The organism is Paraclostridium bifermentans (assembly GCF_019916025.1).
Lineage (GTDB): Bacteria > Bacillota > Clostridia > Peptostreptococcales > Peptostreptococcaceae > Paraclostridium > Paraclostridium bifermentans.
Map to the genome: position 1 here is coordinate 115343 of NZ_CP079737.1, position 57671 is coordinate 173013.

Genomic DNA, 57671 nt, shown 5'->3' on the forward strand with positions numbered 1-57671 from the left:
AAGCGTGGGGAGCAAACAGGATTAGATACCCTGGTAGTCCACGCCGTAAACGATGAGTACTAGGTGTCGGGGGTTACCCCCCTCGGTGCCGCAGCTAACGCATTAAGTACTCCGCCTGGGAAGTACGCTCGCAAGAGTGAAACTCAAAGGAATTGACGGGGACCCGCACAAGTAGCGGAGCATGTGGTTTAATTCGAAGCAACGCGAAGAACCTTACCTAAGCTTGACATCCCACTGACCTCTCCCTAATCGGAGATTTCCCTTCGGGGACAGTGGTGACAGGTGGTGCATGGTTGTCGTCAGCTCGTGTCGTGAGATGTTGGGTTAAGTCCCGCAACGAGCGCAACCCTTGCCTTTAGTTGCCAGCATTAAGTTGGGCACTCTAGAGGGACTGCCGAGGATAACTCGGAGGAAGGTGGGGATGACGTCAAATCATCATGCCCCTTATGCTTAGGGCTACACACGTGCTACAATGGGTGGTACAGAGGGTTGCCAAGCCGCGAGGTGGAGCTAATCCCTTAAAGCCATTCTCAGTTCGGATTGTAGGCTGAAACTCGCCTACATGAAGCTGGAGTTACTAGTAATCGCAGATCAGAATGCTGCGGTGAATGCGTTCCCGGGTCTTGTACACACCGCCCGTCACACCATGGAAGTTGGGGGCGCCCGAAGCCGGTTAGCTAACCTTTTAGGAAGCGGCCGTCGAAGGTGAAACCAATGACTGGGGTGAAGTCGTAACAAGGTAGCCGTATCGGAAGGTGCGGCTGGATCACCTCCTTTCTAAGGAGTAATTGCCTACTGTTTAATTTTGAGAGCTTATTGTTCTCAAAATTAGTACTTTGAAAACTGCATAACATTTAGTGATGATTAAATAAACCAATATAAGAGAAGAAAACTCTTTAAAAAATAACACTTTTAATAACTGGTCAAGTTATTAAGGGCGCAGGGCGGATGCCTTGGCACTAAGAGCCGATGAAGGACGCGATAAGCTGCGATAAGCTTCGGGGAGTTGCACGTAAACTTTGATCCGAAGATTTCCGAATGAGGAAACTCACTTAGAGTAATGTCTAAGTATCATTAAGTGAATACATAGCTTAGTGAGGGGAACCCGGGGAACTGAAACATCTAAGTACCCGGAGGAAAAGAAAGAAATTCGATTCCGTAAGTAGCGGCGAGCGAACGCGGAATAGCCCAAACCAGTGAAGTTTTCTTCGCTGGGGTTGCGGACACATCATCAACAAAGAGGTATCGTAAACGAAGAGAGTTGGAAAGCTCCGCTATAAAGTGTAATAGCCACGTAGTTGAAACGAGAAGACTTTAGATGTGATCCAGAGTACCACGGGACACGTGAAACCCTGTGGGAAGCAGGAGGGACCATCCTCCAAGGCTAAATACTACTTAGTGACCGATAGCGCATAGTACCGTGAGGGAAAGGTGAAAAGAACCCCGGGAGGGGAGTGAAATAGAACCTGAAACCCTGCGCTTACAAGCTGTGGAAGCACTTTATATGTGTGACCGCGTACTTTTTGTAGAACGGGCCAACGAGTTACGATAGTAAGCTAGGTTAAGTACTTAAGGTATGGAGCCGTAGTGAAAGCGAGTCTTAAATGGGCGTTAAGTTTGCTGTCGTAGACCCGAAACCGAGCGACCTATCCATGAGCAGGATGAAGCGAAAGTAAAATTTCGTGGAGGTCCGAACCCACGAGCGTTGAAAAGCTCGGGGATGACTTGTGGATAGCGGTGAAATTCCAATCGAGCTCGGAGATAGCTGGTTCTCCCCGAAATAGCTTTAGGGCTAGCCTCAAGGTTGAGAAATACGGAGGTAGAGCACTGAATATCCTAGGGGGCATTGCGCTTACCGAAGATTATCAAACTCCGAATGCCGTTATTTTATACTTGGGAGTCAGACTGTGGGTAATAAGATTCATAGTCGAGAGGGCAACAGCCCAGATCGTCAGCTAAGGTCCCTAAATGTAAGTTAAGTGGTAAAGGATGTGGGATTGCATAGACAACCAGGATGTTGGCTTAGAAGCAGCCACTCATTTAAAGAGTGCGTAATAGCTCACTGGTCGAGTGATCCTGCGCCGAAGATTACCGGGGCTAAAACTTACTACCGAAGCTACGATATCATTTATGATAGGTAGGGGAGCTTCCTATGCAGGCTGAAGCATGACCGTAAGGACGTGTGGACAGTATAGGAGTGAGAATGTTGGCATGAGTAGCGAGACGTGGGTGAGAATCCCACGGGCCGTAAACCCAAGGTTTCCAGGGGAAGGTTCGTCCGCCCTGGGTTAGTCGGGACCTAAGCCGAGGCCGAAAGGCGTAGGTGATGGACAACAGGTTGAGATTCCTGTACCACCGATAATCGTTTGAGAGATGGAATGACACAGTAGGATAAGCTAACCACACTGTTGGTTATGTGTGGCTAAGTACTGAGGCAGTCAAGGCAGGCAAATCCGCCATGATAATGCTGGGGTACGATGGGGAGCGAAATTAAGTAGCGAAGTAGCTGATTTCACACTGTCGAGAAAAGTTTCTATCGAGATTAAAGGTGCCCGTACCGCAAACCGACACAGGTGGGTGAGGAGAGTATCCTAAGGCCAGCGAGAGAACTGTTGTTAAGGAACTCGGCAAAATGACCCCGTAACTTAGGGAGAAGGGGTGCCACGTTAGGGTTAACGCCCGAGGTGGCCGCAGAGAATAGGCCCAAGCGACTGTTTACCAAAAACACAGGTTTCTGCTAAGTCGCAAGACGATGTATAGGAGCTGACGCCTGCCCGGTGCTGGAAGGTTAAGGGGATCTGTTAGGATTTATCCGAAGCAGTGAACTTAAGCCCCAGTAAACGGCGGCCGTAACTATAACGGTCCTAAGGTAGCGAAATTCCTTGTCGGGTAAGTTCCGACCCGCACGAAAGGCGTAACGATTTGGGCACTGTCTCAACAACAGACTCGGTGAAATTGTAATCCCGGTGAAGATGCCGGGTACCTGCGACAGGACGGAAAGACCCCATGGAGCTTTACTGTAGCTTGACATTGAATTTTGGTGCTACATGTACAGGATAGGTGGGAGGCTATGAAATCGGGACGCCAGTCTCGGTGGAGCTATCCTTGGGATACCACCCTTGTAGTACTGAGATTCTAACCAGATACCTTGAATCAGGTATTGGGACACTGTCAGGTGGGCAGTTTGACTGGGGCGGTCGCCTCCCAAAGAGTAACGGAGGCGCTCAAAGGTTCTCTCAGCACGGTCGGAAATCGTGCGTAGAGTGTAAAGGCAGAAGAGAGCTTGATTGCAAGACATACAGGTCGAGCAAGGACGAAAGTCGGACTTAGTGATCCGGTGGTTCCGCATGGAAGGGCCATCGCTCAACGGATAAAAGCTACCCTGGGGATAACAGGCTTATCTCCCCCAAGAGTCCACATCGACGGGGAGGTTTGGCACCTCGATGTCGGCTCATCACATCCTGGGGCTGTAGTAGGTCCCAAGGGTTGGGCTGTTCGCCCATTAAAGTGGTACGCGAGCTGGGTTCAGAACGTCGTGAGACAGTTCGGTCCCTATCCGTCGCAGGCGTAGGAAATTTGAGGAGACCTGTCCTTAGTACGAGAGGACCGGGATGGACGTACCTCTGGTGTACCAGTTGTTCTGCCAAGGGCATGGCTGGGTAGCTATGTACGGAATGGATAAGCGCTGAAAGCATCTAAGCGCGAAGCCAACTTCAAGATAAGATTTCCCACCGTAAGGGTAAGATCCCAGGAAGACTACCTGGTTGATAGGTCGGAGGTGTAAGTGCAGCAATGTATGTAGCTTACCGATACTAATAGATCGAGGACTTGACCAAGATTATTTAATCTTACAAATGTTATTCAGTTTTTAGAGTATTAAGTAAAATATTGTTTTAAAAAAGTGTTGACAAATGCTTACTGAAATGGTATTATAATACTTGTTCAAAAATGAACTTACATAATCTAGTTATTACAGCAAAGAGGATACACCTGTTCCCATTCCGAACACAGAAGTTAAGCTCTTTAGCGCCGATGGTACTTGGTGGGAAGCTGCCTGGGAGAGTAGGACATAGCTAGGTGATGTGCCGAAGTGGCGGAACTGGCAGACGCACAGGACTTAAAATCCTGCGGGACTTACCTCTCGTACCGGTTCGATTCCGGTCTTCGGCACCATTATAAAGTGGACCTTTAGCTCAGTTGGTTAGAGCGCCCGGCTCATAACCGGTAGGTCCGGGGTTCGAGTCCCTGAAGGTCCACCACTTTAAGAACTTTGAAAATTAAACAGTAGGTTAATTATAAAAATTCTTTTTTAAAGAATTAAACACAAACAACCAAGCCAGATATTCAGATAATGATTAGCTGAGCGATGGACAACTTTTTAAATTATATTTGAGAGTTTGATCCTGGCTCAGGATGAACGCTGGCGGCGTGCCTAACACATGCAAGTCGAGCGATCTCTTCGGAGAGAGCGGCGGACGGGTGAGTAACGCGTGGGTAACCTGCCCTGTACACACGGATAACATACCGAAAGGTATACTAATACGGGATAACATATGAAAGTCGCATGGCTTTTGTATCAAAGCTCCGGCGGTACAGGATGGACCCGCGTCTGATTAGCTAGTTGGTAAGGTAATGGCTTACCAAGGCAACGATCAGTAGCCGACCTGAGAGGGTGATCGGCCACACTGGAACTGAGACACGGTCCAGACTCCTACGGGAGGCAGCAGTGGGGAATATTGCACAATGGGCGAAAGCCTGATGCAGCAACGCCGCGTGAGCGATGAAGGCCTTCGGGTCGTAAAGCTCTGTCCTCAAGGAAGATAATGACGGTACTTGAGGAGGAAGCCCCGGCTAACTACGTGCCAGCAGCCGCGGTAATACGTAGGGGGCTAGCGTTATCCGGAATTACTGGGCGTAAAGGGTGCGTAGGTGGTTTTTTAAGTCAGAAGTGAAAGGCTACGGCTCAACCGTAGTAAGCTTTTGAAACTAGAGAACTTGAGTGCAGGAGAGGAGAGTAGAATTCCTAGTGTAGCGGTGAAATGCGTAGATATTAGGAGGAATACCAGTAGCGAAGGCGGCTCTCTGGACTGTAACTGACACTGAGGCACGAAAGCGTGGGGAGCAAACAGGATTAGATACCCTGGTAGTCCACGCCGTAAACGATGAGTACTAGGTGTCGGGGGTTACCCCCCTCGGTGCCGCAGCTAACGCATTAAGTACTCCGCCTGGGAAGTACGCTCGCAAGAGTGAAACTCAAAGGAATTGACGGGGACCCGCACAAGTAGCGGAGCATGTGGTTTAATTCGAAGCAACGCGAAGAACCTTACCTAAGCTTGACATCCCACTGACCTCTCCCTAATCGGAGATTTCCCTTCGGGGACAGTGGTGACAGGTGGTGCATGGTTGTCGTCAGCTCGTGTCGTGAGATGTTGGGTTAAGTCCCGCAACGAGCGCAACCCTTGCCTTTAGTTGCCAGCATTAAGTTGGGCACTCTAGAGGGACTGCCGAGGATAACTCGGAGGAAGGTGGGGATGACGTCAAATCATCATGCCCCTTATGCTTAGGGCTACACACGTGCTACAATGGGTGGTACAGAGGGTTGCCAAGCCGCGAGGTGGAGCTAATCCCTTAAAGCCATTCTCAGTTCGGATTGTAGGCTGAAACTCGCCTACATGAAGCTGGAGTTACTAGTAATCGCAGATCAGAATGCTGCGGTGAATGCGTTCCCGGGTCTTGTACACACCGCCCGTCACACCATGGAAGTTGGGGGCGCCCGAAGCCGGTTAGCTAACCTTTTAGGAAGCGGCCGTCGAAGGTGAAACCAATGACTGGGGTGAAGTCGTAACAAGGTAGCCGTATCGGAAGGTGCGGCTGGATCACCTCCTTTCTAAGGAGTAATTACCTACTGTTTAATTTTGAGAGTTCTTAAATGAACTTTATATTGTGGGGGTGTAGCTCAGCTGGGAGAGCACTTGCCTTGCACGCAAGGGGTCAGGAGTTCGATCCTCCTCATCTCCACCATATTAGTACTTTGAAAACTGCATAACATTTAGTGATGATTAAATAAACCAATATAAGAGAAGAAAACTCTTTAAAAAATAACACTTTTAATAACTGGTCAAGTTATTAAGGGCGCAGGGCGGATGCCTTGGCACTAAGAGCCGATGAAGGACGCGATAAGCTGCGATAAGCTTCGGGGAGTTGCACGTAAACTTTGATCCGAAGATTTCCGAATGAGGAAACTCACTTAGAGTAATGTCTAAGTATCATTAAGTGAATACATAGCTTAGTGAGGGGAACCCGGGGAACTGAAACATCTAAGTACCCGGAGGAAAAGAAAGAAATTCGATTCCGTAAGTAGCGGCGAGCGAACGCGGAATAGCCCAAACCAGTGAAGTTTTCTTCGCTGGGGTTGCGGACACATCATCAACAAAGAGGTATCGTAAACGAAGAGAGTTGGAAAGCTCCGCTATAAAGTGTAATAGCCACGTAGTTGAAACGAGAAGACTTTAGATGTGATCCAGAGTACCACGGGACACGTGAAACCCTGTGGGAAGCAGGAGGGACCATCCTCCAAGGCTAAATACTACTTAGTGACCGATAGCGCATAGTACCGTGAGGGAAAGGTGAAAAGAACCCCGGGAGGGGAGTGAAATAGAACCTGAAACCCTGCGCTTACAAGCTGTGGAAGCACTTTATATGTGTGACCGCGTACTTTTTGTAGAACGGGCCAACGAGTTACGATAGTAAGCTAGGTTAAGTACTTAAGGTATGGAGCCGTAGTGAAAGCGAGTCTTAAATGGGCGTTAAGTTTGCTGTCGTAGACCCGAAACCGAGCGACCTATCCATGAGCAGGATGAAGCGAAAGTAAAATTTCGTGGAGGTCCGAACCCACGAGCGTTGAAAAGCTCGGGGATGACTTGTGGATAGCGGTGAAATTCCAATCGAGCTCGGAGATAGCTGGTTCTCCCCGAAATAGCTTTAGGGCTAGCCTCAAGGTTGAGAAATACGGAGGTAGAGCACTGAATATCCTAGGGGGCATTGCGCTTACCGAAGATTATCAAACTCCGAATGCCGTTATTTTATACTTGGGAGTCAGACTGTGGGTAATAAGATTCATAGTCGAGAGGGCAACAGCCCAGATCGTCAGCTAAGGTCCCTAAATGTAAGTTAAGTGGTAAAGGATGTGGGATTGCATAGACAACCAGGATGTTGGCTTAGAAGCAGCCACTCATTTAAAGAGTGCGTAATAGCTCACTGGTCGAGTGATCCTGCGCCGAAGATTACCGGGGCTAAAACTTACTACCGAAGCTACGATATCATTTATGATAGGTAGGGGAGCTTCCTATGCAGGCTGAAGCATGACCGTAAGGACGTGTGGACAGTATAGGAGTGAGAATGTTGGCATGAGTAGCGAGACGTGGGTGAGAATCCCACGGGCCGTAAACCCAAGGTTTCCAGGGGAAGGTTCGTCCGCCCTGGGTTAGTCGGGACCTAAGCCGAGGCCGAAAGGCGTAGGTGATGGACAACAGGTTGAGATTCCTGTACCACCGATAATCGTTTGAGAGATGGAATGACACAGTAGGATAAGCTAACCACACTGTTGGTTATGTGTGGCTAAGTACTGAGGCAGTCAAGGCAGGCAAATCCGCCATGATAATGCTGGGGTACGATGGGGAGCGAAATTAAGTAGCGAAGTAGCTGATTTCACACTGTCGAGAAAAGTTTCTATCGAGATTAAAGGTGCCCGTACCGCAAACCGACACAGGTGGGTGAGGAGAGTATCCTAAGGCCAGCGAGAGAACTGTTGTTAAGGAACTCGGCAAAATGACCCCGTAACTTAGGGAGAAGGGGTGCCACGTTAGGGTTAACGCCCGAGGTGGCCGCAGAGAATAGGCCCAAGCGACTGTTTACCAAAAACACAGGTTTCTGCTAAGTCGCAAGACGATGTATAGGAGCTGACGCCTGCCCGGTGCTGGAAGGTTAAGGGGATCTGTTAGGATTTATCCGAAGCAGTGAACTTAAGCCCCAGTAAACGGCGGCCGTAACTATAACGGTCCTAAGGTAGCGAAATTCCTTGTCGGGTAAGTTCCGACCCGCACGAAAGGCGTAACGATTTGGGCACTGTCTCAACAACAGACTCGGTGAAATTGTAATCCCGGTGAAGATGCCGGGTACCTGCGACAGGACGGAAAGACCCCATGGAGCTTTACTGTAGCTTGACATTGAATTTTGGTGCTACATGTACAGGATAGGTGGGAGGCTATGAAATCGGGACGCCAGTCTCGGTGGAGCTATCCTTGGGATACCACCCTTGTAGTACTGAGATTCTAACCAGATACCTTGAATCAGGTATTGGGACACTGTCAGGTGGGCAGTTTGACTGGGGCGGTCGCCTCCCAAAGAGTAACGGAGGCGCTCAAAGGTTCTCTCAGCACGGTCGGAAATCGTGCGTAGAGTGTAAAGGCAGAAGAGAGCTTGATTGCAAGACATACAGGTCGAGCAAGGACGAAAGTCGGACTTAGTGATCCGGTGGTTCCGCATGGAAGGGCCATCGCTCAACGGATAAAAGCTACCCTGGGGATAACAGGCTTATCTCCCCCAAGAGTCCACATCGACGGGGAGGTTTGGCACCTCGATGTCGGCTCATCACATCCTGGGGCTGTAGTAGGTCCCAAGGGTTGGGCTGTTCGCCCATTAAAGTGGTACGCGAGCTGGGTTCAGAACGTCGTGAGACAGTTCGGTCCCTATCCGTCGCAGGCGTAGGAAATTTGAGGAGACCTGTCCTTAGTACGAGAGGACCGGGATGGACGTACCTCTGGTGTACCAGTTGTTCTGCCAAGGGCATGGCTGGGTAGCTATGTACGGAATGGATAAGCGCTGAAAGCATCTAAGCGCGAAGCCAACTTCAAGATAAGATTTCCCACCGTAAGGGTAAGATCCCAGGAAGACTACCTGGTTGATAGGTCGGAGGTGTAAGTGCAGCAATGTATGTAGCTTACCGATACTAATAGATCGAGGACTTGACCAAGATTATTTAATCTTACAAATGTTATTCAGTTTTTAGAGTATTAAGTAAAATATTGTTTTAAAAAAGTGTTGACAAATGCTTACTGAAATGGTATTATAATACTTGTTCAAAAATGAACTTACATAATCTAGTTATTACAGCAAAGAGGATACACCTGTTCCCATTCCGAACACAGAAGTTAAGCTCTTTAGCGCCGATGGTACTTGGTGGGAAGCTGCCTGGGAGAGTAGGACATAGCTAGGTGATGTGCCGAAGTGGCGGAACTGGCAGACGCACAGGACTTAAAATCCTGCGGGACTTACCTCTCGTACCGGTTCGATTCCGGTCTTCGGCACCATTATAAAGTGGACCTTTAGCTCAGTTGGTTAGAGCGCCCGGCTCATAACCGGTAGGTCCGGGGTTCGAGTCCCTGAAGGTCCACCACTTTAAGAACTTTGAAAATTAAACAGTAGGTTAATTATAAAAATTCTTTTTTAAAGAATTAAACACAAACAACCAAGCCAGATATTCAGATAATGATTAGCTGAGCGATGGACAACTTTTTAAATTATATTTGAGAGTTTGATCCTGGCTCAGGATGAACGCTGGCGGCGTGCCTAACACATGCAAGTCGAGCGATCTCTTCGGAGAGAGCGGCGGACGGGTGAGTAACGCGTGGGTAACCTGCCCTGTACACACGGATAACATACCGAAAGGTATACTAATACGGGATAACATATGAAAGTCGCATGGCTTTTGTATCAAAGCTCCGGCGGTACAGGATGGACCCGCGTCTGATTAGCTAGTTGGTAAGGTAATGGCTTACCAAGGCAACGATCAGTAGCCGACCTGAGAGGGTGATCGGCCACACTGGAACTGAGACACGGTCCAGACTCCTACGGGAGGCAGCAGTGGGGAATATTGCACAATGGGCGAAAGCCTGATGCAGCAACGCCGCGTGAGCGATGAAGGCCTTCGGGTCGTAAAGCTCTGTCCTCAAGGAAGATAATGACGGTACTTGAGGAGGAAGCCCCGGCTAACTACGTGCCAGCAGCCGCGGTAATACGTAGGGGGCTAGCGTTATCCGGAATTACTGGGCGTAAAGGGTGCGTAGGTGGTTTTTTAAGTCAGAAGTGAAAGGCTACGGCTCAACCGTAGTAAGCTTTTGAAACTAGAGAACTTGAGTGCAGGAGAGGAGAGTAGAATTCCTAGTGTAGCGGTGAAATGCGTAGATATTAGGAGGAATACCAGTAGCGAAGGCGGCTCTCTGGACTGTAACTGACACTGAGGCACGAAAGCGTGGGGAGCAAACAGGATTAGATACCCTGGTAGTCCACGCCGTAAACGATGAGTACTAGGTGTCGGGGGTTACCCCCCTCGGTGCCGCAGCTAACGCATTAAGTACTCCGCCTGGGAAGTACGCTCGCAAGAGTGAAACTCAAAGGAATTGACGGGGACCCGCACAAGTAGCGGAGCATGTGGTTTAATTCGAAGCAACGCGAAGAACCTTACCTAAGCTTGACATCCCACTGACCTCTCCCTAATCGGAGATTTCCCTTCGGGGACAGTGGTGACAGGTGGTGCATGGTTGTCGTCAGCTCGTGTCGTGAGATGTTGGGTTAAGTCCCGCAACGAGCGCAACCCTTGCCTTTAGTTGCCAGCATTAAGTTGGGCACTCTAGAGGGACTGCCGAGGATAACTCGGAGGAAGGTGGGGATGACGTCAAATCATCATGCCCCTTATGCTTAGGGCTACACACGTGCTACAATGGGTGGTACAGAGGGTTGCCAAGCCGCGAGGTGGAGCTAATCCCTTAAAGCCATTCTCAGTTCGGATTGTAGGCTGAAACTCGCCTACATGAAGCTGGAGTTACTAGTAATCGCAGATCAGAATGCTGCGGTGAATGCGTTCCCGGGTCTTGTACACACCGCCCGTCACACCATGGAAGTTGGGGGCGCCCGAAGCCGGTTAGCTAACCTTTTAGGAAGCGGCCGTCGAAGGTGAAACCAATGACTGGGGTGAAGTCGTAACAAGGTAGCCGTATCGGAAGGTGCGGCTGGATCACCTCCTTTCTAAGGAGTAATTACCTACTGTTTAATTTTGAGAGTTCTTAAATGAACTTTATATTGTGGGGGTGTAGCTCAGCTGGGAGAGCACTTGCCTTGCACGCAAGGGGTCAGGAGTTCGATCCTCCTCATCTCCACCATATTAGTACTTTGAAAACTGCATAACATTTAGTGATGATTAAATAAACCAATATAAGAGAAGAAAACTCTTTAAAAAATAACACTTTTAATAACTGGTCAAGTTATTAAGGGCGCAGGGCGGATGCCTTGGCACTAAGAGCCGATGAAGGACGCGATAAGCTGCGATAAGCTTCGGGGAGTTGCACGTAAACTTTGATCCGAAGATTTCCGAATGAGGAAACTCACTTAGAGTAATGTCTAAGTATCATTAAGTGAATACATAGCTTAGTGAGGGGAACCCGGGGAACTGAAACATCTAAGTACCCGGAGGAAAAGAAAGAAATTCGATTCCGTAAGTAGCGGCGAGCGAACGCGGAATAGCCCAAACCAGTGAAGTTTTCTTCGCTGGGGTTGCGGACACATCATCAACAAAGAGGTATCGTAAACGAAGAGAGTTGGAAAGCTCCGCTATAAAGTGTAATAGCCACGTAGTTGAAACGAGAAGACTTTAGATGTGATCCAGAGTACCACGGGACACGTGAAACCCTGTGGGAAGCAGGAGGGACCATCCTCCAAGGCTAAATACTACTTAGTGACCGATAGCGCATAGTACCGTGAGGGAAAGGTGAAAAGAACCCCGGGAGGGGAGTGAAATAGAACCTGAAACCCTGCGCTTACAAGCTGTGGAAGCACTTTATATGTGTGACCGCGTACTTTTTGTAGAACGGGCCAACGAGTTACGATAGTAAGCTAGGTTAAGTACTTAAGGTATGGAGCCGTAGTGAAAGCGAGTCTTAAATGGGCGTTAAGTTTGCTGTCGTAGACCCGAAACCGAGCGACCTATCCATGAGCAGGATGAAGCGAAAGTAAAATTTCGTGGAGGTCCGAACCCACGAGCGTTGAAAAGCTCGGGGATGACTTGTGGATAGCGGTGAAATTCCAATCGAGCTCGGAGATAGCTGGTTCTCCCCGAAATAGCTTTAGGGCTAGCCTCAAGGTTGAGAAATACGGAGGTAGAGCACTGAATATCCTAGGGGGCATTGCGCTTACCGAAGATTATCAAACTCCGAATGCCGTTATTTTATACTTGGGAGTCAGACTGTGGGTAATAAGATTCATAGTCGAGAGGGCAACAGCCCAGATCGTCAGCTAAGGTCCCTAAATGTAAGTTAAGTGGTAAAGGATGTGGGATTGCATAGACAACCAGGATGTTGGCTTAGAAGCAGCCACTCATTTAAAGAGTGCGTAATAGCTCACTGGTCGAGTGATCCTGCGCCGAAGATTACCGGGGCTAAAACTTACTACCGAAGCTACGATATCATTTATGATAGGTAGGGGAGCTTCCTATGCAGGCTGAAGCATGACCGTAAGGACGTGTGGACAGTATAGGAGTGAGAATGTTGGCATGAGTAGCGAGACGTGGGTGAGAATCCCACGGGCCGTAAACCCAAGGTTTCCAGGGGAAGGTTCGTCCGCCCTGGGTTAGTCGGGACCTAAGCCGAGGCCGAAAGGCGTAGGTGATGGACAACAGGTTGAGATTCCTGTACCACCGATAATCGTTTGAGAGATGGAATGACACAGTAGGATAAGCTAACCACACTGTTGGTTATGTGTGGCTAAGTACTGAGGCAGTCAAGGCAGGCAAATCCGCCATGATAATGCTGGGGTACGATGGGGAGCGAAATTAAGTAGCGAAGTAGCTGATTTCACACTGTCGAGAAAAGTTTCTATCGAGATTAAAGGTGCCCGTACCGCAAACCGACACAGGTGGGTGAGGAGAGTATCCTAAGGCCAGCGAGAGAACTGTTGTTAAGGAACTCGGCAAAATGACCCCGTAACTTAGGGAGAAGGGGTGCCACGTTAGGGTTAACGCCCGAGGTGGCCGCAGAGAATAGGCCCAAGCGACTGTTTACCAAAAACACAGGTTTCTGCTAAGTCGCAAGACGATGTATAGGAGCTGACGCCTGCCCGGTGCTGGAAGGTTAAGGGGATCTGTTAGGATTTATCCGAAGCAGTGAACTTAAGCCCCAGTAAACGGCGGCCGTAACTATAACGGTCCTAAGGTAGCGAAATTCCTTGTCGGGTAAGTTCCGACCCGCACGAAAGGCGTAACGATTTGGGCACTGTCTCAACAACAGACTCGGTGAAATTGTAATCCCGGTGAAGATGCCGGGTACCTGCGACAGGACGGAAAGACCCCATGGAGCTTTACTGTAGCTTGACATTGAATTTTGGTGCTACATGTACAGGATAGGTGGGAGGCTATGAAATCGGGACGCCAGTCTCGGTGGAGCTATCCTTGGGATACCACCCTTGTAGTACTGAGATTCTAACCAGATACCTTGAATCAGGTATTGGGACACTGTCAGGTGGGCAGTTTGACTGGGGCGGTCGCCTCCCAAAGAGTAACGGAGGCGCTCAAAGGTTCTCTCAGCACGGTCGGAAATCGTGCGTAGAGTGTAAAGGCAGAAGAGAGCTTGATTGCAAGACATACAGGTCGAGCAAGGACGAAAGTCGGACTTAGTGATCCGGTGGTTCCGCATGGAAGGGCCATCGCTCAACGGATAAAAGCTACCCTGGGGATAACAGGCTTATCTCCCCCAAGAGTCCACATCGACGGGGAGGTTTGGCACCTCGATGTCGGCTCATCACATCCTGGGGCTGTAGTAGGTCCCAAGGGTTGGGCTGTTCGCCCATTAAAGTGGTACGCGAGCTGGGTTCAGAACGTCGTGAGACAGTTCGGTCCCTATCCGTCGCAGGCGTAGGAAATTTGAGGAGACCTGTCCTTAGTACGAGAGGACCGGGATGGACGTACCTCTGGTGTACCAGTTGTTCTGCCAAGGGCATGGCTGGGTAGCTATGTACGGAATGGATAAGCGCTGAAAGCATCTAAGCGCGAAGCCAACTTCAAGATAAGATTTCCCACCGTAAGGGTAAGATCCCAGGAAGACTACCTGGTTGATAGGTCGGAGGTGTAAGTGCAGCAATGTATGTAGCTTACCGATACTAATAGATCGAGGACTTGACCAAGATTATTTAATCTTAATAAATGTTATTCAGTTTTTAGAGTACTAACTCTAAATAAAGATTATGCGGTTATTACAGCAAAGAGGATACACCTGTTCCCATTCCGAACACAGAAGTTAAGCTCTTTAGCGCCGATGGTACTTGGTGGGAAGCTGCCTGGGAGAGTAGGACGTAGCCGCGTAATCTTTTTTATTTTACGTGGATTTGTAGTGGTGGTTAGTATTAAGTTACATTTGAAGTCATAAAGCTGAGAAGATGCTTTAAAATGGCTTCTGCATTGTAACTTAACACTAACCACTTTTTTTGATGTGTAAAATAAAGAAGAATTACGCTTGTACGAGATGTGATTAAACTATATAAAGTAAAAAATGATAAAAGATACTTTAAAAAACTTGATTATAATTATATGATTAAAATAGTCGTTTAATATAATCACAATATGTTTTGGGAGGAGGATCTTTAGCTTGAAATTTAAGTTAAAGTAAAATTAAAAGTAATGAATACACCAATAATAGATTCTTTAAGAAAAATAGTTGATGATAATATAATATCATTTCATATGCCAGGTCATAAGAAAGGCGCTATATATAAAATGCTAGGGTATGAAGATATACTTGAAAATTTATACAAGCTAGATACAACTGAGATTCCAGGGACAGATAATTTACATTCACCAGAAGAGTGTATAAAAGAGTCTCTTAAAAGGGCTTCAGAAGTATTTAAAAGCGATAAAACTTTTTATTTAGTGAATGGATCTACTTGTGGAATTGAGGCAGCTATAATGGCTTCTGTAAATCCTAAAGAAAAAATAATACTAAATAGAGATTGCCATCAGTCAGCGATTAATTCTTGTATAATTGGAGATATAGATCCAATTTATGTTAACCCTAGTATAAATAAAGATAGCAATACTTTATCTGGAGTTAGTTTTAATGATGTAAAGAGTGTTATAGACTCAAATTTAGATGCCAAGGCAGTTTTTCTGACTTATCCAACTTATTTTGGAGATGTGTTTGATTTAAAGTCTATTTGTAGTTATGCACATGAAAAAGGTATGACTGTTATAATAGATGAAGCCCATGGAGCTCATTTAGGGTTAAGTGAGAAGCTACCAGAGACAGCATTAAGCCAAGGCGCAGATATAGTAATACAAAGTACTCATAAAACATTACCATCTTTTACACAATCATCTATGATTCATATTAAAGGAAATAGAATAGATATAAATAAGTTAACAAATATGCTGAGAATAACAGAATCTTCAAGTCCATCATACTTACTTATGGCATCTTTGGATATAGCTGTAGATATATATGAAAAAAATGGATTTGATTTAATGGATAAACTTTTAAATAATATATATGAATTTAAAAATGAAACTTATAAACTTAAAAATATTAAAGTAGATGAAAGCAAAGATCATACAAAAATATTTTTAAATACAAAAAAACTTGGAATTACGGGACATGAATTAGAAAATATTTTAAGAGAAAATTATAATATACAGGTTGAGTTATCTAATTATTACGGTGTTTTATTGATTGCAACAATTGGGAATACAAAAGATGAATTTTTAAAGTTAAAAGATGTATTATTTGAAATCGATAAAATTTATAAGAAAGAAAGTCATTTAAAAAGCGTATCGTATCCAATTAAATTACCTAAAAAGATATTAACTCCAAGAGAAGCATTCTATATGAATAAAAAAAATGTTAAAATAGAGAATAGCATAGGAAAAATTTCAGGTGAGTATATAATACCATATCCACCAGGAGTTAGCTTAGTATCTCCTGGAGAGGAGATTACAAGAGAAGTTATTGATTACATTATAGAATGTAAATCTAAGGGAATGAACGTTAATGGAGTTAAAGATAGTGAACTTAGGTTTATTCAAGTTATAGACATAGATTAAATTCATAAGAAAGGAAGACAGTATTAGTTACGTATATTAGTATATTAAGCGTGATAAATATTGATAGGTGTAAAAAATGAAAGGAAAGTTAATAATTATAGAAAGTGGTTCAGATGCTAGCGGAAAAGCAACTCAAACCAAAAAATTATACAATAGATTAATAGAAGATGGGTATAAAGTAAAAAAAGTCGAATATCCAAATTATAAATCAGATTCTGCTTCACTAGTTAAGATGTATTTAAATGGAGACTTCGGGAAAAATGCTAATGACGTAGATGCATATGTAGCTTCTACATTCTTCGCAGCAGATAGATACGCATCTTTTAAAACGGAATGGGAATCTTTTTATAATGAAGGCGGAGTTATAATAGCAGACAGATATACTACTTCAAATATGGTTCATCAAGCATCAAAAATGGATGAACAAGAAAGAGATAAATATATAAATTGGTTATTTGACTTTGAGTTTAATTTATATAAGATTCCACAACCAGATTGTGTAGTATTTTTGGATGTTCCTGTAGAGTTTAGTAAAAAACTTATGGAAAATAGAAAAAATAAATTTACAGGAGAAGAAAAAAAGGATATACATGAAAGTGATATAGACTATCTAACAAGATCATATAATAACTCTTTATATATAGCAAATAAGTATAATTGGAATAAGATTGATTGTATAGAAGATGAAAAATTAAGAAGTATAGATAGTATACATGAAGAAGTATATAAAGTTGTTAAAAAAACTATAGATTCTATGGAGAAATAGATATGTATTTTGAAAATATTATAGGACAAAGTTTTGCTAAAAAATATTTATCAAACTCTATTACAAAAGATAAAATAAATCATGCGTATTTATTTGAGGGAATAAATGGAGTTGGGAAAAGCACACTTGCACAGGAGTTTGCAAAGTTTTTACTTAAAACAGAGCATCTAGAGAATAACCCTGATTTTATACCTATAGAACCTCAAGGTGCAAGTATAAAAATAGCTCAAATAAGAAGCTTACAGACTGATGTTATAATAAAGCCACATGGAGATTATAAAATATATTTAATTACTGATGCGGAAAAAATGACTATAGAGTCTCAAAATGCATTATTAAAAACATTAGAAGAACCACCTAACTACGTAATAATAATACTTTTAACAAATAATAAAAACTCATTACTAGATACAATAAAGTCAAGATGTGATATAGTAAAGTTTTTACCAATACCGTTTATAGAATTAAAGGAGCATTTGAAAGCAAAGGGAATTGAAGATAGAAAAGCTAGTATGTTAGCTACATTTTCTAGAGGAAGTATAAGTAAAGCTTTAGAGCTGTCTGAGTCATCAGATTTTATGGTAATGAGAGAAGATATTCAAAGCAATATACAAACTATGTTAGATAAGAATGTAGTTGATATACTAGAACTTCCAAGTAAGTATGATAAATATAAAGATAATATTATTGAAGTTTTGGATATAACTTTGAATTACTTTAGAGATATAATGATGTTAAAAGAAAATATAAATAAAGATATGATTATAAATATAGATAAAATAACATTTTTACAAAATATGAGCAAAAAAATTAACTATTCTCAAGTGTCTAAGATTATTGATATAATAGAAGAGACTAAGAAAAAGTTAAGAAGTAATTGTAACTTTAATTTGAGTATACAAGTGATGTCTTTAAATATATATGAGGTGATTAAATGATAAGAATAGTGGGTGTTAGATTCAAAAGTGCAGGAAAAATATATTATTTTGATCCTGTAGAATTTGAAATAGAGAAAAATGTAGATGTAGTAGTAGAAACTGCAAGGGGATTAGAATATGGTAAGGTTGTAGTAGGACCTAAGGAATTAGACGAGAGTGAGTTAGTATCACCTTTAAAACCTATTGTAAGAATAGCAACAGAAGAAGATACTAAGATTTATTTAGAAAATAAAGAAAAAGCAAAAGAAACTTTTGAGGTTTGCCAACAAAAAATAAAAGAACATGAATTAACTATGTTTCTTATAGATTGTGAATATACGTTTGATAGAAATAAGCTAATATTCTACTTTACAGCAGAAGGAAGAATAGACTTTAGAGAACTTGTAAAAGACTTAGCTTCTATATTTAAGACTAGAATAGAACTAAGACAAATTGGAGTAAGAGATGAAGCTAAATCTATAGGTGGACTTGGACCATGCGGAAGAAGATTATGTTGTTCTTCTTGGTTAGGAGATTTCCAACCTGTGTCTATAAAAATGGCCAAGGATCAAAGTTTATCACTTAATCCTACTAAAATTTCAGGTATATGTGGTAGATTATTCTGCTGTTTAAAATATGAACATGATGTATATAGTGAAGCATTAGAAAAAATGCCAACAGTAGGTTCTATAGTACAATCTCCAGATGGAAAAGGAAAAGTAATTGAAATTAATCCTCTTTTAGAACAAATTAAAGTAGAATTACAAGATAAAAACATAAAACTTTATGAAAGAGAAGATATAAAGATCTTACAAGAAGCTAAGAAATGTGCTGGATGTGGACAAAAAGATGAAAAACTTGATGCAGAGACATTAAGAGAGTTAAAAAAATTAGAAGATTAATAGGGGGTAGGATATTTCCTACCCTTTAAATTGTGAATTTTTAACGCTTAAAGAAATTACACTTGCTGAAATTTGTGAATAATCTACAAACTTTAGTTGTATCAAAATACTATATTTTGAGCGTTAAAAAGATTTTAAGCAACGGATGAAGTCGTTTGAGTAACGGGACACGAGCTTGCCGAGTGGACGTTGACGACATGAAATTTTGGCGATATGAAGTAGTTCGCAGACGTAGTCGCTCAAGCGAAGCGAATTTTTAATGTTAAGGAGTAGATTTATGGACGTAAAAATAAAAGAGACGGAAAGAATAGATGATATTCAATTAAAAGGACTAAGGTTGATACAAGACACAACTGGATTTTGTTTTGGAGTAGATGCTGTTTTATTAGCGAATTTTGCTAAAGTAAAAAGAGGTGCTAGCGTAGTAGATTTAGGAACAGGAACAGGTATAATACCAATATTAATAGCTGGTAAAAGTGAAGCTAAGGAAATTATAGGTGTAGAGATCCAAGAAGAAGTTTATGAGATGGCTTCAAGATCTGTACTATTAAATGACTTACAAGATAGAGTTAAAATTGTAAATGGAGATATAAAAGTAATAGATAAAACTTTAGAAGTTAACAAGTTTGATGTAGTTACTTCAAATCCTCCATATATGCATGATAATGGGATAAAAAATCCAAATGATAAAAAAGCTATATCAAGACATGAAGTAAAATGTAATTTAGAAGACGTTATAAGATCAGCATCTAGACTATTGAAAGATACAGGTAAGTTTTACATGATCCACAGACCAACTAGATTGATAGAAATAATAACATTAGCAAGACAGTATAAGTTAGAGCCAAAGCAAATTCAGTTTATTCATCCTAAGCAAGGCAAAGCTCCTAACATAATGTTAGTTCAGTTTACTAAGGGTGGAAGACCAGATTTAAAAATATTAGATCCATTATATGTTTATGATGAGGATGAAAATTATACTAAAGAAATTGATGACATATATGCAAATCAAGATATAGGAGAAAAGTAAATGAGTGGAAAATTATATGTATGTGGAACTCCAATAGGAAACTTAGAAGATATAACATATAGAACCTTAAGAGTTTTAAATGAAGTTGATTTAATAGCAGCAGAAGATACTAGACATAGTATTAAACTTTTAAATCATTTTGAAATATCGAAACCATTAACAAGTTATCATGAATATAATAAAGATAATAAAGGTGGATATTTAATAAATAAATTACTAAGCGGAGAAAATATAGCGTTGATAAGTGACGCTGGAATGCCTGGAATATCAGATCCTGGAGAAGAAGTAATAAAACAGGCTATTGAAAATGATATTGAAGTAGTTGTATTACCTGGGGCTACTGCATCTATCACGGCATTAATAGGTTCAGGGCTTGAAACTGGCAAATTTGCATTTGAAGGTTTTTTAGATAGAGATAAAAAAAGAAGAAGAGCTCAACTAGAAGAATTACAATATGAAAAAAGAACTATTATATTCTATGAATCTCCACATAGACTAAAAGATACTTTAAAAGATATGTTAAAAGTATTAGGTAATAGATCTATAGCAATAAATAGAGAATTAACTAAAAAGTATCAAGAGATAATAAGAAAAGACATACAAGGTTGTATAGAAATTTTTAATGAAAGAGAAGTAAAAGGAGAATTTGTACTTATAGTTGAAGGCTTTAAAGGTGAAGTAAAAAAAGTTTGCGAGTACGATGATTTAAATGATAGAGAGTATGTGGTAAAGCTTATGGAAGAAGGTATAAGTAAAAAAGATGCAATTAAAGCTGTTTGTAAAGAAAGAAAGTTAAAGAAAGATATAGTATATAAACAAGTTCTAGATTTATAAAATAGAGGTGATAAAGCATGACATTAGTAAAAAAGCTAATGGATTGTATAAAAAGTGAAAATACAGTTGATTCAATAAAAAAAATGGATGAGTCAGGCGATTTATCAAAAATATTACCGATTACTATTGATATGAAGAGTGTAGGTGAATGCAAATATCATGTTATAAATTGCTTTGAACATTCAATTCTAGCTGTTAAATTATTTGAAGATACTTTAAAGGAAGAAAACTTTTTTGAAAGTCATTTGAAAGACAGAGTATTTGAATCTTTAAATAAAAAATTAGAAAATGGAATGAAAAAAATAGATCTTATAAAATTAGGGATATTCCTACATGATATGGGTAAACCTATAGCTCAAACTGTTGATGATAATGGAAGGATCCATTTTAAAAAACACGAAATATTAGGAGCAAATAAATCATTAGAAATTTCTAAAACATTAAATTTAAGTGAATTAAATTCATCTATTTTATACAAATATATTAGATATCATATGTCATTACTTGAGTTATACAGAAATAATGATATGTCCAAAGAAAGATTATTTAATATATTTGATGATCTAAAAGATGAAAGCATAGATATATTCATTATAGGATATGTTGATATAGTATCAACTCGAAAATTAATAAGACCAGATGAAGATATGGGTATAATTAAATCGTATATGAACTATGCAATAACTAACTACATATATCGATATGAGAGAGGGTAGTTTAGATAAAATGTAAAGTCGTTGTAATATAAGTATAGTAAAATTTTATTTAATATTAAGATATAGACAATTTGTAAAAATTTGTATATTATAAAAGTGTATTAATTTTTTAAATTAATACACTTTTATTACGTTTATATTTAAAGATTTTATTAAAAAAAGGTTAAAAAATAATATCTTGGAAAACGATTTTATAAATGACTTAAGCTTGGGGAGGATAAAGAATGAGAAAAGATATATCAAATAAATTAAAATCAATTCAACCATCGGTAACATTAGCTATAACTGCAAAAGCTAAGAGCTTAAAAGCTCAAGGTGTAGATATAATAGGATTTGGGGCAGGAGAACCTGATTTTAGAACTCCAAAACACATAAGAGATGCAGCTATAGATGCTATAGAAAATGAGAGTATAGGGTATACTGCTGCTTCGGGAATGGATAGTTTAAAGCAAGCTATATGTGATAAATTAAAAAGAGATAATAACTTAGAATACACTAAAGATCAAATAGTTGTTTCTAATGGAGCTAAACACTCATTATTTAATACTTTATCAGCGATATGTAATCCTGGAGATGAAGTAATAGTTCCTAATCCATATTGGGTAAGTTATCCAGAATTAATAAGATTAGTAGATGCAAAACCTGTATTTGTAGAGTGTCCAGAAGAAGCTGAATTTAAATACACAGTTGAAGCTTTAGAATCTGCAATAACAGATAAAACTAAAGCAATAATATTAAATACACCAAATAATCCAACTGGAACAGCTTATAAAGAAGAAGATTTAAAAGCTATAGCTAATTTAGCTGTGAAAAACAATATATATGTAATCTCAGATGAAATATATGAAAAATTATTATATGAAGGAACTCATAAAAGTATAGCATCTTTTAATGAAGATATAAAAGATTTAACAATAGTTGTAAATGGAGTAGCAAAAGCTTATGCAATGACAGGTTGGAGAATAGGATACACTGCTTGTAAAAAAGAAATAGCTAAGTCTATGTCGAATTTCCAAAGTCATGCTACTTCAAATCCAAATACTATAGCTCAATATGCTACAATAGCTGCTTTAAATGCTCCAGAGGATACATTGAAGGAAATGGTTGAAGCATTTAAAGAAAGAAGAGACTTCATGGTTGATAAAATTAACTCTATAGAGAATTTATCATGCTTAAAACCACAAGGAGCTTTTTATGTAATGGTAAATATAAGTAAACTATTAGGTAAAACTTTAAATGGAAAAGAAATAAAAAATTCAATAGACTTTGCTGATTATTTATTAGATGATGCAAATGTAGCTGTTGTTCCAGGAATAGGGTTTGGAAATGATAATTACATAAGACTTTCTTATGCAACATCATTAGAAAACATAAAAGAGGGTCTAGAGAGAATAGAGAAAGGTATAACTTTATAATTAAGAATTAACAAGCTATTTTAACTTGTAGATTTATATTCTACTTGTTAAGATAGCTTTTTTATTTTTGATTTATATAATGCAATTAGATTACAAAGGTCATATATTATAGAACTAAGTAATATTTTGGAGTATAATAATAAATATTGTTTGAAAAATAGAATAATGGGGGGAATTTATGTTAAAGAAAGGCATAGTAGCTATAGTTATAGCGATTATTGTATTCCAAGCGTACAGCATGATATCATCAAAAGAAAAGGATACTTATGCAGATGTAAATGAGGGTAAAATTGAATCTATAGAAAAAAAACCAAAACATGAAAGAAGTGATTATATAGAAGGTATACAACCTCTTTATATAGATGGAATATTGGTTGCTAACAAAGATTATGGTCTTCCAAGCGAATATGCTCCAACAAGTGGAAGCGAAGATTATGAAGCAATGGAAGCGTTTAAAGAAATGCAAGAAGCTGCAAAAAAAGATGGAATAAAAATAACTGTAAGAAGTGGATACAGAAGTTATGATACACAAGTTCAACTATATAATGATTATGTTAAAAGAGATGGCAAAAAAGCTGCGGATAGATACTCTTCAGTACCAGGTTTTAGCGAACATCAAACAGGCTTAGCTTTAGATATTTCAAATAGCAAGAAAAGATCAGTAGGCACTTGGTTCGACGAGACACCGCAAGCCGAATGGTTGTATGAAAATGCATATAAGTATGGATTTATACTTAGATACCCAAAAGGTAAAGAAGATATAACTGGGTATATGTATGAATCTTGGCACTATAGATATATAGGTAAAGAGCATAGTAAGAATTTTAAAATGAATAATTTAACACTAGAAGAATATTTGGGATTAAAATAGAGGATGAAAAAAATCATCCTCTATTTTTATTTATAATATAGATTTGCCTTCGATTATAGTTGAAAGAATAACTGATGTTTTAGTTCTTCCGACTTGTTTAATTTTATCAATTACTTGTTCAAGTGCATACATATCTGGGACTATAACTTTTAGTAAAAGGCAATCATCTCCAGTTATATGATGACATTCAACAATACGGTTATCACGTTTAACGTAGTCTATAAAAGCTTGATAATTTTCACTAGGTAAAGATATGTTTATAAAAGATTTAATTACTCTTCCTAATTTATCTGGATTTACGATAGCTTTGTAGCCTTTAATAACTCCAGATTCCTCTAATCTTTTAACTCTTTCTGAAACTGCAGGTGATGTCAAACCTACTATTTTACCTAAATCCTTCATGGAAATTCTACCATCTTCTTGTAGTAGTTCTATAATTTTAAAATCTGTTGCATCCATATTAAAACTCCTTTCGACTTTCGATATTAGTTAAATATTTTTTTTAGTGTCTAGCATAGAATTTTTTAGATTCCAAAGATTTTCAGATAAGTCAACTTTGTATGTTTGAGGATAGACTAGTCGTCTATATTCTCTCCATAAAGTATTTAGTTCATTTTGAGCATATTTTTTTATTTCAGACACTGATCTTTTTTCATATACACAATTTCCATTAACAAATAAAGGTTGTAAAAGCTCTCTGATTGTATAATTTTTAAATGTTTTTTTCTTCCATGTATATACTGGATGGAATACAGTCAATGGTTTTGTAGTATCTAGAACCTCATCTTCAAGCATTATTAAATCTGCTTCAGCTTTTCCTTGATTATTATATATTCTAACAACTTTTTTGTATCCAGGGTTAGTAATTTTCTCTGGATCTTCAGAAATTTTAATTTTTGGTTCAATTTGGTTATTTTTAAAAGACGCTACCAGTTTATAAACTCCGCCTAATGATGGAGAATCAGCTGAAGTTATTAGCTTTGTTCCAACTCCCCAAGAGTTAATTGGAGAACCAGATGATTTTAAACTTGATATAGCATATTCATCTAAATCATTAGATGCTGTTATTTGTATATTCGTGAAACCTTCTGAATCTAATACTTTTTTACATGCTTTAGATAAATAATCTAAATCACCAGAGTCTAGTCTGATTCCAACTGGTTTATAGCCTTTAGTCTTTAAATCTTTAAAGACTTTAATTGCATTAGGGACTCCACTATTTAAAACATCATAAGTATCTACTAATAGAAGGCACTTATCTGGATAAATTTTTGCATAAGCTTCAAATGCCTCTAATTCAGAATCGAATTTTTGAACCCAGCTATGAGCATGAGTTCCAACTATAGGGATATCAAACATTTTCCCTGCGAGTACATTTGCAGTAGCACTACATCCCCCGATTATAGCTGCTCTTGCACCGTAAATTCCTGCATCTGGACCTTGAGCACGTCTTAATCCAAATTCTAATACGGAATCACCTTGAGCTGCAAAGCAAACTCTTGAAGCTTTACTAGCTATTAGTGACTGGAAGTTCACTATTGTAAGCAATGCAGTTTCAATAAGTTGAGCTTGATAAAGTGGTGCTTTAATCCTTATTATAGGTTCATTTGGGAACATTACAGTTCCTTCAGGAACAGAATAAATATCTCCTGTAAATTTAAAATCTTTTAAGAAATCTAAAAATTCATCTGAGAATAAGTTTAAGCCCCTAAGATATTCCAAGTCACTGTTGGAAAAATTAAGGTTATTTATGTACTCAACTAATTGATCTATACCACAAACAATCGTATACCCACCCTTGCAAGCGTTTTTCCTAAAAAACATATCAAATACGACTATATCATCATGAACACCATTCTCAAAATATCCATTAATCATAGTAAGCTGATATAAGTCAGTAAGAAGTGTTAAATTTTTCATTATATATCTCCTTATTACCCTAAAAATATAAAAAAATTACATAAGTATACTAAAACATAATATAGGATAAGTTTCAAGTATAATATGGGAACTTACTATCATAAAATTCATAAGAGGGGGTAGATTTGTATGGGAAAAATATGGTTTTGGATGATTTCAATTGGGATAGTAGGAAGCATATGTACAAACAACTTAGCACAATTAAATGAGGTTATATTAAATGAATCATCTAAAGGAATTGAATTTGCAGTAAGTTTAGCCGGAATAATGGCCCTTTGGATGGGGATTATGAATATAGCTAAAGATTCTGGATTAATAAATAAAATAGGGGATATATTATATCCTATTTTGAAAAAATTATTTCCATCTATTCCAAAAGGTCACAAAGCTATGTCATATATAGTTATGAATATGGTTTTAAATATGTTAGGCGCAGGGAATGGAGCTACAGCATTTGGATTAAAAGCTATGAATGAATTACAAACTTTAAATAAAAGAAAAGACACAGCTACAAATGATATGATTATGTTTTTAGTAATAAATATTTCATCTATACAAATTATTCCATTTACCATGATTAAATTAAGGTTAGATGGAGGATCAACAAATCCAGGAGAAATAATTATTTCAACTTTATTTGCGACAATTATATCTACAATAGTTGCAATAACAAGTTGTAAATTCCTTCAAAGAAGGAGGTATAAGTAATGATTGATTTATTTTCAAATTCTATAATCCCGATTATTATTTTAGGAATTGTAATTCATGGAAAGATAAAAGGTGTAGATATATATGATAGTTTTGTTAAAGGTGCTATAGATGGATTGAAGGCTACATGGAGTATATTGCCATACATAATAGGAATATTTTTAGCAATAGGAATATTTAAAAGTGGAAAAGGGATTGATATGTTAGAGTTTATATTTAAGCCTATAGCAGAATTATTCAGTATTCCAAAAGAGCTGATAGGTCTTATAATAGTTAAACCTCTATCTGGAAGTGGAGCTTTAGGAATGTATAATGAACTTGTAAGTAGAGTAGGAATGGGAAATTTAGTTGAGCAAATGGGGGCAACTATAGTTGGAGCATCGGAAACCATATTTTATACAATGGCTATATATTTTGGAAGCTTAAAAATAAAAAATACTAGGCATACTTTAGCATGTGCAATGATGAGTCATGTTGCAGGTGTATTAGCGGCTGTGTTTATATGTTACATATTATTTGCTTAAAATATTGAATCTTAAAATTTAATATCGGATACATAGTATGTCCAATAATGTTCGATAGGATAAAAACAATTTGTAGAATTTATACAAAAAAGTTTTTTGTTAAATTTTAAAAATTTTTATTTACAATTACATAATAAGGCACTATAATTAGTTTATAATAAAATTTCAAAATTAAATTCTATGAAAAAGAGAGTAACATTAAATTGAGTTTCAGCGAGCTAGGGTTGGTGTGAGCCTAGTAATGAAGTTTATTGTGAAGAGAGCTTTGGAGAAGGTTGCCTGAAATAATAGTATGGTAATCGGTGAGCCTGCCTTAAAGGATAGAGTGGATAAGTTTACTTATCAATTAGAGTGGTAACGCGGATATAATTCGTCTCTTGGTTTTTATAACCAAGAGACTTTTTTAATATAATGAATTATATTTGTATTAGCATATATTTGATTAACTTATCAATGAGAGTGGTACCACGGATAATTTCGTCTCTTAGCATTTTGCTAAGAGGCTTTTTTTATGCTTAAGTGGACAATTAAGGAAAAAATTATAACAAAAGTAACTATGTATTATCAATTACTAATAATTATTAATTGGGAGGTATTATAATGAAAATATTAAAAAAAGTAGTGTTTACAGGATTAATAGGAGTTTTAACTTTAGGTGTAGTAGGATGTTCATCATCAAAAGAGGATAAAAGTCAATTGCAATCAATCAAAGATAAAGGAGTACTAACGGTAGCTACAAGTGCAGATTACCCTCCGTATGAGTTCCATAAAAAAGTGGATGGAAAAGACAGCATAGTAGGATTTGAAATGATGATAGCAGAAGAAATAGCAAAAGATTTAGGTGTAAAGTTAGAAATTAAAGATATGAAGTTTGATGGTCTATTAGGGGCAATTAAATCAGGAAATGCAGATATGGTAATTGCAGGGATGAGCCCAACAGAGGAAAGAAAAAAAGCTGTTAATTTTTCTAATGTATACTACAACGGAGAACATACTATTTTAGTAAAAGACTCTAATAAAGATAAATATAAAAATATTGAAGATTTAAAAAGTGCAAGTATAGCTGTACAAAAAGCTAGTTTACAAGAAACTATAGCTAAGGATGTTATAAAAACTAAGAATATAAAATCTTTAGGGAAAATATCAGATGTAATTTTAGAGTTAGAAAATAATAATGTTGATGCAGCTGTAGTAAGTAAAGAAGCTATAAGTGGATACTTAAAACAATATCCTGATCTTGTAGAATCAAATGTAAATTTAGGTCAAAGTCAAGGTGAAGGATCAGCTATAGCTATAGATAAATCTCAAGATAAAACTTTAGTAGATCAAGTAAATAAAACTTTAGATGAATTAAAATCTAAAAATAAAATAGAAGAGTTTGTTCAAAAAGCTACTCAATTAGCTCAATAAATAGGAGGTAAATTATAATGGATTTTAGTTTTTTAAGTGATTATTCACAGTTTTTTATAGATGGAACGAAAATTACAATTGGAATATCGATATGCACACTAATTTTAGGATTTTTAGTTGGAGTAATAGTTTGTATGGCAAGAATTTCAAGAAATAAAATTTTTAGTATTTTAGGTTCAATATATATAGAATTTTTAAGAGGAACTCCTTTACTTGTTCAAATATATATAATTTACTTTGGATTCCCTACAATAGGAATAAAATTTCCAGATGTAGGTCCTATACCATCTGAGTATATATCAGCGATAGTTGCCCTTTCTATTAACTCAAGTGCATATATAGCAGAAATTCTTAGATCAGGAATACAATCAGTAGATAAAGGACAAATGGAAGCTAGTAGATCATTAGGATTTGATTATTCGACTAGTATGAGATTAGTAATTATTCCTCAAGCATTGAAAAATGTGCTTCCAGCGTTAGCAAATGAATTTATTGTTTTGGTAAAAGAATCTTCAATAGTTTCTGTAATAGGAATACAAGACTTAATGTATAGTGCAGATATAGTTAAAGGAAACACTTATTTAGCATTTGAGCCGTTATTAGTAGCAGCTATGATTTATTTCGTACTTACATTTACACTATCTAAATTAGTTGGACTATTTGAATTAAAACTTGAAAATAAAAGTGTAAGAGAATCAAAATATGCTTTTAAAATTTTCAAAACTACTAATGCTTAAATAAGGAGGTTAAATTATGATTCAAGTAAAGAATATAAAGAAAAAGTTTGGTAAATTAGAAGTATTAAAAGATATAAATTTAGATATAAAAAAAGGAGAAATAGTAGCTATTTTAGGGCCAAGTGGATCTGGAAAGAGCACACTGTTAAGATGTCTAAACTTATTAGAAAAACCAAATAACGGAGAAATTATTTTTGACAATCAAAATATACTAGATAAAAAATGTGATGTTAATAAGATAAGAGAAAATATAGGTATGGTGTTTCAGAATTTCAACTTATTTCCAAATATGACAGTACTAGAAAATATAATCATAGCACCTATTAAGTTAAAAAAGATAAATAAAGATGAAGCTATTGAAGATGCTTTGAATTTATTAGATCGAGTTGGATTACTTGATAAAAAAGATTCATATCCATCTCAATTATCAGGAGGGCAAAAACAGAGAATAGCAATTGCTAGAGCGTTAGCCATGAAACCTGAAGTTTTATTATTTGACGAACCTACGTCTGCGCTTGATCCAGAGATGGTTAAAGAGGTTTTAGATGTTATGAAAGAACTTGCAGATGAGGGAATGACTATGGCTGTTGTAACTCATGAAATCGGATTTGCTAAAGAAGTTGCAAGTAAAGTTGTATTTATGGATGGAGGGTATATCCTAGAAGAGGGTATACCTAAAGATGTATTTGAAAATACAAAAAACATAAGAGCTAAACAATTCTTTGATAAAGTTATATAAAACATAGCAATATAGGAAAATTACATTGACATAATGTAGTAAATTTAATAAAATTAAGCTTAATAAGTTATACAAAAATTCGCTTCGCTCATGTCGCCAACGACCTTAATAAACAGGTCCGTTGCTCAAGTTTATGAGTTGATAATTACATTAATCTAAAGTTCACGATTAAATATAATTACCTAAGAATTAAAATAATATTAACAAAAACAATGAATATAACATATACTTTATGTTAAATATAATAACTAATTAAGCTATGAAGAGATGAGTAAATAATTATTTTTCCTACAGAGAGCTAGATAAGGTGAAAGCTAGTGTTAAAAGAGTTATTGAATATGGTCTTGGAGCTATTTTATCCGAATAGTAGATTAATATCTATTTTTAAGATAAAACGGATGGACTCGTTATCGTCTTTTGAGATATCTAATATAATATTTTTTATTAGATAAAGTTAGGGTGGTACCGCGAATATAACCTCGCCCCTATGTATATCATAGGAGGCGAGTTTTTTATTTATATAGAAAATGAGGAGGAAAATATATATGACAAAACCAACTTTTTACGTTACAACTCCTATATATTACCCAAGTGGTAATTTACATATAGGACATACTTACACAACTGTTGCAGCAGATGCAATAGCAAGATTTAAACGTTTCTGTGGATACGATGTAAAATTCTTAACAGGAACAGATGAGCACGGTGAAAAAATACAAAAAACTGCTAAAGAAAAGGGAATGACAGAAATAGAGTACCTTGATGGAATGATAGCAGATATACAAAAACTATGGAAAACTATGGATATATCTTATGATGATTTCATAAGAACAACTCAAGAAAGACATGAAGTTATAATACAAAAAATATTCACTAAGTTATATGAGCAAGGTGATATATATAAAGGATCTTATGAAGGAAGATACTGTACTCCTTGTGAAAGTTTCTGGACAGAATCTCAATTATTAGAAGGAAATAAGTGCCCTGACTGTGGAAGAGATACTTATATAGCGAAAGAGGAGGCATATTTCTTTAAACTATCTAAATATGAAGATAGATTAAGAGAGTTATTTGCAGATCCTAACTTCTGTTTCCCTGTATCTAGAAAAAATGAAATGGTTGCAAACTTCTTAGATAAAGGGTTAGAAGACTTATGTGTAACTAGAACTACTTTTGATTGGGGAATTAAAGTTCCTTTTGATGAAAAACACGTTATATATGTTTGGGTAGATGCGTTATGTAACTATATAACAGCTTTAGGATATATGAGTGAAGATGATTCTGAATACAAGAAGTATTGGCCAGCTAATGTTCATATAGTAGGAAAAGAAATAATGAGATTCCATACTATAATATGGCCAGCTATATTAATGGCTTTAGGTGAAGAGATGCCTACACAAGTATATGGTCATGGGTGGATATTATTTGATAACGACAAAATGAGTAAATCTAAAGGAAATATAGTATACCCAGAACAAATGATAGAAAGATATGGAGTAGATGCTCTTAAATACTTCTTATTAAGAGAATTTGCATTTGGGCAAGATGGTAACTATACTCACAAAAACTTTGTAACTAGACTTAACTCAGATTTAGCAAATGATTTAGGAAACCTAGTAAGTAGAACTGTTTCTATGGTTGAGAAGTATAACGAAGGAATAATACCAATGCCAAAAGTAAGTACTGAGTTTGATGATAGTTTAAAAGAAACAGCTAAAAATTCAGTTGAAAACTTTGAAATAGAAATGAATAAACTTCAATTTAATGAAGCTTTAGAATCAGCTTGGAAATTAATAAGAAGAACTAATAAATATATAGACGAAACTATGCCATGGGCTTTAGCTAAAGATGAAGCTAAAAAAGATGAATTAGATGCAGTATTATATAATTTATGTGAATCTATAAGAATAGTAGCAACTCTTATAAATCCAATGATGAACGATACTGCTAAAAAGATATATGGACAATTAGGAATAAATGATGAGAGTTTAACTACTTGGGAAAGTACTAAAACTTTTGGATTAATAAAAGAAAATACAAAAGTTGAAAAAGGAAATGCATTATTCCCAAGATTAGATATAGAAAAAGAAGTAGAAGAACTACAAGAATTATTTTCAGAGAAAAAAGAAGAAGTAGAAGCACCATTAGAACATAAACCAGAAATATCTATAGATGATTTAGATAAAATTGAGCTTAGAATAGGTAAAATTATAAGCTGTGAAAAACATCCAAAAGCAGATAGACTTTTAGTATCACAAGTAAAAGTAGGTCCAGAAACAAGACAAATAGTTTCAGGAATAGCTAAGTGGTATAAGCCAGAAGATTTAATAGGAAAAGAAGTTACAGTAGTATGTAATTTAAAACCTGTTAAATTAAGAGGGGTAGAATCACAAGGAATGATATTAGCTGCAGGAGATAATGGAGATGATTTAGTCGTACCATTCACAGAAGGAGCTAAAGACGGTTGCGAAGTTAGATAAGGAGATGACAAAATGTTATTTGACTCACATGCACATTTAAATGATGAAAGATTTGATGAAGATAGAGAAGAATTAATAAACTCGCTTAAAAATAAAGGCGTAGATTTAGTTTTAAATCCAGGAGCTTGTATAGAAACATCTAAAAGCAGTGTAGAATTAGCTAATAAATATGATTTTATATATGCTGCAGTCGGAGTTCATCCTCATGATGTAGGTGAAATGAACGAAGATGATATAGAAACGTTAAGAAAACTTGCTACTCAAAATGAAAAAGTAAAAGCTATAGGTGAGATTGGTTTAGATTACTATTATGATAACTCTCCTAGAGAAACTCAAAAGGAATGGTTTAAAAGACAAATAGAACTAGCTAATGAACTTAAATTGCCTATAATAATTCATGATAGAGATGCACATGGAGATACATTTGAAATAATAAAAAACACAAAAAGTCCTGAAATAGGATGTGTTCTTCATTGTTATAGCGGGAATGTAGAACTTGCTAAAGAATATATTAAAATGGGATGTTTAATATCTATACCAGGAACTGTAACATTTAAAAATAATAAAAAAACTAGAGAAGTTGTTAGAGAAATACCTCTTGAGTATTTACTTATAGAGACTGATTCTCCATATATGGCTCCAGAACCACATAGAGGAAAAAGAAATGATCCTTCTTTAGTTCAATTTGTAGCTGATAAAATAGCTCAAGAAAAAGGAATTTCATATGAGCGGGTTTGTGAAGTTACAAAAGAAAATGCTAAAAGATTTTTCAATATAAAATAAAGATAAAGGGGGTGTCTAAGACATCCCTTTATTTTGTATAAAAATATTTAAATTAAGGGACAATCTGATTTGTAGCCTTGATAAAATTTAGCATAACGCTTAAAATATAAAGATATTAAGTAAAATGAGCGAAAAGGTGATTAGATGATAAAGGAAATAATAGTAGTAGAAGGAAGAGACGATGTAACTGCTGTAAAAAGAGCATTAGATGCAGAATTAATAACTACAGGTGGATTTGGATTTCCTAAGGGAGTTATGGAAAGAATAAAAGCTGCACAAGAAAGAAGAGGAGTAATAATATTTACTGATCCAGATTTTGCTGGTGAAAAAATAAGAAAGAAGATAGCTGCAGAAGTTCCAGGATGTAAACATGCATTTTTACCAAGAGAAGAAGCTAAAAAAAATGGAGACATAGGTATTGAAAACGCAACTCCAGAAAGTATAAGAAGAGCTCTTGAGAAGGTAAGAACTGAAAGCACAGATAAAAGAGATGAATTCGGACAAGTAGACTTAATAAGAAATGGGCTTATAGGAAGTGATGATGCATCGCATAGAAGAGATAAGCTAGGAATGATACTTGGTATAGGATACGGAAATGCAAAACAATTTTTAAATAGACTAAATAATTATGGAGTTAGTAGAGAAGAATTTGAAAAATCTTTAGAGACTCTATAAAAACTAGATAGGTAAAAGGAGAAAAATATGGATAGACTTTCGTCACATAGAAAAACCAAAGAAGTAGTAGATAAACATGGATTTAAGTTTTCTAAGTCATTAGGGCAAAACTTTTTAATAGATGATAATGTAATAGATAAAATATTAGATGGAGCTAGACTTTCTGAAGGCGACAAAATAATAGAGGTAGGGCCGGGGATTGGAACGCTTACTCGTGAAATGGGAAAAGTTGCAGATAAAGTAGTTGCTATAGAAATAGATAAAACTTTAATACCTATACTTAAGGATACTTTAGATGAATTTGAAAATATAGAGGTTGTAAACCAAGATATATTAAAAGTAGATGTACAAGGATTAGTAAATGAAAAATTAAGTGGAGGACCAGTTAAGCTTGTTGCAAATCTTCCATATTATATTACAACTCCAATAGTAATGAAGTTTTTAGAAGAAGATATACCTGTAACAGATATAGTAGTTATGGTTCAAAAAGAAGTTGCAGATAGAATGAATGCAGGTCCTGGAACTAAAGATTATGGTGCATTATCTATAGCAGTTCAATATTATTGTGATACAGAAATTGTAGCAAAAGCACCTAGACATATGTTTATACCTCAACCAAATGTTGATTCTACAGTAATAGGTCTTCATGTAAGAGAAGAGAAAAAGTACAAAGTAGACAGCGAAGAAGTATTTTTCAAAACTGTAAAAGCAGCATTTGGTCAAAGAAGAAAAACATTACTAAATGCACTAGGAACTTTAGGGTTTTTAGATAAAGATGAAATAAGAGAAGTTTTACAAGAAGCAAATATAGATGAGAAAAGAAGAGGTGAAACTCTATCTATAGAAGAATTTGCAAATCTTGCAAACTGTGTAAATAAAAAAGTACCTTCTAAATAGAAGGTACTTTTTTGCATGTCCAAACATATAATGTTTAGAGGGATTTATATTTTTTATAGGGGGGATAACTTTGAGTACTAAAAAGAAATATAAAAGAGATTATATAATTTTAGAAGCCAAGGATATGAATTTCAGATATAAAGACAGAGTTTTACCTAAAGCTTTTGCAAAAGTTGAAGTGACAGAAGACAAATCACTAGTTGCTCTTTATGTAGAAAACTTAAAATATGTTAGAGAAGGATATAAAGTAGTTGCTATATTAGAAGATTATAATACTGTAGATTTAGGAAATATAGTTTTAAGCGAGCAAGGAAAAGGGGAATTTGCTTTAAGTTTAGATGAAAATACTTCAAATATTAAATCCATAGCTTTAACATATGAAAAAAGTATTCCTTTAATAGGCTTTAAAGGAAGTAAATTAGAAAATTATGAAGAACTAATATTTGCTGAAAATGAAGAATACGGAGAATATGAAGAAATAGAAGATGATGAATATGAATACGAAGAAGTGGAGTATATTGATGTAGAAGACGAAGATAGTGAATATGAATACGAATATTTAGAGTATATAGAAGTAGAAGATGATGATCAAGAAGAAGAAGAGATAGAAGAATATGAAGAACCTAAACAAGAATATACTTCTAATAACAATCATAGAAATCAAAACCAAAGTCAAAAACAAAAACAAAATAAATATAGTAAACAAGTTGAGGATATAAAACAGGTAAATGAAAATATAGAATATGAAGAAGTTGAAACAACTAAAATAAGAAACCTATTGATGCCTAGACAAATAAAAAAAGGATTAAAGATGTTTAAAGAGGTAAAACCATTTGTAAATGAAAGTTTTGATAATACTAGATGGTGGAAAATAGAAATAACACCAATGACTATGTGTGGTTATACAATGCCTTATTTAGGATATGTAAATACTCTAAATTATACGATGTATAGTGATATAGTTTTACAGGCTTATAGATATAGACACTATTTATTTGGTGTTCAATATGATGAATATAATAAACGTAAAAATTATATATATGCAATTCCAGGTAATAAAAATGAACAGCCTGATCAAGGGCATACGGGATTTGATATGTATAAACCTTGCGATGATAGAAGTGATAAACTAGGATACTGGATATGTCTTGTAGATTCTAGAACTAGAAAAATTGTAAAATAATTGGCACTAGTTTAAAAATATCGTTTTCTCTTGAAAAAACTACCAATATAAATTACAATGTATATATCACATATACCAAGGAGGAAATTTAAGATGATAAACAAGAAAAGATTAATAGACGAATTCATTGAATTAGTAAAAATAGATAGTCCTTCAGCTAAAGAAGGTAAAGTTGCAAAGGCTTTAGTAGAAAAGTTAGAAGCTATAGGATGCGAAGTTTGTATAGATGAAGCTGGAACAAAAGTTGGTGGAGAAACAGGAAATGTAATAGCTAAATTAAAAGGAAACAGAGAAGGTAAAACTATTTTATTCAGTTCTCACATGGATACAGTTAGCCCAGGAGAAGGAATAAAACCTATAATAGATGAAGCTACTGGAATAATAAAAAGTGATGGAACTACAGTTTTAGGTTCTGACGATAAAGCTGGTATAGCAGCTATATTAGAAGCTTTAAGAGTTATACAAGAAAACAATATAGACCACGCTGATATAGAAGTAGTATTCTCTATATGGGAAGAAGGTGGATTATTTGGAGCTCAATACTTAGATTATTCTAAAGTAAGCCCAGATTTTGCATTTGTTTTAGATAGCGGTGGATCTCCAGGAGAAATAATAACAAAAGCTCCGGCTCAAGATAAAATAGAAATAACTATAAAAGGTAAGCCAGCACATGCAGGATTACAACCAGAAAATGGAGTAAGTGCTATAATGGTAGCTTCTAAGGCTATAGAAAATATGAAGTTATTAAGAATAGATGAGGAAACTACTGCAAATATAGGTATAGTTAATGGAGGAATAGCTACTAACATAGTTATGCCAGAACTTGAAATAGTTGCAGAAGCTAGAAGTTTAGAAGTAGCTAAATTAGAAGCTCAAACTAATCATATGGTAGAAGAATTTAAAAAAGCAGGAGAAGCTATGGGAGCAGAAGTAACAGCTAAAGTAACTAGATGTTATGCACCATTCAAAATGGATGATAATGAAGAAATAGTAGAACTTGCTAAAAAAGCATTCTCTAACTTAGGAATAGAAGCTTATACAGCAGCAACAGGTGGAGGAAGTGACACTAACGTATTAAATGGAAATGGCGTAAAAGCTGTAAACTTAGGAATAGGTATGAAAAATGCTCATACATTAGAAGAATATATAGCTATAGAAGATATAATAAATTCTTCAAGAGCAGTATTAGAAATAATTAAAGAAGCTTAATCAAATATATGATATAATATAAAGATCGCCCAACATTTGTTGGGTGATTTTTCATTTTAAAGATAAATGATAATTAATATTGAATTATAACTATAATTTATTGCACTTAATATTTAATATAAGTTTAAATGTGAATAAAAATGGATAGTAAAATAAAAGATAGTATTAAAAGGAGGGAAATTAAGTGGAAACAAGGTATGATGAAGCAAATAAGGTAACAATAAAATCTATAGTATGGAACGTTATTTTAACTTTTATAAAAATATTTGCAGGTATAGTAGGTAAATCTAATGCTATGATAGCAGATGGATTACATTCAGCATCTGATATTATTAGCTCGGTAGGAGTTTTAATAGGGAATAAAATAGCTAATGCTCCAAATGATGAAGATCATAATTATGGACATGAAAAAGCCGAGACATTAGTATCTTTTTTACTTTCTATATTATTAATAGTGGTATCATTAAAAATAGGATTTGATGCATTAAAATCACTATTTAATTTAAATAGTATTCAAATACCGACAGCGTTGCCATTAGTAGTATCAGTTATATCTGTAGCTATAAAAGAGTATCAATACAGAATAACAATAAAAATAGCTCAAAAAATAAATTCACCATCATTAAAAGCAGATGCATGGCATCATAGATCAGATGCTCTTTCATCTATAGCAGCATTTATAGGTATAGGAGGAGCTATGTTAGGGTTTAAAGCATTAGACCCTATTGCTTCTATAGTAGTTGCGTTATTTGTTGCAAAGGTTGGATTTGATATATTAAAAGATTCAGCAAATGAACTTATGGATTATTCTATTGATACAGAAGAAGAAAAACAAATTATAAGTATAGCTGAAGGAACACAGGGTGTAATTAACTTAGGTGAAATTAGAACAAGAAAACATGGTGCAACTGCATATGTAGATTTAACTATATGTGTAAATAAAGACTTAACTGTATATGAAGGGCATGAAATTGCCACTAAATTAGAAAAACGGATAATAAAAGACATGCAGTTTGTCAAAGGGATAACAGTCCATGTAGAACCATGTATAAATTGCCCAGGAAATTCATGTAAAAAATAATGAAAATTTTAAAAAATAATAAAAAAGCACTATGATTAAATTGTAGTGCTTTTTAGTTTGTGAATTTTATAGTATAATAAAATCGTAATTATATAGGGGGGAGCTTTTATGGCAAAGAAAAGAAAAATAAAAAAGCGCGTAATCATACTTATAGGGATGATTGTTTTTTTCGTTGTATATGCGGGTACATATATTTATTTCTCAAAACAACAAGAAAGTAGTGAACCTGTTAAAGTTCAAGATAAAAGTACAGAATCCGATAATAAAACTTTAATTTCCCAAATGAAAGAGACTGACACTGTATATATTTCAGATGATAAATTAAAGGATGTAAGGATAGAAAAAGATTACTGGGACCAAATAAAATTTTTCTCTACAAAGTTTAAAGAAGTTAGAAAGCCTAGTAATTACGAAAGTAAATATGAAGCTTACATGGATAATGGAATCAGATTTTCTACAGATTTAGATTATTTTAGAATTTACACAGTAAATAAAGAAGAGTTTTATAAAATTCCAGTATCAGAGAAACAAGCATTTGATAAGTTGCTTCAAGAAAGTATATATACATCTATAGATTCTGTAAAAAAATATAAAACTTGGGATGGCGTAGAGATAATATACAAAGATGAAGTAAAAAAACCATGGAAATGGAAATATGATGATTTAGCTTATAAAATATCTGTAAAGAGATTAGTTGGAAAAATTCAACCAGAAAAGAGTAAAGAAAGAAGTGAATATAACTTTACTATTAAAATTCATGGTGATGGTTATTCTACTACATTAGAAACAATGGGTAATGACTATGTTAAAATAACATCAGATAAAGCAACTGCATATTATGAAGTTCATGATGGATTATATGAATATTTAAAAAACGACATATTTAAGATTGGAAATAAATAAAAAACTAGGGCTTAGCCCTAGTTTTTTTATTTATTAAGAAGCATTTCTCCGATTTTATAAACTGTACCAGCACCTGCAGTTATAACTAAATCATCTTCAACTACATTTTCAGCAAGATAATTAGCAATATCTTCAAATTCACTTAGGTATAGTACATCAACATTATTTTGATATAACTTATCTACTAAATCTTTAGAATGTATATCACCAGGATCTTTTTCACGAGCAGCGTATATATCTGTTATTATAACTTTATCAGCAGCATAGAATGCATCTGAAAACTCGTTTAATAAAGATTTAGTTCTAGTATAAGTATGAGGTTGGAATATACACCATAACTTATTCTTTTTAATTTTCTTAGCAGCAGATAAAGTTGCCTTTAATTCTGTTGGATGATGAGCGTAGTCATCTACAACTAAAGCATTTTTATATTTACCTTTAACCTCGAATCTTCTTCCTACTCCTCCATATAATGCAATGTTTTTTCTTATAGTCTCTAACTCTACACCAGAAACTAAAGCTGCTATTATAGCACCAGTAGCATTGTATATATTGTGAACACCAGGAACAGAAAGTTTGAACTCTCCTAGATTGTTTCCATTATAGCTAATGTTAAACATCCCGTATCCATTTTCATCGAATCTAACATCTTTTATTAAAGCATTATTTCCTTCATTTTGACCATATTTTATAACAGTAGCTTTTATTTCATGAAGTATATCTTTAGTATTTTCGTCATCTCCGTTGATTATAAAGTATCCATCATAAGGTAATAGTTTACCAAATTTGTTAAAAGATGCTTTTATTTCATCTATCCCAGAGAAGTAATCTAAGTGATCTTCTTCTATATTAAGTACTACTGAAATTTTAGGGTTAAAGCTTAGGAAACTGTCAACATACTCACAAGCTTCAGTTATGAAGTTCTCAGATTTACCTATTTTAACATTTCCACCTATAATACTAAGGTTTCCTCCAACTAATATTGTAGGGTCAAGATCCGCGTATTCAAAAATTGCAGATAGCATCGAAGTTGTCGATGTTTTCCCGTGAGTACCAGAGATTGCTATAGCATTTTGATACTCCCTCATTATTTGACCTAAAAATGCAGCTCTATTTATTGTTAATTTATTTTTTTCTTTAGCAGCGATTAATTCCTCATTGTCAGATTTAACAGCAGCAGTATATACTACCATGTCTATATTATCAGTTATATGCTCTTTTTTATGGCCAACATATATTGTTGCTCCTTGAGAGCGTAAATCATCTAATAAATATGACTCTGTAGAATCTGAACCGAAAACATTATAACCTTTATTTAGGCATATTTTAGCTAGCGCACTCATGCTTATACCGCCAACACCTATAAAGAATATGTTCATATTGAAACCACCTTTCTAATAAATTAAAAGTTCTACAATAAGAACTATGTTTGTGATATAATAGTATAATGTTCAATATTTTAAGCAAACTAAAATTATAAAATATTTCTATACATTAATATATTAAATTTCAAATAAAACATAACAAATATTATAACATATTGGAAAAAAATATGCATTAACAAGTTTAAATACATAGGTTTCAGGTACAGGAGGTATTATATATGAAGTTTAAAAGAACGGAGCGTATAGGAGCGATAGTTAAAATACTATCAGATAATCCTAATAAAATATTTACTTTAAGCTATTTCACATCAAAATTTAATTCGGCTAAATCAACTATAAGTGAAGATTTAATAGTTGTTAAAAATGTTTTTGAAAAGCTAGAATTAGGACAAGTAATAACTATATCAGGAGCCGCTGGTGGAGTTAAATATATTCCAAAAACATCAAAATCAGAAAATGAAGAATTTTTATTAAACCTATGTGAAGAAATAAAAGATCCATCTAGAATTCTTTCAGGAGGATTTTTATATCTTATAGATTTAATATACGATCCTAGAATAGCGTCTAAGATTGGTAAAATATTTGCATCAAATATAGATTATTCACAAGCTGACTACGTTGTTACTATGGAGACAAAAGGAATACCTATGGCTCTTATGACAGCAAAAGCTATGAATTTACCTTTAGTGATAATAAGAAAAGACACTAAAGTATCAGAAGGTCCGACACTTAGCATGACATATGTAAGTGGAAATAGTTCTTCTAAAGTAGAAAGCATGAGTTTACCGAGAAAAGCTGTTAAGCCAGGAAGTAAAGTTATATTAATAGATGACTTTATGAGGGGCGGAGGAACTATAAAAGGTATGATGCAACTTATGAATGAGTTTGGAGCGGAAGTTATAGGAAGGGGAGTATTCATATCTACTACTAATCCAACGCAAAAAATGGTCGAAGATTATATATCTTTAATAGAAATAGATGTAGTTAATAATGAGGTTGTAAGCGTTAAACCTAATTTACAAACTTTTAGGGAAGAATATTGGTCTACAGCTGAAGTGGGAGAAACTGTAGAAGAACAAAGTGAAATTGATAAATTAGAAGAATAATATAAATTTTAAGGGTAAATTTCTATCAAATAAAAAAAAGGTAAAAAAATAAAAAAATTTTTCTGAAATAATAGAGGAAATTTAGCAATTTGATAGAATTAATATATTATAAATAAAAAAAGATTTTTTAATGTTCAAATTAAATTTGTCAAAACTAAAAGGGGGATATTAGTAAAATGAAAATCACTGACGTTAGAGTAAGAAAATTAACTGATGAGGGGAAAATGAAGTGTATAGTTTCATTAACTTTCGATAATTTATTTGTGGTACATGATATAAAGGTTATAGAGGGGCACAATGGATTATTTATAGCTATGCCAAGTAGAAAAATAGGTGAAGGAAACTTCAGAGATATAGCTCACCCTATAAATGCTGAAATGAGACAAATGTTAGAAGAAGAAGTTTTAAAAGCATATCAAGAAGCAATTTCTCAATTAGAAGTAGCTGCTGAATAGTAAAAAGAAGAACTAAAATAAGATATATTTTCGAATATATTTCTTAAAGAGCCGAATTTTAGGCTCTTTTTTATTTGAATAATATGTACTTTTTACTTCAAAAATGGTATATTAGTTAATAGAATTAGGAAATTGTATACAAAATAAAATATTTACACATCATATATAGATTTATTTGAAATTAAAAAAGATTGAAATGGAGTGGGTTTATGAATTTTAAAGCAATAATCCTTGCGGCAGGAAAAGGAACAAGAATGAAATCAAGTTTGCCAAAAGTAGTTCATAAGGTATGTGGAAAAGAGATGGTAAACCATGTCGTAAATGTATCTAAAAAGTCAGGGGTTAATGAAATTGTTGCGATTTTAGGTCATGGAAGTGAGGTAGTTCAACATGTATTGCCTACTGATACTAAAATAGCTATGCAAACTGAACAATTAGGAACAGGTCATGCTGTTATGATGGCAAATGAGCACATATCAGAAAATGATACTATAGTTGTTTTATGTGGAGACACTCCTTTAGTAAATTCAGATACATTAGAAAATCTATTTAAATATCACTTAGATAATGGATATCATGCTACTGTATTAACTACTAAAGTAGAAAATCCAACAGGTTATGGAAGAATAATAAGAGATGAAAAACAAGACTTATTAAAAATAGTTGAACAAAAAGATGCTAACGAAGAAGAAAAGTTAGTAAATGAGATAAATTCAGGAATTTATTGTTTCAATGGAAAAAGCTTAAAAGATGCTCTTTCTAAAATAGACAATAATAATGCTCAAGGAGAATATTATTTAACTGATACAGTAGAAATAATGAGAAATAATAATCTTAAAGTAGGAGCATTTAACGGAGCTACAATAGAAGAACTTATGGGTGTAAACTCAAGAGTTGAATTATCTAAAGCTGAAGAAATAATGAGAAGAAGAATAAACACTATGCACATGGTGAATGGTGTAACTATAATAGATGTAAATAGCACATATATAGAATCAGATGTAAAAATTGGAAATGATACAATTGTATATCCAGGAGCTATGTTAAAAGGAAATACAAAAATAGGAAGTAATTGTAAAATTGGAATGAATACTTCTATATCAAATTCAACAATAGGTGATGGAACAGAAGTAGAAAATTCTACGATAATAAATAGTAAAGTTGGTAATAATACTACAGTTGGACCTTATGCATACTTAAGACCTAAGAGTAATATAGGTAATAATGTAAAAGTAGGAGATTTCGTAGAAGTTAAAAATGCTACAATAGAAGATAATTCTAAGGCATCTCACCTAGCTTACATAGGAGATGCACATGTAGGAAAAAATGTTAATATAGGTTGCGGAACAGTATTTGTAAACTATGACGGTAAAAATAAATTTAAGTCAGTTGTAAAAGATGGAGCTTTTATAGGATCAAACTCTAACTTAGTAGCTCCAGTTGTAGTAGAAGAAAATGGATATATAGCTACAGGATCTACTATAACGGATGATGTTCCACAAGGAGCATTGGCAATAGCTAGAGAAAGACAAGTTATAAAAGAAGGTTGGGTAGAAAAGAAGAACCTTAAGAAATAAATTCATATAAACAAGGCTATAACGCAGATATAGCCTAGTCTATACCTGCGTTTAAATATAATATTTTCTTTAACAAAATTTTCGGGAGGTAATTATGAATACTAGCGGAAGCGAAATTAAAATACTTGCAGGAAATGCGTCGAAAGAGTTAGCTCAAAAAGTAGCTGATTACATAGGTGTACCAATGGCAAAATGCGAAGTTGGGACATTTAGCGATGGAGAAATATCTGTAAATATAAGTGAAACAGTAAGAGGTTGTGATGTTTTCGTAATACAATCAACTAATAGCCCAGTAAATGATAACTTAATGGAGCTATTAATAATGATAGATGCATTAAGAAGAGCATCTGCAGGTAGAGTAACTGCTGTTATACCATACTATGGATACGCAAGACAAGACAGAAAGGCTAAGGCTAGAGATCCAATTACAGCTAAATTAGTTGCAAACTTAATAACTGCAGCAGGAGCAGATAGAGTTTTAACTATGGATTTACATGCGGCACAAATACAAGGATATTTTGATATACCATTAGATCACTTACAAGGTGGAACAATATTAGCTGACTATTTCAACACAAAAGAAATAGAAGACTTAGTAGTAGTTTCGCCAGACTTAGGAAGTGTTACAAGATCTAGAAAGTTTGCCAATACTTTAAACGGAGATGTTCCGATAGCAATAATAGATAAGAGAAGACCAAAAGCGAATGTATGTGAGGTTATGAATATAATCGGTGAGGTTAAGGGTAAGAATGTTATATTATTAGATGACATGATAGATACAGCAGGTACAATAGTAAATGCAGCTAATGCTCTTAAAGAGTTTGGGGCAAAAGATGTATATGCATGTTGTACACACGGAGTTTTATCAGGTCCAGCTATAGAAAGAATAGAGAATTCAGCTATAAGTGAGTTAATAGTACTTGATACTATACAACTTCCTGAAGAAAAGAAAATTGACAAGATAAAAGTGAAAAGTGTAGCTTCTTTATTTGGAGATGCAATAAAGAAAATATTTGCTAATGAATCAGTAAGTCAATTATTTTAATATTAAAATCAAATAAAAAAGAGTTCATTTATTTATAAATGAGCTCTTTTTTTGCTTCAATCTTAAGAAAACATTTTAAAGTTTAATCTAATTTTTATATATTTCCTAGGAAAATATTTGTATATCTTAACTCAATATAGAAATAATCTTAAAAGAGATGCAAATAAATCGTAGGAGGTAGATTATGAATATATTTGATATTTTAATAAGCGCTAGTGATTTAGGAGCCTCAGATGTACATATAAATTATAAATGTGAACCGATAGCTAGAGTGAATGGAAAGTTTATAAAAATTTCAAATGAATTATTAAGCAAGTTAGACACTGAAAAAATGGCTAATGAATTAATAGAGACTCAAAAAATTAATGAGGTTAAAAAATTAGGAGAATATGATTTTTCTATCTCAATAAAGAACTTATATAGATTTAGAGTGAATATATATAAACAACAAGATAGTTATGCAATTGCTGCAAGAATAATAAATTCCAAAATTCCTGATCTTGAAACATTAGGACTGCCTAATGTTGTAAAAGAATTTGTAAAGAAAGAAAATGGGTTAGTTTTAGTTACAGGTCCAACGGGAAGTGGAAAAAGCACAACATTAGCAAGTATATTAGACTCTATTAATAAAGATTTTCAAAAACACATAATAACACTAGAAGATCCAATAGAGTACATTTACAATAGAAAAAATAGTATTATATCTCAAAGGGAAATAGGTAAAGATACAAAAAATTTTAAATCTGGATTAAGATCAGTTCTTAGGCAAGATCCGGATGTTATTCTTATAGGAGAGATTAGAGATGAAGAAACATTAGCTACAGCTTTAACAGCAGCAGAAACTGGACATTTAGTTTTTTCAACATTACATACCATTGGAGCAGCTCAAACAATAGATAGAATTATAGATATGTTTCAAGCTAATCAACAAAATCAAATTAGGATGCAACTATCAAGTGTATGTGAAGGTATAATTTCACAACAACTTATACCTAATATAAACAATGAAGGTATGGTGGTGGCTACTGAGGTAATGGTATCTACATCCGCTATAAAAAATTTAATAAGAGATTCAAAAACTCATCAGATTTCAAATATTATACAAACTGGATCTAAAAATGGAATGCAACTTATGGATCAAGATTTAGTAAATTTATTTAAAAGAAGGAAAATTTCAAAAGAAAGTGTAATAAATAGATGTATAGATTTAGAATATACGAAACGATTAATTGGATTAGAATTTTAGCAAGATGTTAATAATTAAAATATCCTGCTATTAGTACTTAAATTATGATGAAAATAATATTAATGAGTTTATTAATGGTACAAATAATAATATTTTTTTTAGATGAGGTATTTAAAATTGATTTAAAAGATAATAAAATAAAAATCTTTTTATATGTTATAATACCTATAATTATCTATATGTTATACGTGAAACTAGGATTAAGTAAAGAATTTATAATGTACTCAATACTAATAGGTTTTTTAATAGTGATATCTATAGTGGACTATTATACAATGTATATATACGATATAACTACGATTAGTGGTATAATAGTTCAAGGATTTATTATATTGATAACAAGAGGAATAATAATAGATCATTTGATGGGATTGATATTTGGATTTATGATTCCGTATATAGTGGTAAAAATAACGAAAGGTGTAGGCTCAGGAGATATAGGAGTCTATGCTTTGTGCTGTTTTTGTATAGGAATAGAAAAGTGCATATATATAATACCTATATCTTTTATAATTGGGGGTATATATGGTATGTATATGTTGATTACGAGAAAGAAGCGTGTAGGATCGTATGTTCCTCTTGCACCATGGATTTCTTTGGGTACATTGGCTGTGATATTTTTAGAACAAAACAGTATGTTACTAATATAAAAATTTTAAAGCAAGTTTTAAATTGAAACAAGATATAAGGAGGAATGAAAATGTATGTAATAGTAGGATTAGGAAACCCAGGAAAACAATATGAAAACACAAGACATAACGTTGGATTTAATGTTATAGATATTTTGGCAAAGGAATATGGCATAAGCGTAACGAAAATAAAACATAAGGCCCTTATAGGTGAAGGTAGAGTAGGAGCTGAAAAAGTTTTATTGGTAAAACCACAAACTTACATGAATTTAAGTGGAGAAACTTTAATTGATATATATAATTACTATAAAGTAGATTCAGAAAATATAGTTGTTATATACGATGATATAGACTTAGATGTTGGAAAAATAAGAATAAGAAAAAAAGGTAGTGGCGGAACTCATAATGGAATGAGATCTATATTAAAATGCTTAGGGACTAATGAGTTTCCAAGAATTAGAGTTGGAGTGTCAAAGCCAAGACCAGGACAGGACTTAGCAGATTTTGTGTTATCTAGATTTAGAAAAGAAGAGTCAGAAGATATTCAAGATGGCTTAGAAAAAGCTGCTAAATCTGTTGATTGCATGATTAGAGAAAATATAGATTTAGCAATGAATAAATATAATGGTTAGGTTATAAGGGGGATTTGAATATGTCTGATATTTTTATATCTCCTTTGCAAAATTCTAAAGAATATAAAGACGTAATAAATAATATTGAAAATAATAAAAGTGCATTGCTTGTAAATGGATTATTACAAGCTCAGAAATCCAATATAGCTTACTCTATATTTAGTGATTTAAAGAAGCAAATTTTATATGTTGCAAATACTGATTTAGAAGCTAAAAAAGTATATGAAGATTTATGTTTTTATATGAAGGATAAAGTGGATTATTTAAGTTCACAAGATATCTATTTTTATCATTTAGATGCAAAGGATAGAAATGAAGAAGCAAAGAAATTAAAAGTACTTTTAAAAATGATAAGCAGAGAAAATACAATTATAGTTACATCTGCAGAAGCTATTCTTAGAAAGTATATACCTAAAGATATTTTAAAGGAAAATATTTTTACCTATAAAATAGGAGATGTAGTAGATTTAGATGAATTATCAAAAAAGCTAGTTTCTCTAGGATATGAAAGAGTATCTAAAATAGAAGGGTTTGGACAGTTCAGTGTGAGAGGTGGAATAATAGATATATTCTCTTTAGAATATGATACACCTATACGTATAGAACTATTTGATGATGAAATTGAATCTATAAGAACTTTTGATGTTTTTACTCAAAAATCTATAAAGAAAATAAAAAAATGTACAATAACACCATCAAGGGAATTTATATATCCTGAGGATGTAAATGCTACTATTGAGAAAATAAAAAAAGATACTCATAAATTTACGGATGACGATGTATATAAAAGTTTAGATAATATAGCGAGTAAAACGTATTTTGAAGGTGTAGAAAATTATATAGATTATATGTATGAGGAAGAAAACAAAAGTATTTTTACTTACTTAAAAGAAGATGCAATAGTATTTATAAATGACTTATCTCGTTTGAAAGAAAGATGTGAAAATTACACATCAGAGTTTAAAGAAAATTATAAGTTAAATCTAGAAAGAGGATTAGCTTTAAAAGAACAAGGTAAACTTCTTTATCATTATTCAGATTTAGAATATTTAGTAGAAGAGAAAAAATTGATATTAAATATGCTATTAACTAAAGCTGTTAAGGAATTCAATATAGGAAGTATAGTTAATTTTGAAAGTAGAGAAATACCTACTTTTAATGGAAAGATAGACATTCTAGCAGAAGAATTAAATAGATTAAAATATAATGGACATAAAATTCTTTTAGCAACTAATACATATGATAGAGCTAAAAAATTAAACAAGGAACTATTAAATTTAGGAACAGAAAGTATTTTATCTAGAAAAAGAGATATAGATATTCAATCATCACAAATTGTTATAGTTGTAGGTAATATAACGTCAGGTTTCCAATATAAGTCTATAAAATTTGATGTTATAACCGATAAAGAAATGATAGGCTCAAACAAAAGAGCTAAAACAGTGAAAACTAAAAAATCTAATAAAGGCCAAAAGATAGAAAGTTTCTTAGATTTAAATGTAGGAGACTATGTTGTACATGAAAACAGCGGGGTTGGTAGATATGTAGGTATAGATCAACTAAGTGTGAATGGTGTAAAAAAAGATTATATGAGAGTTGTATATCAAGGTGGAGATAATTTATATGTACCTATAGACCAAATGGATAAGATACAGAAGTTTATAGGTTCAGATACAGAAAAAATTAAATTAAATAAACTTGGTAGCAATGAATGGTCAAAGGCTAAAGCTAAAGTAAAAAAAGAAATAGAAGACATGACCAAAGATTTAGTAGAACTATATGCAAGAAGAGAAAAAATAAAAGGATACAAGTTTAGCAAAGATACTTTATGGCAAGGTGAATTTGAAACTTTATTCCCGTATCAAGAAACAGATGACCAAATAAAAGCTATAGAAGAAACTAAAAAGGATATGGAGTCTAACAAGGTAATGGATAGACTTATATGTGGTGATGTTGGTTACGGAAAGACAGAAGTAGCTATAAGAGCTATTTTTAAGGCTTGTATGGACCAAAAACAAGTTGCAGTATTAGTTCCTACTACAATACTTGCTCAGCAGCATTACAATACGTTTAGAGCTAGGTTTGAAAATTACCCTATAAGAGTTGAGGTATTAAGTAGATTTAAGACTCCAAAAGAGCAAAAACAAATAATTGAGGATGCTAGAAAAGGATTGGTAGACGTAATTATAGGAACTCACAGAATAATATCTAAAGATATAGATATTCCTAATTTAGGATTAGTGGTAATTGATGAAGAACAAAGATTTGGAGTAAAACATAAGGAATCTTTAAAAAAGATAAAATCAACAGTAGATGTTTTAACATTATCAGCAACACCTATACCTAGAACTTTACACATGTCTCTAAGTGGAATAAGAGATATGAGTGTTATAGAAGAACCACCTCAAGAGAGATATCCAGTTATAACATATGTTGTAGAAGGTAAAGAGAGTATAATACAAGATGAGATAGAAAGAGAAATCGCTAGGGATGGTCAGGTATTTTTTGTATATAATAGAGTTGAAAGAATAGATGAAATGGCCAGTATGATTCAAAAATTAGTTCCAGATGCCAAAATAGCTGTTGCCCATGGAAGGATGACTGGTAAAGAGTTAGAAAATATTATATTAGGATTTTTAAATAAAGAATATAATGTTCTTGTATGTACGACTATAATAGAAACTGGTATGGATATATCTAATGCTAATACTATGATAGTTTATGATGCTGATAAGATGGGATTAGCTCAACTATATCAGCTAAGAGGTAGAGTTGGAAGAAGTAATAGGCAAGGATATGCTTACTTTATGTATGAAAAGGATAAAGTTTTAAGTGAGATTGCAGAAAAAAGATTAAAAGCTATCAAAGAGTTTACTGAGTTTGGATCAGGGTTTAAAATTGCTATGAGAGACTTAGAAATTAGAGGAGCAGGAAATATACTAGGACCACAACAACATGGACATATGGCTGTTATTGGATATGATTTATATGTTAAAATGTTAAATGATGCAATAAGAAAGGTAAAAGGAGAAATAGTAGAGGAAGAAATAGATGTAGAAATAGATTTACCTGTAAATGCATACATTCCTGATAGCTATATAGAAGATGAAATTATAAAAATTGAAATGTACAAAAAGATTGCTTCTATAGAAAATGAAGAAGATTTAAATGATATAAAAGATGAGTTAGAGGATAGGTTCTCTGATATTCCGAAATCTGTAAATGCACTTATGTCTATTGCGTACATGAAAACATTATGTAAAAAGTTAGGTATAGAAAAAGTTAGAATGGCAAAAGATGAAATTATTCTTTTACCACAAACTAGATACAAAACTAAGGAAAAAAATGGATATAAGATAATTTTAGAATTAGAAAACATACTTGAGCAAATGTGTAATTCAAAAAAATAAAAATTAGAGAGGATGTTGAAATTGAAAAAAATAATATCGTTAATAATGGTAGTTCTTTTAGGGGTAGCGATGACTGCATGTGGTAATGAAAAGCCTGTAGCAGTCGTAAATGGAGTTGAAATAAGTGCATCTGATTATAAAAAGACAGTTGAGACTTATAAAGAATCTATTTCTAAAATGTATGGTAAAGATTTATGGAACCAAGAAATTAAAGAGGGTGTAAAATATAAAGATGAAATGAAAAAAGCTATTTTACAACAAATGGTACAAGAGCAAGTTATATATCAACAAGCAAAAAAAGATAAATTAGAAGCTAAACAATCAGAGGTTGATAAACAATTTAAACAATTAAAAGAAAGTGTAAAACAAGATAAAGATTATGAAAAATTCTTAAAAGATAATGGTATCGATGATGAATTTTTAAAAGCTCAATTAGAAAAAGATATAACTATACAAAATTTTAAAAATAACTTTGATAAAAACACAAAAATAAGTGAAGCTGAAATGAAAAAGTACTATGAAGAAAATAAAAATAATTATGTAGATGATGAAGTTAGAGCATCTCATATATTAATATCAACAGTTGACCAAAAAACTAATAAACCTCTTTCAGAGGAAAAACAGAAAGAAGCTAAGAAAAAAGCTGATGATCTTTATGAAAAAGTTAAGTCAGGAGGAGATTTTGCTAAGCTTGCTAAAGAAAATTCAGATGATAAAGGTTCTGCAGCTAAAGGTGGAGATTTAGGATTCTTCTCAAAAGGTCAAATGGTTCCAGAATTTGAAAAAGCTGTATTTGCAATGGACAAAGGTGATATATCTAATGTAGTAAAAACTCAATATGGATATCATATAATAAAAGTAACTGATAAAAAATATAAAGAATATACATTTGATGAAGTTAAAGATAATATAAAACAAAACTTATTATATCAAAAATATACTGAAAAAGTTAAACAGTTAACAGATAAGGCAGACGTTAAAACAAATGAAAAAGAAGCTCTAAAAATTAACATATAAAAAAAACCTATACCATTATTATAATGGTATAGGTTTTTTTTGTATATTTTTCTTAACGTTGGTAAAAATAAGTTCAAAGTTACTAATGGAGGTATTAATCTGATATGAGAGCTACAGGAATAGTTAGAAGAATAGATGACCTTGGAAGAGTTGTTATACCAAAGGAAATAAGAAAAACATTAAGAATTAGAGAAGGAGATCCTTTAGAAATATTTACAGCTAAAGATGGAGAAGTAATATTAAAAAAATACTCTCCAATTGGAGAGCTTAATGAATTTTCTCAAGAATATGCAGAAACTTTGGGAGAAACTTTAGGTCATGGAGTTGTGGTAACAGATTTAGATTCAATAATAGCTGTATCTAAATTACCTAAAAAAGATTACAAAGAAAAAAGTATAAGTAGGGAATTAGAAGATCTTATAGAAAACAGAATTTCTACTCATGTAAAAGATAACAAATTAGTTGCGCTATACAAAGATGATTCTATGGACTATAAAATGCAAATAATAATGCCTATAGTTAGCTCATCTGGAGATTGTATAGGATCTATATGTTTAGTGTCTAAGGATGAATCAGGACTAAATGATAGTGATGAAAGATTGCTTAAGGTAGCTTCTAATTTTTTAGGTAAGCAAGTACAATAATAAAAAAAGGCTCATATATTGTGAGCCTTTTTTTATTATTGTACTTTTTTGGATATAAATGGTAATTCATTCAAATTATTGAAAATTATATTTTTTATATGATATATTATAACTTACAAATTGTACTAATGGAGGTATTTTATGGCGAAAAATAATCATAGAGATTTAGCAGATAAAAAAGCTACAGGCATAATAAGAAGAATAGATGATCTTGGAAGAATTGTTATACCAAAAGAAATTAGAAAATCGTTAAGAATTAGAGAAGGAGATTCTTTAGAAATTTTTACACATAGAGATGGGGAAATAATATTAAAAAAATATTCTCCAATTGGAGAGCTGAATGAACTTTCACAAGAATATGCGGAAGCACTAGGTGAAGTTTTAGGAAAAGGTGTAATGATAACAAATTTAGATTCGATAATAGCTGTATCTAAGTTGTCTAAAAAAGGTTATAAAGATAAAATGATAAGTAAAGAATTAGAACAAGTTATAAAAGATAGAAGTTTTAATCATGTAAAAGATAATAATGTGATTCCATTACATAAAGATGATTCTATGGACTATAAGATGCAAACAATAATGCCTATAGTTAGTTCATCTGGAGATTGTATAGGATCTATATGTTTAGTTTCTAAGGATGAAGCAGGACTAAATGATAGTGATGAGAAACTACTTAAAGTAGCAGCTAATTTTTTAGGTAAACAAGTTTAATATTATTTTTCAAAAGACCCTTTAATGAAGGGTCTTTTAAAGTTTGTAAGGTAATTATTGAATCTACAATAACATATATGTTATATTAGAGTTTGTTATACAACATAATATGGAGGGGAATTATGAGTAACAATAAGGGAAAAGATTCATTCTTGAAAGGGGCATTAATACTAGGATTAGCAGGAATCTTAGTTAAAATAATAGGTGGATTTTTTAGGATACCTGTTGGGAATTTAATTGGGGCAGAAGGTATGGGGTATTATCAAGCGGCATATCCTGTATATACCTTTTTTTTAATTTTGGCAACTGCAGGGTTTCCAACTGCACTAGCTAAATTAGTTTCAGAAAAAATGGCTATAGGTAACTATAAAGGAGCACATAAGGTATTTAAAGTATCTCATTGTGTACTGACAATAACAGGGTTTGTATCATTTTGTATATTTTTCTTTGGAGCAGACTTTATAGTAAATGATATAATGAAAAATCCAGGAGCAAAATATGCAATGATTGCTATTTCACCAGCTCTTTTATTTGTTCCGGCGATGTCATCTTATAGAGGATATTTTCAAGGAAGAAGAGAAATGACTCACATAGCAATTTCTCAAATAATTGAACAGCTTTTCAGAGTTATATTAGGAATAACGTTGGCTTACCTTTTTATGAACAGTCTTGGGCCAAACCCTGGCCCAGAACAAGGTGCAGCGGGGGCTATAATTGGGGCTACTATAGGGGCTATAGCATCTATTATATATCTGATAATAGCTTATTTATTTAAATTAAAAACTATAAAAAGAGAAATAAAATCAAGTAAAAAATTTAGAGAAGAAAGTGTATCTAGGATACTAAAAAAATTATTAGTAGTAGCTATACCTATAACTATAGGAGCAGCTGTTATGCCACTAGTAAATATGGTAGATACTGTAATTGTTATAAGGAGATTAGTAGAAGCTGGTTTTAGCCAAACACAGGCAAATGTAATGTTTGGTCAATTAACGGGAATGGCTATGGCTATAATAAACTTACCAGCAGTTATAACAGTTGCTATGAGTATGAGTTTAGTGCCAACAATATCACAAGCGTATGCTGTAGGAAATAGAGCTAAAGCGATAAAAGAAACTAAAAGTGCTATAAAAGTAACCTTAATGATTGTTTTACCAGCAGCTTTTGGTATGGCATCTTTAGCACACCCTATAATGAAACTTTTATTTCCAGCACAACCAGATTCAGTTGGAACTATATTATTAGTTTTAACACCTTGTGTAGTATTTTTAGGGCTTATACAGAGCTTAAATGGTATACTTCAAGGAATGGGAAAACCTATGGTTCCAGTTTTTTGTTTAGTGATAGGAATGGCTTTTAAAATAGCAATTAGTTACACTTTAACAGCAATACCAGAGATAAATGTTATAGGTTCTGCATTAGGGACTGTAACTGCTTATTTCGTAGCTGCTATGCTTGAACTAATTTACATAAAAAAGGCAATGAATATGAGATTGTCAGTTAAAACATTCTTTATAAAACCATTAATAATTGTATTGATTATGTTTATATCAGTAAAATTAAGTTATAGTTTTATGGTAGGAATGTTAGGAAATACTTTATCGACGGTAGTATCAATAGCTATTGGAGGTATAATTTATATAATTTTTACAATAGCATTAGGTGGAATAAGAAAAAAAGAATTATTAAGTATGCCTAAAGGAGACAAAGTTTATAAAGTTCTTAAAAAACTAAAACTTATGAAATAATGTATATATATATGTAAATAAAGGAAATACTTATAAAAGTAATTTCCTTTATTTTTACATGATAAGGAGAATTTTATATGGGAAAAATAACTATAGTAGGTCTTGGACCAGGAGAATATTCTTTAATAAGTCAAGGTGCATTAGATGCTTTGAAAAATAGTTCTAGAGTTTTTCTTAGAACAGAGAAACATCCTATAATTGATAAGTTAAAGAATGAGATAAAATATACATCTTTAGATTATTTTTATAATCAAGATGAAAACTTTGATAATGTTTATAACAATATATCAAATTTTATAATTGAAGAATCGCAAAATGGAGATCTTGTATATGCAGTACCTGGACATCCTAGGGTTGCAGAAAAGACTGTAGGTATAATTGCTGGGATTGCGCATAGAAAAGGCGTAGAAGTGGAAATAATAGCTTCTATGAGCTTTGTAGATGCTATGTTTAACTATTTAGAAGTCGATCCATCTGAGGGATTTAAATTATTAGATGCATTTGAAATTGAAAATAGTTATATAGATACAAATACTAGCATGATAATTACTCAAATTTATGATAGATTTATAGCATCAAATGTAAAGTTAGCATTAATGGAAAATTATGATGATGAACAAGAAATATGTATAGTAAAAGCTGCAGGCGTTAAAGGTTTAGAAAGTAAAAAGTATGTTAAATTATATGAACTTGATAGAAATGACAATGAATTTGATTATTTAACAAGTTTATATATTCCAAAATCTGATAAAACTATGTATAATACAGTAAAAGATCTAGAAAACATAGTTGAGCAGCTTAGAGGAGAAAATGGATGTGATTGGGATAAGAAACAAACGCATAAATCTCTCAAAGCTCATATAATTGAAGAAGCATATGAACTTGGACAAGCTATAGATAATGATGATATTGATGAAATGATAGAAGAACTAGGTGATATTTTACTGCATGTTGTTTTTCACTCACAAATAGGTAAAGAGGAAGGCTACTTCGATTTAAAAGAAATTACTAATAGTATTTGTGAAAAATTAATATTTAGACATCCTCATGTATTTAAAAATGAAGAAGTGGATATGAATACATATGACAAAACTTGGGAAGAGTTAAAAAAGAAGGAAAAAGGTGAATCTACGATAACAGAAGGATTGAAAAGAATTCCAAATAGTTTACCGGCACTAACAAAGGCTAAAAAAGTACAATATAAGGCATCTTTGGTAGGGTTTGACTGGGATGATATTAACGATGTTTTTAAAAAAATTGTAGAAGAATATAAAGAATTACTTGACGAACACAAACAAGGAAATATAAAATACATAAAGGAAGAACTAGGAGATTTACTATTCTCTATAGTTAATCTTGCTAGATTTTTAGATATAAATCCAGAAGAAGCATTGAACTTGACTACTGAAAAATTTGTAAATAGATTTGAATTTATAGAAAATAGAGCTACAAGTTTAAATAGACGATTAGAAGATATGTCATTAGCAGAGATGGATGAAATTTGGAATGAATCTAAAAAAATTTAGTAAGCAGAAGGTATTTTGTTAAAAATCTAGAATTTTATCTAATATTGATTATAAAATTCTATAATATAAACTTTTAGGAGGTAAGTAACGTGAATAAAGCTGAATTAGTAGCAAAAATGGCAGAAAAGAGTGAATTAACAAAGAAGGAAGCAGAAGCAGCATTAAATGCTTTCATGAAATCAGTTGAAGAAGCATTAGTATCAGGAGAAAAAGTTCAATTAGTAGGATTTGGAACTTTCGAAACTAGAGAAAGAGCAGCAAGACAAGGAAGAAACCCAAGAAACCCAGAAGAAGTTATAGATATACCAGCTTCTAAGGCACCAGTTTTCAAAGCTGGAAAGGGATTAAAAGATATAATAAATGGATAATTTTATTTATATTTAAAAGTGTGGATTTTCCACACTTTTTCTATATAAGGAGGTTTTCATAGATGAGATTAGATAAATTTTTAAAGGTTTCAAGAATAATAAAAAGAAGAACCGTGGCTAAAGAGGCTTGTGATAAAGGTATAGTTACTATAAACGGTAAGTTAGCTAAATCATCATCAGAAGTTAATATAGGAGATATTCTTGAAATTCAATTTGGTGAAAAACTAATGAAATTTGAAATAAAAGAAATAAAAGAGCATGTATTAAAAAATGATGCTAAAGAAATGTTTGAGATAATAGAATAAATTTTAAATATCCCTCGTATATTTATATTAGGTTAATTATAAAGATTTAATATGGAGGGATATTATGGAACATAGTATAAGCTTAAACAATCGATCAAGTTTAACTATTTCTGGAGTAGAGCATATATACTCTTTCAATGATAAAAAAGTAGAAATAAGAACTACATCTGGAGATATGATTGTAGATGGAGAAAATTTAGACATGAGCAAGCTTAGTATAGACGAAAAAGTTATTACTGTGACAGGGACTATAAATGGAATAAATTACAGTAAAGCTAAGGAACCTCAAGAAAATTTCTTTAAGAAGTTATTTAAATAATGATACCATTCACTCAGGACCTCGGAGCATTTTTTGCAACGATATATGGTGGAATATTTATAGGGGTTTTATTTGATCTATACAGGGCTTTTAAACAAAACTTTAATATAATAAAAATTTTCTCGTTTTTTTATGATGTATTATTTTGGATAATTGTGACTTTGCTTGTTTTTGTAACTATAAATGTTATAGAATCCTTTGATTTAAGATATTATCATTTCATTGCTTTATTTATAGGATTTATTATTTATTATAATACTATCAGTAAATTCATACTAAAAGTATTAAATAAATCAATAGGATTTGTTATTAACACTATAAGACGAATTTTAGTATGTACGTGCAAGATTTCGGTTAATTTGTATTACGTTATAATCTACTCAATACACTTATTATTTGATACTATATTTTATATACCTAATTTAATTCTAAGAATGGCGATGTTCATGAAATGTAAGTTAGGTAAATTAAAAAGAGTAAAAGTTAAATCGTAAGGAGAGAGATTATGAACAAAAGAAAAAAATTTTTAGGTCAATATCTAATTGTTGGAATGTTTTTATCTTTTTTAGTAATGTCACTTATAGGTGGGTTTACGACTCAAATTTTTAAATCTGTTAAATATAACAATGAAATTGTTTCTTTGAAAAAAGAAATAAAAAACACAGAAAAAGAGATTAAAGGATTAAAAGAATCCAAGAAAAGCTTAGATGATG

The 57671-nt window shown here is 33.8% G+C and carries 43 protein-coding genes, 6 tRNA genes, 9 rRNA genes and 2 other annotated features (2 of these 60 running past the window's edge); of the genes, 55 read left to right on the top strand and 3 right to left on the bottom strand.

Annotation, left to right across the window (positions count from 1 at the left end; all coding sequences use genetic code 11):
- The 24 genes from KXZ80_RS00815 to KXZ80_RS00930 form a co-directional block, all read left to right on the top strand.
- A 16S ribosomal RNA gene (locus KXZ80_RS00815) occupies positions 1 to 777 on the top strand (it extends 725 nt beyond the left edge of the window).
- A gap of 144 nt (positions 778 to 921) precedes the next feature.
- Positions 922 to 3836, top strand: a 23S ribosomal RNA gene (locus tag KXZ80_RS00820).
- Between the two features lie 126 nt (positions 3837 to 3962).
- Positions 3963 to 4079, top strand: a 5S ribosomal RNA gene (gene rrf / locus KXZ80_RS00825).
- Positions 4080 to 4084: 5 nt separating this feature from the next.
- Positions 4085 to 4173 (top strand) — tRNA-Leu (locus KXZ80_RS00830).
- Between the two features lie 9 nt (positions 4174 to 4182).
- Positions 4183 to 4259, top strand: a tRNA-Ile gene (locus KXZ80_RS00835).
- Between the two features lie 126 nt (positions 4260 to 4385).
- Positions 4386 to 5887, top strand: a 16S ribosomal RNA gene (locus KXZ80_RS00840).
- Positions 5888 to 5945: 58 nt separating this feature from the next.
- Positions 5946 to 6021 (top strand) — tRNA-Ala (locus KXZ80_RS00845).
- A gap of 95 nt (positions 6022 to 6116) precedes the next feature.
- A 23S ribosomal RNA gene (locus KXZ80_RS00850) occupies positions 6117 to 9031 on the top strand.
- Between the two features lie 126 nt (positions 9032 to 9157).
- Positions 9158 to 9274: ribosomal RNA gene (rrf, locus tag KXZ80_RS00855) — 5S ribosomal RNA — on the top strand.
- Between the two features lie 5 nt (positions 9275 to 9279).
- Positions 9280 to 9368: transfer RNA gene (locus KXZ80_RS00860), tRNA-Leu, on the top strand.
- A 9-nt stretch (positions 9369 to 9377) separates the two neighbouring features.
- Positions 9378 to 9454 (top strand) — tRNA-Ile (locus KXZ80_RS00865).
- A 126-nt stretch (positions 9455 to 9580) separates the two neighbouring features.
- Positions 9581 to 11082, top strand: a 16S ribosomal RNA gene (locus KXZ80_RS00870).
- 58 nt (positions 11083 to 11140) lie between these two features.
- A tRNA-Ala gene (locus KXZ80_RS00875) sits at positions 11141 to 11216 on the top strand.
- 95 nt (positions 11217 to 11311) lie between these two features.
- Positions 11312 to 14226, top strand: a 23S ribosomal RNA gene (locus KXZ80_RS00880).
- A 61-nt stretch (positions 14227 to 14287) separates the two neighbouring features.
- A 5S ribosomal RNA gene (rrf, locus tag KXZ80_RS00885) occupies positions 14288 to 14404 on the top strand.
- The 16S, 23S and 5S rRNA genes sit together here with 6 tRNA genes alongside, the layout of an rRNA operon.
- A gap of 315 nt (positions 14405 to 14719) precedes the next feature.
- A complete protein-coding gene (locus KXZ80_RS00890) occupies positions 14720 to 16135 on the top strand; it encodes an aminotransferase class I/II-fold pyridoxal phosphate-dependent enzyme (protein WP_021434232.1) in 1416 nt (471 codons plus the stop codon).
- Between the two features lie 76 nt (positions 16136 to 16211).
- Complete coding sequence (locus KXZ80_RS00895) at positions 16212 to 16901, top strand: dTMP kinase (protein WP_021434231.1); 690 nt, start codon at positions 16212 to 16214, stop codon at positions 16899 to 16901.
- 2 nt (positions 16902 to 16903) lie between these two features.
- Positions 16904 to 17839, top strand: a complete 936-nt coding sequence (locus KXZ80_RS00900; RefSeq protein WP_021434230.1) for a DNA polymerase III subunit — start codon at positions 16904 to 16906, stop codon at positions 17837 to 17839.
- The gene (locus KXZ80_RS00905; RefSeq protein WP_021430378.1) at positions 17836 to 18720 is read left to right on the top strand and encodes a PSP1 domain-containing protein; all 885 of its coding nucleotides are present in this window, start codon (positions 17836 to 17838) and stop codon (positions 18718 to 18720) included. Before KXZ80_RS00900 ends, KXZ80_RS00905 begins: the two co-directional genes overlap by 4 nt.
- Positions 18721 to 18997: 277 nt before the next feature.
- Entirely contained in the window at positions 18998 to 19750 is a 753-nt protein-coding gene (locus KXZ80_RS00910; RefSeq protein WP_021434229.1) for a tRNA1(Val) (adenine(37)-N6)-methyltransferase, read from the top strand.
- Positions 19751 to 20584 (top strand): 16S rRNA (cytidine(1402)-2'-O)-methyltransferase, encoded by an 834-nt coding sequence (rsmI, locus tag KXZ80_RS00915; protein ID WP_021434228.1) that lies wholly within the window; start codon positions 19751 to 19753, stop codon positions 20582 to 20584. It begins immediately after the preceding gene.
- A gap of 17 nt (positions 20585 to 20601) precedes the next feature.
- Positions 20602 to 21300, top strand: coding sequence for an HD domain-containing protein (locus tag KXZ80_RS00920; RefSeq protein ID WP_021434227.1), 699 nt, complete (start codon positions 20602 to 20604; stop codon positions 21298 to 21300).
- A gap of 224 nt (positions 21301 to 21524) precedes the next feature.
- Complete coding sequence (locus KXZ80_RS00925; protein WP_021434226.1) at positions 21525 to 22715, top strand: pyridoxal phosphate-dependent aminotransferase; 1191 nt, start codon at positions 21525 to 21527, stop codon at positions 22713 to 22715.
- Positions 22716 to 22893: 178 nt separating this feature from the next.
- Positions 22894 to 23586 carry a M15 family metallopeptidase gene (locus KXZ80_RS00930; protein ID WP_021434225.1) on the top strand — a complete coding sequence of 231 codons (693 nt, stop codon included), beginning with the start codon at positions 22894 to 22896 and terminating at the stop codon, positions 23584 to 23586.
- Between the two features lie 30 nt (positions 23587 to 23616).
- Here the strand turns inward: KXZ80_RS00930 and KXZ80_RS00935 are convergent, their stop codons facing one another.
- Entirely contained in the window at positions 23617 to 24045 is a 429-nt protein-coding gene (locus KXZ80_RS00935) for an Lrp/AsnC family transcriptional regulator (protein WP_021434224.1), read from the bottom strand.
- A gap of 30 nt (positions 24046 to 24075) precedes the next feature.
- Positions 24076 to 25506, bottom strand: coding sequence for a nicotinate phosphoribosyltransferase (locus KXZ80_RS00940; protein ID WP_021434223.1), 1431 nt, complete (start codon positions 25504 to 25506; stop codon positions 24076 to 24078).
- Positions 25507 to 25635: 129 nt separating this feature from the next.
- On the opposite strand from KXZ80_RS00940, the gene KXZ80_RS00945 reads away from it, so the two are divergent.
- From KXZ80_RS00945 to KXZ80_RS01005, 13 genes are all read left to right on the top strand, one after another.
- Positions 25636 to 26214, top strand: a complete 579-nt coding sequence (locus tag KXZ80_RS00945; protein WP_021430415.1) for a nucleoside recognition domain-containing protein — start codon at positions 25636 to 25638, stop codon at positions 26212 to 26214.
- Positions 26214 to 26738: a spore maturation protein gene (locus tag KXZ80_RS00950; protein ID WP_021430363.1), complete on the top strand. Its 525-nt coding sequence runs from the start codon at positions 26214 to 26216 to the stop codon at positions 26736 to 26738. The genes KXZ80_RS00945 and KXZ80_RS00950 overlap by 1 nt, the downstream gene beginning before the upstream one ends.
- A gap of 171 nt (positions 26739 to 26909) precedes the next feature.
- Positions 26910 to 27119: a binding site (T-box leader), on the top strand.
- A gap of 219 nt (positions 27120 to 27338) precedes the next feature.
- Positions 27339 to 28148: a transporter substrate-binding domain-containing protein gene (locus tag KXZ80_RS00955; protein ID WP_021434222.1), complete on the top strand. Its 810-nt coding sequence runs from the start codon at positions 27339 to 27341 to the stop codon at positions 28146 to 28148.
- 17 nt (positions 28149 to 28165) lie between these two features.
- Positions 28166 to 28885 (top strand): amino acid ABC transporter permease, encoded by a 720-nt coding sequence (locus KXZ80_RS00960; RefSeq protein WP_021434221.1) that lies wholly within the window; start codon positions 28166 to 28168, stop codon positions 28883 to 28885.
- A 16-nt stretch (positions 28886 to 28901) separates the two neighbouring features.
- A complete protein-coding gene (locus KXZ80_RS00965; RefSeq protein WP_021434220.1) occupies positions 28902 to 29624 on the top strand; it encodes an amino acid ABC transporter ATP-binding protein in 723 nt (240 codons plus the stop codon).
- A gap of 250 nt (positions 29625 to 29874) precedes the next feature.
- Positions 29875 to 30114 (top strand) — a binding site (T-box leader).
- A gap of 55 nt (positions 30115 to 30169) precedes the next feature.
- On the top strand, positions 30170 to 32104 hold the full coding sequence (gene metG, locus KXZ80_RS00970; RefSeq protein ID WP_021430355.1) for a methionine--tRNA ligase: 1935 nt from the start codon (positions 30170 to 30172) through the stop codon (positions 32102 to 32104).
- A gap of 12 nt (positions 32105 to 32116) precedes the next feature.
- Positions 32117 to 32887, top strand: a complete 771-nt coding sequence (locus KXZ80_RS00975) for a TatD family hydrolase (RefSeq protein WP_021434219.1) — start codon at positions 32117 to 32119, stop codon at positions 32885 to 32887.
- A 144-nt stretch (positions 32888 to 33031) separates the two neighbouring features.
- A complete protein-coding gene (gene rnmV / locus KXZ80_RS00980) occupies positions 33032 to 33562 on the top strand; it encodes a ribonuclease M5 (protein WP_021430389.1) in 531 nt (176 codons plus the stop codon).
- A gap of 27 nt (positions 33563 to 33589) precedes the next feature.
- Positions 33590 to 34459, top strand: coding sequence for a 16S rRNA (adenine(1518)-N(6)/adenine(1519)-N(6))-dimethyltransferase RsmA (rsmA, locus tag KXZ80_RS00985; protein ID WP_021430387.1), 870 nt, complete (start codon positions 33590 to 33592; stop codon positions 34457 to 34459).
- Positions 34460 to 34529: 70 nt separating this feature from the next.
- On the top strand, positions 34530 to 35642 hold the full coding sequence (locus KXZ80_RS00990; protein WP_021434218.1) for a hypothetical protein: 1113 nt from the start codon (positions 34530 to 34532) through the stop codon (positions 35640 to 35642).
- A 93-nt stretch (positions 35643 to 35735) separates the two neighbouring features.
- Positions 35736 to 36851: a M20/M25/M40 family metallo-hydrolase gene (locus KXZ80_RS00995; RefSeq protein ID WP_021430353.1), complete on the top strand. Its 1116-nt coding sequence runs from the start codon at positions 35736 to 35738 to the stop codon at positions 36849 to 36851.
- 184 nt (positions 36852 to 37035) lie between these two features.
- Positions 37036 to 37932: a cation diffusion facilitator family transporter gene (locus tag KXZ80_RS01000; RefSeq protein ID WP_021434217.1), complete on the top strand. Its 897-nt coding sequence runs from the start codon at positions 37036 to 37038 to the stop codon at positions 37930 to 37932.
- A 108-nt stretch (positions 37933 to 38040) separates the two neighbouring features.
- Positions 38041 to 38835, top strand: a complete 795-nt coding sequence (locus KXZ80_RS01005) for a hypothetical protein (protein ID WP_021434216.1) — start codon at positions 38041 to 38043, stop codon at positions 38833 to 38835.
- Positions 38836 to 38861: 26 nt separating this feature from the next.
- On the opposite strand, the gene murC is transcribed toward KXZ80_RS01005, so the two are convergent.
- Entirely contained in the window at positions 38862 to 40214 is a 1353-nt protein-coding gene (gene murC / locus KXZ80_RS01010) for a UDP-N-acetylmuramate--L-alanine ligase (protein WP_021434215.1), read from the bottom strand.
- Between the two features lie 224 nt (positions 40215 to 40438).
- Between murC and purR the strand changes: the two genes are divergently transcribed.
- The 18 genes from purR to KXZ80_RS01100 form a co-directional block, all read left to right on the top strand.
- The gene (gene purR / locus KXZ80_RS01015) at positions 40439 to 41326 is read left to right on the top strand and encodes a pur operon repressor (protein ID WP_035118368.1); all 888 of its coding nucleotides are present in this window, start codon (positions 40439 to 40441) and stop codon (positions 41324 to 41326) included.
- A 176-nt stretch (positions 41327 to 41502) separates the two neighbouring features.
- Positions 41503 to 41781 (top strand): septation regulator SpoVG, encoded by a 279-nt coding sequence (gene spoVG, locus KXZ80_RS01020; protein WP_021430398.1) that lies wholly within the window; start codon positions 41503 to 41505, stop codon positions 41779 to 41781.
- A 209-nt stretch (positions 41782 to 41990) separates the two neighbouring features.
- Entirely contained in the window at positions 41991 to 43358 is a 1368-nt protein-coding gene (glmU, locus tag KXZ80_RS01025; protein WP_021434213.1) for a bifunctional UDP-N-acetylglucosamine diphosphorylase/glucosamine-1-phosphate N-acetyltransferase GlmU, read from the top strand.
- A 94-nt stretch (positions 43359 to 43452) separates the two neighbouring features.
- On the top strand, positions 43453 to 44403 hold the full coding sequence (locus KXZ80_RS01030) for a ribose-phosphate diphosphokinase (RefSeq protein ID WP_021430390.1): 951 nt from the start codon (positions 43453 to 43455) through the stop codon (positions 44401 to 44403).
- A gap of 184 nt (positions 44404 to 44587) precedes the next feature.
- Complete coding sequence (locus tag KXZ80_RS01035) at positions 44588 to 45649, top strand: type IV pilus twitching motility protein PilT (protein ID WP_021434212.1); 1062 nt, start codon at positions 44588 to 44590, stop codon at positions 45647 to 45649.
- A gap of 44 nt (positions 45650 to 45693) precedes the next feature.
- Entirely contained in the window at positions 45694 to 46299 is a 606-nt protein-coding gene (locus KXZ80_RS01040; protein ID WP_038286016.1) for a prepilin peptidase, read from the top strand.
- A 50-nt stretch (positions 46300 to 46349) separates the two neighbouring features.
- On the top strand, positions 46350 to 46910 hold the full coding sequence (gene pth / locus KXZ80_RS01045) for an aminoacyl-tRNA hydrolase (protein WP_021430425.1): 561 nt from the start codon (positions 46350 to 46352) through the stop codon (positions 46908 to 46910).
- A 20-nt stretch (positions 46911 to 46930) separates the two neighbouring features.
- On the top strand, positions 46931 to 50320 hold the full coding sequence (gene mfd, locus KXZ80_RS01050; RefSeq protein ID WP_021434210.1) for a transcription-repair coupling factor: 3390 nt from the start codon (positions 46931 to 46933) through the stop codon (positions 50318 to 50320).
- A 12-nt stretch (positions 50321 to 50332) separates the two neighbouring features.
- The gene (locus tag KXZ80_RS01055) at positions 50333 to 51337 is read left to right on the top strand and encodes a peptidylprolyl isomerase (protein ID WP_119472442.1); all 1005 of its coding nucleotides are present in this window, start codon (positions 50333 to 50335) and stop codon (positions 51335 to 51337) included.
- A gap of 104 nt (positions 51338 to 51441) precedes the next feature.
- Positions 51442 to 51981, top strand: a complete 540-nt coding sequence (locus tag KXZ80_RS01060; RefSeq protein WP_021434208.1) for a stage V sporulation T C-terminal domain-containing protein — start codon at positions 51442 to 51444, stop codon at positions 51979 to 51981.
- A 141-nt stretch (positions 51982 to 52122) separates the two neighbouring features.
- A complete protein-coding gene (locus KXZ80_RS01065; RefSeq protein WP_021434207.1) occupies positions 52123 to 52692 on the top strand; it encodes a stage V sporulation T C-terminal domain-containing protein in 570 nt (189 codons plus the stop codon).
- A gap of 122 nt (positions 52693 to 52814) precedes the next feature.
- A complete protein-coding gene (locus tag KXZ80_RS01070) occupies positions 52815 to 54440 on the top strand; it encodes a putative polysaccharide biosynthesis protein (protein WP_021434206.1) in 1626 nt (541 codons plus the stop codon).
- Between the two features lie 77 nt (positions 54441 to 54517).
- Positions 54518 to 55966, top strand: a complete 1449-nt coding sequence (yabN, locus tag KXZ80_RS01075; RefSeq protein WP_021434205.1) for a bifunctional methyltransferase/pyrophosphohydrolase YabN — start codon at positions 54518 to 54520, stop codon at positions 55964 to 55966.
- 89 nt (positions 55967 to 56055) lie between these two features.
- Positions 56056 to 56334: an HU family DNA-binding protein gene (locus tag KXZ80_RS01080; RefSeq protein ID WP_021430423.1), complete on the top strand. Its 279-nt coding sequence runs from the start codon at positions 56056 to 56058 to the stop codon at positions 56332 to 56334.
- Between the two features lie 62 nt (positions 56335 to 56396).
- On the top strand, positions 56397 to 56639 hold the full coding sequence (locus KXZ80_RS01085) for an RNA-binding S4 domain-containing protein (RefSeq protein WP_021430396.1): 243 nt from the start codon (positions 56397 to 56399) through the stop codon (positions 56637 to 56639).
- A gap of 64 nt (positions 56640 to 56703) precedes the next feature.
- Positions 56704 to 56958, top strand: coding sequence for a sporulation protein YabP (gene yabP, locus KXZ80_RS01090; protein ID WP_021430372.1), 255 nt, complete (start codon positions 56704 to 56706; stop codon positions 56956 to 56958).
- Positions 56958 to 57452 carry a spore cortex biosynthesis protein YabQ gene (yabQ, locus tag KXZ80_RS17875; RefSeq protein ID WP_021430407.1) on the top strand — a complete coding sequence of 165 codons (495 nt, stop codon included), beginning with the start codon at positions 56958 to 56960 and terminating at the stop codon, positions 57450 to 57452. Before yabP ends, yabQ begins: the two co-directional genes overlap by 1 nt.
- An 11-nt stretch (positions 57453 to 57463) precedes the next feature.
- A protein-coding gene (locus KXZ80_RS01100) for an FtsB family cell division protein (RefSeq protein WP_021434204.1) crosses the window boundary here: on the top strand, positions 57464 to 57671 show its 5' portion. It continues 92 nt past the right edge of the window; the window shows 208 of its 300 coding nt (coding positions 1–208); its start codon is at positions 57464 to 57466; its stop codon lies beyond the right edge, outside the window.

What these genes read in the sequence shown, in the direction of transcription:
- metG (WP_021430355.1), top strand. Translation starts at nt 30,170, where the DNA reads ATGACAAAACCAACTTTTTACGTTACAACTCCTATATATTACCCAAGT.
- yabP (WP_021430372.1), top strand. Translation starts at nt 56,704, where the DNA reads ATGGAACATAGTATAAGCTTAAACAATCGATCAAGTTTAACTATTTCT.
- KXZ80_RS00920 (WP_021434227.1), top strand. Translation starts at nt 20,602, where the DNA reads ATGACATTAGTAAAAAAGCTAATGGATTGTATAAAAAGTGAAAATACA.
- KXZ80_RS01005 (WP_021434216.1), top strand. Translation starts at nt 38,041, where the DNA reads ATGGCAAAGAAAAGAAAAATAAAAAAGCGCGTAATCATACTTATAGGG.
- KXZ80_RS00975 (WP_021434219.1), top strand. Translation starts at nt 32,117, where the DNA reads ATGTTATTTGACTCACATGCACATTTAAATGATGAAAGATTTGATGAA.
- KXZ80_RS00890 (WP_021434232.1), top strand. Translation starts at nt 14,720, where the DNA reads ATGAATACACCAATAATAGATTCTTTAAGAAAAATAGTTGATGATAAT.
- KXZ80_RS00895 (WP_021434231.1), top strand. Translation starts at nt 16,212, where the DNA reads ATGAAAGGAAAGTTAATAATTATAGAAAGTGGTTCAGATGCTAGCGGA.
- KXZ80_RS00955 (WP_021434222.1), top strand. Translation starts at nt 27,339, where the DNA reads ATGAAAATATTAAAAAAAGTAGTGTTTACAGGATTAATAGGAGTTTTA.
- KXZ80_RS00995 (WP_021430353.1), top strand. Translation starts at nt 35,736, where the DNA reads ATGATAAACAAGAAAAGATTAATAGACGAATTCATTGAATTAGTAAAA.
- KXZ80_RS00960 (WP_021434221.1), top strand. Translation starts at nt 28,166, where the DNA reads ATGGATTTTAGTTTTTTAAGTGATTATTCACAGTTTTTTATAGATGGA.
- KXZ80_RS01085 (WP_021430396.1), top strand. Translation starts at nt 56,397, where the DNA reads ATGAGATTAGATAAATTTTTAAAGGTTTCAAGAATAATAAAAAGAAGA.
- KXZ80_RS01035 (WP_021434212.1), top strand. Translation starts at nt 44,588, where the DNA reads ATGAATATATTTGATATTTTAATAAGCGCTAGTGATTTAGGAGCCTCA.
- KXZ80_RS00940 (WP_021434223.1), bottom strand. Translation starts at nt 25,506, where the DNA reads ATGAAAAATTTAACACTTCTTACTGACTTATATCAGCTTACTATGATT.
- KXZ80_RS01040 (WP_038286016.1), top strand. Translation starts at nt 45,694, where the DNA reads ATGATGAAAATAATATTAATGAGTTTATTAATGGTACAAATAATAATA.
- KXZ80_RS00905 (WP_021430378.1), top strand. Translation starts at nt 17,836, where the DNA reads ATGATAAGAATAGTGGGTGTTAGATTCAAAAGTGCAGGAAAAATATAT.
- KXZ80_RS00945 (WP_021430415.1), top strand. Translation starts at nt 25,636, where the DNA reads ATGGGAAAAATATGGTTTTGGATGATTTCAATTGGGATAGTAGGAAGC.
- rnmV (WP_021430389.1), top strand. Translation starts at nt 33,032, where the DNA reads ATGATAAAGGAAATAATAGTAGTAGAAGGAAGAGACGATGTAACTGCT.
- mfd (WP_021434210.1), top strand. Translation starts at nt 46,931, where the DNA reads ATGTCTGATATTTTTATATCTCCTTTGCAAAATTCTAAAGAATATAAA.
- KXZ80_RS01065 (WP_021434207.1), top strand. Translation starts at nt 52,123, where the DNA reads ATGGCGAAAAATAATCATAGAGATTTAGCAGATAAAAAAGCTACAGGC.
- rsmA (WP_021430387.1), top strand. Translation starts at nt 33,590, where the DNA reads ATGGATAGACTTTCGTCACATAGAAAAACCAAAGAAGTAGTAGATAAA.
- glmU (WP_021434213.1), top strand. Translation starts at nt 41,991, where the DNA reads ATGAATTTTAAAGCAATAATCCTTGCGGCAGGAAAAGGAACAAGAATG.
- KXZ80_RS01030 (WP_021430390.1), top strand. Translation starts at nt 43,453, where the DNA reads ATGAATACTAGCGGAAGCGAAATTAAAATACTTGCAGGAAATGCGTCG.
- murC (WP_021434215.1), bottom strand. Translation starts at nt 40,214, where the DNA reads ATGAACATATTCTTTATAGGTGTTGGCGGTATAAGCATGAGTGCGCTA.
- rsmI (WP_021434228.1), top strand. Translation starts at nt 19,751, where the DNA reads ATGAGTGGAAAATTATATGTATGTGGAACTCCAATAGGAAACTTAGAA.
- yabN (WP_021434205.1), top strand. Translation starts at nt 54,518, where the DNA reads ATGGGAAAAATAACTATAGTAGGTCTTGGACCAGGAGAATATTCTTTA.
- KXZ80_RS00965 (WP_021434220.1), top strand. Translation starts at nt 28,902, where the DNA reads ATGATTCAAGTAAAGAATATAAAGAAAAAGTTTGGTAAATTAGAAGTA.
- purR (WP_035118368.1), top strand. Translation starts at nt 40,439, where the DNA reads ATGAAGTTTAAAAGAACGGAGCGTATAGGAGCGATAGTTAAAATACTA.
- KXZ80_RS00900 (WP_021434230.1), top strand. Translation starts at nt 16,904, where the DNA reads ATGTATTTTGAAAATATTATAGGACAAAGTTTTGCTAAAAAATATTTA.
- KXZ80_RS01055 (WP_119472442.1), top strand. Translation starts at nt 50,333, where the DNA reads ATGTTGAAATTGAAAAAAATAATATCGTTAATAATGGTAGTTCTTTTA.
- KXZ80_RS00925 (WP_021434226.1), top strand. Translation starts at nt 21,525, where the DNA reads ATGAGAAAAGATATATCAAATAAATTAAAATCAATTCAACCATCGGTA.
- pth (WP_021430425.1), top strand. Translation starts at nt 46,350, where the DNA reads ATGTATGTAATAGTAGGATTAGGAAACCCAGGAAAACAATATGAAAAC.
- KXZ80_RS00930 (WP_021434225.1), top strand. Translation starts at nt 22,894, where the DNA reads ATGTTAAAGAAAGGCATAGTAGCTATAGTTATAGCGATTATTGTATTC.
- KXZ80_RS00950 (WP_021430363.1), top strand. Translation starts at nt 26,214, where the DNA reads ATGATTGATTTATTTTCAAATTCTATAATCCCGATTATTATTTTAGGA.
- KXZ80_RS01070 (WP_021434206.1), top strand. Translation starts at nt 52,815, where the DNA reads ATGAGTAACAATAAGGGAAAAGATTCATTCTTGAAAGGGGCATTAATA.
- KXZ80_RS00935 (WP_021434224.1), bottom strand. Translation starts at nt 24,045, where the DNA reads ATGGATGCAACAGATTTTAAAATTATAGAACTACTACAAGAAGATGGT.
- KXZ80_RS00910 (WP_021434229.1), top strand. Translation starts at nt 18,998, where the DNA reads ATGGACGTAAAAATAAAAGAGACGGAAAGAATAGATGATATTCAATTA.
- spoVG (WP_021430398.1), top strand. Translation starts at nt 41,503, where the DNA reads ATGAAAATCACTGACGTTAGAGTAAGAAAATTAACTGATGAGGGGAAA.
- yabQ (WP_021430407.1), top strand. Translation starts at nt 56,958, where the DNA reads ATGATACCATTCACTCAGGACCTCGGAGCATTTTTTGCAACGATATAT.
- KXZ80_RS01060 (WP_021434208.1), top strand. Translation starts at nt 51,442, where the DNA reads ATGAGAGCTACAGGAATAGTTAGAAGAATAGATGACCTTGGAAGAGTT.